This window comes from Streptomyces sp. SP18CS02 (assembly GCF_036322365.1).
Classification (GTDB): Bacteria; Actinomycetota; Actinomycetes; order Streptomycetales; family Streptomycetaceae; genus Streptomyces.
In genome coordinates, this window is the sequence record NZ_JAQYXC010000306.1 from 1 (window position 1) to 57,671 (window position 57,671).

42 protein-coding genes and 2 pseudogenes (1 of these 44 running past the window's edge) are annotated in these 57,671 nt (G+C 72.5%); 26 read left to right on the forward strand and 18 right to left on the reverse strand.

All coding sequences use genetic code 11. The features are described from left to right. From PUR26_RS33750 to PUR26_RS33775, 6 genes are all read right to left on the reverse strand, one after another. Nucleotides 1-1,294 (reverse strand): AfsR/SARP family transcriptional regulator (locus tag PUR26_RS33750; protein WP_329878616.1); only part of this gene is annotated, 1,294 nt, incomplete at its 3' end. A gap of 271 nt (nt 1,295-1,565) precedes the next feature. Continuing rightward, nucleotides 1,566-2,396, reverse strand: coding sequence for a pectate lyase (locus tag PUR26_RS33755; RefSeq protein WP_329878618.1), 831 nt, complete (start codon nt 2,394-2,396; stop codon nt 1,566-1,568). Between the two features lie 204 nt (nt 2,397-2,600). Continuing rightward, nucleotides 2,601-3,320, reverse strand: coding sequence for a hypothetical protein (locus PUR26_RS33760; protein ID WP_329878620.1), 720 nt, complete (start codon nt 3,318-3,320; stop codon nt 2,601-2,603). After that, the gene (locus PUR26_RS33765) at nt 3,308-3,850 is read right to left on the reverse strand and encodes a SigE family RNA polymerase sigma factor (protein ID WP_329878622.1); all 543 of its coding nucleotides are present in this window, start codon (nt 3,848-3,850) and stop codon (nt 3,308-3,310) included. The genes PUR26_RS33760 and PUR26_RS33765 overlap by 13 nt, the downstream gene beginning before the upstream one ends. A gap of 108 nt (nt 3,851-3,958) precedes the next feature. After that, entirely contained in the window at nt 3,959-4,810 is an 852-nt protein-coding gene (locus tag PUR26_RS33770; protein WP_329878624.1) for an SMP-30/gluconolactonase/LRE family protein, read from the reverse strand. Beyond that, nucleotides 4,807-5,577, reverse strand: a complete 771-nt coding sequence (locus PUR26_RS33775; RefSeq protein ID WP_329878626.1) for an IclR family transcriptional regulator — start codon at nt 5,575-5,577, stop codon at nt 4,807-4,809. Before PUR26_RS33775 ends, PUR26_RS33770 begins: the two co-directional genes overlap by 4 nt. A 219-nt stretch (nt 5,578-5,796) precedes the next feature. Here PUR26_RS33775 and PUR26_RS33780 point away from each other — a divergent pair, with 219 nt between their 5' ends. The 8 genes and pseudogenes from PUR26_RS33780 to PUR26_RS33815 all read left to right on the forward strand — a co-directional run bounded on the left by PUR26_RS33780 (nt 5,797) and on the right by PUR26_RS33815 (nt 14,905). Beyond that, nucleotides 5,797-6,951, forward strand: coding sequence for a mandelate racemase/muconate lactonizing enzyme family protein (locus PUR26_RS33780; RefSeq protein WP_329878628.1), 1,155 nt, complete (start codon nt 5,797-5,799; stop codon nt 6,949-6,951). Beyond that, complete coding sequence (locus PUR26_RS33785; RefSeq protein ID WP_329878630.1) at nt 6,948-7,958, forward strand: zinc-dependent alcohol dehydrogenase; 1,011 nt, start codon at nt 6,948-6,950, stop codon at nt 7,956-7,958. The genes PUR26_RS33780 and PUR26_RS33785 overlap by 4 nt, the downstream gene beginning before the upstream one ends. Nucleotides 7,959-8,106: 148 nt before the next feature. Then, complete coding sequence (locus PUR26_RS33790) at nt 8,107-9,075, forward strand: hypothetical protein (protein WP_329878632.1); 969 nt, start codon at nt 8,107-8,109, stop codon at nt 9,073-9,075. A gap of 3 nt (nt 9,076-9,078) precedes the next feature. After that, nucleotides 9,079-10,191 (forward strand): multiple monosaccharide ABC transporter substrate-binding protein, encoded by a 1,113-nt coding sequence (gene chvE / locus PUR26_RS33795; protein WP_329878634.1) that lies wholly within the window; start codon nt 9,079-9,081, stop codon nt 10,189-10,191. Nucleotides 10,192-10,259: 68 nt separating this feature from the next. Beyond that, a pseudogene (gene mmsA, locus PUR26_RS33800) lies at nt 10,260-11,744 on the forward strand (multiple monosaccharide ABC transporter ATP-binding protein); the annotation flags it as partial. Nucleotides 11,745-11,752: 8 nt separating this feature from the next. After that, complete coding sequence (gene mmsB / locus PUR26_RS33805) at nt 11,753-12,982, forward strand: multiple monosaccharide ABC transporter permease (RefSeq protein ID WP_329878636.1); 1,230 nt, start codon at nt 11,753-11,755, stop codon at nt 12,980-12,982. 51 nt (nt 12,983-13,033) lie between these two features. Beyond that, nucleotides 13,034-14,218, forward strand: a complete 1,185-nt coding sequence (locus PUR26_RS33810) for an aldose epimerase family protein (protein WP_329878638.1) — start codon at nt 13,034-13,036, stop codon at nt 14,216-14,218. Between the two features lie 282 nt (nt 14,219-14,500). Continuing rightward, nucleotides 14,501-14,905 carry a hypothetical protein gene (locus PUR26_RS33815; protein ID WP_329878640.1) on the forward strand — a complete coding sequence of 135 codons (405 nt, stop codon included), beginning with the start codon at nt 14,501-14,503 and terminating at the stop codon, nt 14,903-14,905. Nucleotides 14,906-15,027: 122 nt separating this feature from the next. On the opposite strand, the gene PUR26_RS33820 is transcribed toward PUR26_RS33815, so the two are convergent. Continuing rightward, on the reverse strand, nt 15,028-17,886 hold the full coding sequence (locus tag PUR26_RS33820) for a glycoside hydrolase family 3 C-terminal domain-containing protein (protein ID WP_329878642.1): 2,859 nt from the start codon (nt 17,884-17,886) through the stop codon (nt 15,028-15,030). 357 nt (nt 17,887-18,243) lie between these two features. Here PUR26_RS33820 and PUR26_RS33825 point away from each other — a divergent pair, with 357 nt between their 5' ends. The 7 genes from PUR26_RS33825 to PUR26_RS33855 all read left to right on the forward strand — a co-directional run bounded on the left by PUR26_RS33825 (nt 18,244) and on the right by PUR26_RS33855 (nt 29,581). Then, the gene (locus PUR26_RS33825) at nt 18,244-19,944 is read left to right on the forward strand and encodes an extracellular solute-binding protein (RefSeq protein ID WP_329878644.1); all 1,701 of its coding nucleotides are present in this window, start codon (nt 18,244-18,246) and stop codon (nt 19,942-19,944) included. 25 nt (nt 19,945-19,969) lie between these two features. Then, nucleotides 19,970-21,130 (forward strand): ABC transporter permease, encoded by a 1,161-nt coding sequence (locus PUR26_RS33830; protein WP_329878646.1) that lies wholly within the window; start codon nt 19,970-19,972, stop codon nt 21,128-21,130. A 5-nt stretch (nt 21,131-21,135) separates the two neighbouring features. Next, entirely contained in the window at nt 21,136-22,062 is a 927-nt protein-coding gene (locus PUR26_RS33835) for a carbohydrate ABC transporter permease (protein ID WP_443077256.1), read from the forward strand. Nucleotides 22,063-22,238: 176 nt separating this feature from the next. Beyond that, the gene (locus PUR26_RS33840; protein ID WP_329878649.1) at nt 22,239-24,449 is read left to right on the forward strand and encodes a sialidase family protein; all 2,211 of its coding nucleotides are present in this window, start codon (nt 22,239-22,241) and stop codon (nt 24,447-24,449) included. Then, nucleotides 24,449-26,449 (forward strand): beta-galactosidase, encoded by a 2,001-nt coding sequence (locus tag PUR26_RS33845; RefSeq protein WP_329878651.1) that lies wholly within the window; start codon nt 24,449-24,451, stop codon nt 26,447-26,449. The genes PUR26_RS33840 and PUR26_RS33845 overlap by 1 nt, the downstream gene beginning before the upstream one ends. A gap of 80 nt (nt 26,450-26,529) precedes the next feature. Next, nucleotides 26,530-28,719, forward strand: a complete 2,190-nt coding sequence (locus PUR26_RS33850; RefSeq protein ID WP_329878847.1) for a glycosyl hydrolase family 95 catalytic domain-containing protein — start codon at nt 26,530-26,532, stop codon at nt 28,717-28,719. Nucleotides 28,720-28,849: 130 nt separating this feature from the next. Beyond that, entirely contained in the window at nt 28,850-29,581 is a 732-nt protein-coding gene (locus PUR26_RS33855; RefSeq protein WP_329878652.1) for a glycoside hydrolase family 12 protein, read from the forward strand. Nucleotides 29,582-29,602: 21 nt separating this feature from the next. Here the strand turns inward: PUR26_RS33855 and PUR26_RS33860 are convergent, their stop codons facing one another. Further along, the gene (locus PUR26_RS33860) at nt 29,603-30,631 is read right to left on the reverse strand and encodes a LacI family DNA-binding transcriptional regulator (RefSeq protein ID WP_329878654.1); all 1,029 of its coding nucleotides are present in this window, start codon (nt 30,629-30,631) and stop codon (nt 29,603-29,605) included. A gap of 266 nt (nt 30,632-30,897) precedes the next feature. After that, nucleotides 30,898-33,444 (reverse strand): alpha-L-arabinofuranosidase C-terminal domain-containing protein, encoded by a 2,547-nt coding sequence (locus tag PUR26_RS33865; RefSeq protein WP_443077257.1) that lies wholly within the window; start codon nt 33,442-33,444, stop codon nt 30,898-30,900. A gap of 461 nt (nt 33,445-33,905) precedes the next feature. Between PUR26_RS33865 and PUR26_RS33870 the strand changes: the two genes are divergently transcribed. After that, entirely contained in the window at nt 33,906-35,969 is a 2,064-nt protein-coding gene (locus tag PUR26_RS33870) for a SpoIIE family protein phosphatase (protein ID WP_329878656.1), read from the forward strand. A gap of 22 nt (nt 35,970-35,991) precedes the next feature. Further along, complete coding sequence (locus tag PUR26_RS33875) at nt 35,992-37,020, forward strand: PHP domain-containing protein (RefSeq protein ID WP_329878658.1); 1,029 nt, start codon at nt 35,992-35,994, stop codon at nt 37,018-37,020. Between the two features lie 118 nt (nt 37,021-37,138). On the opposite strand, the gene PUR26_RS33880 is transcribed toward PUR26_RS33875, so the two are convergent. Then, nucleotides 37,139-37,771, reverse strand: a complete 633-nt coding sequence (locus tag PUR26_RS33880) for an LAETG motif-containing sortase-dependent surface protein (protein ID WP_329878659.1) — start codon at nt 37,769-37,771, stop codon at nt 37,139-37,141. Between the two features lie 471 nt (nt 37,772-38,242). After that, complete coding sequence (locus PUR26_RS33885; protein ID WP_329878660.1) at nt 38,243-39,256, reverse strand: TrmB family transcriptional regulator sugar-binding domain-containing protein; 1,014 nt, start codon at nt 39,254-39,256, stop codon at nt 38,243-38,245. 321 nt (nt 39,257-39,577) lie between these two features. Between PUR26_RS33885 and PUR26_RS33890 the strand changes: the two genes are divergently transcribed. Together PUR26_RS33890 and PUR26_RS33895 are read left to right on the forward strand one after the other, a co-directional pair. Then, nucleotides 39,578-40,408 (forward strand): MmyB family transcriptional regulator, encoded by an 831-nt coding sequence (locus PUR26_RS33890; protein ID WP_329878661.1) that lies wholly within the window; start codon nt 39,578-39,580, stop codon nt 40,406-40,408. A 46-nt stretch (nt 40,409-40,454) separates the two neighbouring features. Then, the gene (locus PUR26_RS33895; protein WP_329878662.1) at nt 40,455-41,516 is read left to right on the forward strand and encodes a PhlD; all 1,062 of its coding nucleotides are present in this window, start codon (nt 40,455-40,457) and stop codon (nt 41,514-41,516) included. A gap of 152 nt (nt 41,517-41,668) precedes the next feature. Here the strand turns inward: PUR26_RS33895 and PUR26_RS33900 are convergent, their stop codons facing one another. Further along, nucleotides 41,669-43,063 (reverse strand): NADP-dependent succinic semialdehyde dehydrogenase, encoded by a 1,395-nt coding sequence (locus tag PUR26_RS33900; RefSeq protein WP_329878663.1) that lies wholly within the window; start codon nt 43,061-43,063, stop codon nt 41,669-41,671. Between the two features lie 108 nt (nt 43,064-43,171). Between PUR26_RS33900 and PUR26_RS33905 the strand changes: the two genes are divergently transcribed. Next, nucleotides 43,172-44,200 carry a YihY/virulence factor BrkB family protein gene (locus PUR26_RS33905; RefSeq protein WP_329878664.1) on the forward strand — a complete coding sequence of 343 codons (1,029 nt, stop codon included), beginning with the start codon at nt 43,172-43,174 and terminating at the stop codon, nt 44,198-44,200. Nucleotides 44,201-44,268: 68 nt separating this feature from the next. On the opposite strand, the gene PUR26_RS33910 is transcribed toward PUR26_RS33905, so the two are convergent. The 3 genes from PUR26_RS33910 to PUR26_RS33920 form a co-directional block, all read right to left on the reverse strand. Continuing rightward, entirely contained in the window at nt 44,269-45,462 is a 1,194-nt protein-coding gene (locus tag PUR26_RS33910; protein ID WP_329878665.1) for an FUSC family protein, read from the reverse strand. Next, on the reverse strand, nt 45,459-46,343 hold the full coding sequence (locus tag PUR26_RS33915) for an SDR family oxidoreductase (protein WP_329878666.1): 885 nt from the start codon (nt 46,341-46,343) through the stop codon (nt 45,459-45,461). Before PUR26_RS33915 ends, PUR26_RS33910 begins: the two co-directional genes overlap by 4 nt. A 112-nt stretch (nt 46,344-46,455) precedes the next feature. Continuing rightward, nucleotides 46,456-46,899 (reverse strand): nuclear transport factor 2 family protein, encoded by a 444-nt coding sequence (locus PUR26_RS33920; protein ID WP_329878667.1) that lies wholly within the window; start codon nt 46,897-46,899, stop codon nt 46,456-46,458. Nucleotides 46,900-47,050: 151 nt separating this feature from the next. Between PUR26_RS33920 and PUR26_RS33925 the strand changes: the two genes are divergently transcribed. From PUR26_RS33925 to PUR26_RS33945, 5 genes are all read left to right on the forward strand, one after another. After that, complete coding sequence (locus PUR26_RS33925) at nt 47,051-47,626, forward strand: TetR/AcrR family transcriptional regulator (protein WP_329878668.1); 576 nt, start codon at nt 47,051-47,053, stop codon at nt 47,624-47,626. Nucleotides 47,627-47,937: 311 nt separating this feature from the next. After that, the gene (locus tag PUR26_RS33930) at nt 47,938-48,882 is read left to right on the forward strand and encodes a M12 family metallo-peptidase (protein WP_329878669.1); all 945 of its coding nucleotides are present in this window, start codon (nt 47,938-47,940) and stop codon (nt 48,880-48,882) included. 125 nt (nt 48,883-49,007) lie between these two features. After that, nucleotides 49,008-51,356 (forward strand): FHA domain-containing protein, encoded by a 2,349-nt coding sequence (locus PUR26_RS33935; RefSeq protein WP_329878670.1) that lies wholly within the window; start codon nt 49,008-49,010, stop codon nt 51,354-51,356. A 9-nt stretch (nt 51,357-51,365) separates the two neighbouring features. After that, nucleotides 51,366-52,079 (forward strand): hypothetical protein, encoded by a 714-nt coding sequence (locus PUR26_RS33940; RefSeq protein WP_329878671.1) that lies wholly within the window; start codon nt 51,366-51,368, stop codon nt 52,077-52,079. Nucleotides 52,080-52,085: 6 nt separating this feature from the next. Then, on the forward strand, nt 52,086-53,081 hold the full coding sequence (locus PUR26_RS33945) for a serine/threonine-protein kinase (protein ID WP_329878672.1): 996 nt from the start codon (nt 52,086-52,088) through the stop codon (nt 53,079-53,081). Nucleotides 53,082-53,183: 102 nt separating this feature from the next. Here PUR26_RS33945 and PUR26_RS33950 read toward each other — a convergent pair whose 3' ends face one another. Next, the gene (locus tag PUR26_RS33950; protein ID WP_329878673.1) at nt 53,184-54,572 is read right to left on the reverse strand and encodes a streptophobe family protein; all 1,389 of its coding nucleotides are present in this window, start codon (nt 54,570-54,572) and stop codon (nt 53,184-53,186) included. Between the two features lie 134 nt (nt 54,573-54,706). Between PUR26_RS33950 and PUR26_RS33955 the strand changes: the two are divergent. Beyond that, nucleotides 54,707-55,957: pseudogene (locus PUR26_RS33955) on the forward strand (DUF6777 domain-containing protein); the annotation flags it as partial. A 624-nt stretch (nt 55,958-56,581) separates the two neighbouring features. Here the strand turns inward: PUR26_RS33955 and PUR26_RS33960 are convergent. Both PUR26_RS33960 and PUR26_RS33965 read right to left on the reverse strand, forming a co-directional pair. After that, a complete protein-coding gene (locus PUR26_RS33960; RefSeq protein ID WP_329878675.1) occupies nt 56,582-56,836 on the reverse strand; it encodes a DUF6296 family protein in 255 nt (84 codons plus the stop codon). A gap of 155 nt (nt 56,837-56,991) precedes the next feature. Next, on the reverse strand, nt 56,992-57,671 hold the 3' portion of the coding sequence (locus PUR26_RS33965; RefSeq protein WP_329878676.1) for an anti-sigma factor RsbA family regulatory protein. Its footprint extends 256 nt past the window's final position; the window shows 680 of its 936 coding nt (coding positions 257-936); its start codon lies off the right edge, out of view; it ends in the stop codon at nt 56,992-56,994.

The following is a 57,671-nucleotide window of genomic DNA, read 5'->3' on the forward strand; positions in this document are numbered from 1 at the left end:
ACACCCCCACCAGCCGCTCCGCCACCACCGCGGCCGCACCCACCACATGCTCACAGTTGTCCAGCACCACCAGCATCCGCCGCCGCGCGCAATGCTCCACCAGACGCGCCAACGCATCACCCCCGTGCCCCTCCACCGCCCAGCCGAGGGGTTCACGGGCCCCGAGCGCGGTCAGTACCGTCTCGGGGACGACACCCTCGTCCCGGACCGGAGCGAGCTCGACGAGCCATACGCCGTCGGGCCACCGGCCCTCGACGTCCGCGCCGGACTCCGTGTCCGGCGCCGGCGTCGACGCCGCTTCCAGGGCGAGGCGGGTCTTTCCCACGCCCCCGGGCCCGAGCAGGGTGAGCAACCTCCACTGCCGCAACTCCCCTGCCAGATCCTCCAGTTCACGCTCGCGTCCGACGAAGGAGGTGAGGACCGCCGGCAGGTTTCCCGGCACGGTCCGGCGTCGCGGGCTCTCCGTGGGCGCCCCGGAGGTCACCCTCGGCGCGCCCCCGGCCGGTGCGAGCAGCTCGGCGTGGAGGGCGCGCAGTTCCGGGCCGGGGTCCGTACCGAGCCGCCGGGCCAGCCCGGCCCGCATCTCCTCGTAGACCTGGAGCGCCTCGGCGGGGCGCCCGGCCGCGCGCAGCGCCTTGATCCGCAGCGCCGCGAGGGGCTCGTCCAGCGGGTGGCCGGCGGTCAGCTCGGCGAGGGGGATCAGTGTGCCCTCCGCGCGGCCGAGCGCCACCTCGGCGGCGAGCCGGGCCCTTCGCGCCTCGGTCCGGCGCCGCTCGGCACGGACCGCCAGGGCATCGGTGTCCCGCGCGGGCAGGTCGGCGAGCGCGGGACCGCGCCACAGGCCCAGCGCCTCGTCGAGCAGCCGGGCGGCGTCGGCCGGACGGCCGGCGTCGAGGGCGGCCGTGCCGTCGCCGGCCAGTCGCTCGAACCGGAACAGGTCGATGTCCTCGGGCCGGACGTCGAGGCGGTAGCCGCCCGGCGCGGAGGCGACCGCTCCCCGGCCGAGGGCCCGGCGCAGCCGCCCGACCAGGGCCTGGACGGCGGCGGTCTCGTCGGCCGGCACCGCTTCACCGGTCCACACCTGGGCGGCCAGCTCCGGGGCGGTGACGACACGCCCGGCAGCCGCCGCGAGTGCGGTGAGCGACGCCCTCAGCCGGGCTCCGGCGAGCGGGATCTCGGCACCGTCCGGGCCCAGTGCCTGGGTGGTGCCGAGTACGCGGTAGAGGTGTGTCACCGGGCCATTGTCCCCGCTGCCGCGGGACACGAGGCGGTCGGCCTCCCGTACCGGATTCATGGGTGACGGGCCCCCGGGCGGGGGGCCGGCGGGGCCCGGCCGAGGCGGGGGGCCGGCGCCTCGGCCGTGCGGAGATGGTGCCCTCGCCGGTCTCGTCGGCGAGGGCTTGGGCGGTGTCATCACCATGGCGTCGTCCGCCCGAAGGGCGTCGTCGAGCCCGGCAGGACCGGCGAGACGCCCCCAGGTCGTGTCCGGAACGTCTCGCCTGGGCCGCTCCGCCCTCCGGTCGCACGCCGATACCTTCCGGACACTCCCCAGGTGGTGCCGGGGATCACTGGTAGGTGATGTCCGAGGCGGTGTAGCGGCAGTAGGTGCCATCGGGGCCGCTGCCGGTCTCCTTGGGCTCGGCTCCCGTGTTGTTGCCCGTGTAGCGGACGCAGGGCTTGATCTTCTTGCTGCTGTCACCCTTGATGCGGATGTTGCTCAGGGTGGCCGTGTCGCCGTAGTTGGTGTTGATGCCGACCAGGGACTTGCCGGGCGCGGTCACGTCCACGTCGTCGACGACGATGGTGCGCTTGTACTGGGTGGAGCAGTTGCCGCAGGAGCGCACCAGCTTGCCGAAGTCGGCCACCTGGAACCCGGTGATGACCAGCTTGCCCGCGCCGTTGAACTGGAAGACCTTGTCGGACGCCTTCTTCGCGCCGCCGCCGGTGACGGTGTAGACCGCTCCCGCCGACTTGGACTTGAAGCTGGCGGCGTCCTCGCCGACGTCCTCCCACCAGACGTTCTGGAGGGTGCAACTGCCCATGCAGTGGACGCCGTCGGCGGCCGGGGAGCCGAGAACGACGTTCTTCAGCACGGCGCCGTCCGCGAGCTCGAACAGCGGGGCCTGGCCCTCGTCCTGTCCGCCGCTGCCGAGATCACCGGTGCCGTAGTGGCGCAGCATGCCACCGTCGTGGGTGCCGGTGACCTTGATGGTGGCCGGTACGGCCTTGCTGCCGGTGGGGGTCGGCCAGGCGGCCGCGGCGCCCGCGGGCGCGACCATCGCATTGGTGACGATCATGGTGCCGGTGAGGGCGACGGCACCGGCGAGCGCCCCGAGGGCGCGTCGTCGCGTCAGGCGCCGCCGGCGGCCCTGGCGCAGTTCGGCTCGTTGGCTCATGTGTCCCGTTCCCTTCGGTGGGGGGGTGCGACCTTGCGCCTTGTGGTCGTCGCCCGTCCGAACGGGGTTGCCGCCCATTTCCAAGATCTTCCGGGAGGGCCGGGGCCGCGTGGCCGCCCCCGCCGCCGCGATCCGGCCCCGCGCCGGGCGCGGAGGGCGTGGTGGTGCGCGCTCCGCGGCCCGGGGCGGCGGGGCGTGCAGGCCCTACGACGCGGCGCCGAATCCGCCCCGGACGGTGGCCTTGCGCCCGTCGGCGGAGGTGGCGGTGATGGTGTACCGGTCGGCCCTGGCGTCGCGGCCGCCCTCGGCGTGGTTGTACTGGCCCGCGAAGACGTGCCGTCCGGCCGGGGCGGTACGGTCCGGCTTGAGCACCCAGGTGTAGACCAACGCGCCGCCGCGCTCGCGCACCGAGACGGTGAAGTCCTCGACGGGCAGCGAACGCCAGTTACCGGTGTCGGCGACGCCGCCGGTCAGGGCGACGCGCACTTCGACGGTGAGGGCGCTCAGGGGCTCGGCGGTCCCGAGGGTGAGGTTGCTCTGCGCCCAGAAGCGGTTGCTGTGCGGGTCGATGACGCCCTCACCGGACAGGTAGCCGTCCGTGACCGGGGGCTGCCCGGTCGGCCCCGGGGTCACGCCGGGCCGGTCCTGCCCGGGAGTCCGGTCCTCGGGCACGGGTGGGACGGCCGCCGTGGCGGGACCGTCGTCGTGGAGCACGGAGGCCACGGCGTACCCGCCGACGGCCAGGACGGCGGCGACGGCGGCGGTGGCGCCGACGACCCGCAGCCAGGAGGCGCCCGCGGTGCGCCGGACCGGAGCCGGATCGGCGGGTGCCGCCCTGCCGCGCTCGACGCGCGCGAGGATGCGCGCGCGATCGGGGTGGTGCGCGTGGGCAGCCTCACGCAGTCGGCGTTTCAGTTCGTCCATTGCTTCCTCCCTCCCACCAAGTGGGACGCGGCCCGGTTGCCGAGCATCTGCTCCAGCTGCGCCACGGCCTTCGACGTCTGGCTCTTCACCGTACCCACCGAGATGCCGAGGGTGAGCGCGGTCTCCCGTTCGGAGAGGTCGAAGGCGTGGCGCAGCACCACACAGGCGCGTTTGCGGAAGGGCAGCCGCCGCAGCGCTCCCTGCACGTCGACGACGGCCGGTATGTCCGGATCGTCGATGTGCTCGGAGCGCTGTGACCAGAACAGCGCGACGCGGCGGCGTTCGCGTACCGCGCTGCGGATCCTGCTGCGGGCGAGGTTGGCGACGACGCCGCGCGCGTACGCGCCGGGGTGTTCGGCGGCGCGTACGCGGTCCCACCGGTGCCACAGGGCGAGCAGCGCGTCCGCGGCGAGGTCGTCGGCGGCGTCCGCCTCCCCCGTCAGCAGGTGGGCGAGGCGGGCCAGTTCGGCGTAGTGACGCTCGAAGAAGTCATGGAACTCCGTGGCGGCGTCATCGGTGGATGTCCCCACGGGCGGCCTCTCCCTGCGCTTCGTCGCGCGATCTGTCTGATGATGAGTTGTCCGGAACCGGCCCCCGTGCCGCCGAAGCAAGGTGCGCGATCCTAGCAACGGGGCCGGTCAGCCTCCGAACGGGGTGCCGTCGAGCCCCTGTCCGGCGCCCGGCACGACGAGCAGGGATCCGGAGAGCGGGTGGGGTCCGTCCAGGCCGGTCCGGGCGGTGGTGATGTACAGGTCGCGCAGGTCCGGGCCGCCGAACGCGCAGGCGGTGGGGCGCCGGACGGGCAGCGGGACGATCCGGTCCAGTCGGCCGTCCGGTGTGTAGCGGCGGATCGCGCCGCCGTCCCACAGGGCCACCCAGACGCATCCCTCGGCGTCGACGGTGAGGCCGTCGGGGTATCCGGCGCCGGGCTCGACGGTGGCCAGCGGCTTGCGGTCCAGGACGCGCCGCCCGTCGGTGCGGCAGACGTCGATGCGGCGGGTGGGGCTGTCGACGTAGTACATGAGGGTGCCGTCCGGGCTCCATCCGGTGCCGTTGCTGACGGCCACATCGGAGAAGACCGGCGTGACGGAGCCGTCGGGGGCGGTGCGGAAGAGGGTGCCGCCGCCGCTCGCCTCGTCGTAGCGCATGGTGCCGGCCCACAGAGCCCCGTCGGGGGCGACGGCGGCGTCGTTGCCGCGACGTCCCGGTACGGGATCGTGGACGAGCCAGGTGAACGCGCCGTCCGGGCCGTACAGTCCGATGCCGTCCCGCAGGTTGACCACCAGTCCGCCGCCCGCCCGGGGTTTGGCGGCGCCGACGTGCTGTCCGGTGGCCATGACGGTGCGCCGGCCGTTCGCCGGGTCGTAGGTGTGGACACGGGAGCCCAGGATGTCGACCCAGACGAGCCGGCCCGCGGCGGCGTCCCAGGTGGGGCCCTCGCCCAGCGCGGCGTGTTCCCGCGCGGCGACCTCGATCACGCGGGCGCTCATCGCACGTCCCGGTGGCCGAGGCGGATGGAGAGGTCGGCGGCGCCCTTGGAGACCAGTTCGGCGAGTTCCGTCTCGCGCTCCTCGCTCCACCGGATCATGGGGACGGAGATGGACAGGGCGGCGACGACCCGGCCCGCGCTGTCGCGCACGGGGGCGGCGACACAGCTGACGTCCGGGTTGGACTCCCGGTGCTCCGAGGCGATGCCGCGCTCCCTGACGGCGGCGAGCGCTTCGCGCAGCTCGCCGGGGTCGGTGAGGCTGTTGGGGGTCATCGCGACCAGTTCGCGTCCCTCGATGCGGCTGTCGAGCTCGTCCTCGGAGAGCGAGGCGAGCAGCATCTTGCCGACGGACGTGCAGTGCGCGGGAAGCCGGCGTCCGGCGGCGGACACCATGCGGACGGCGTGTGTGGAGTCGACCTTGGCGATGTAGATGACGTCGGCGTCCTCCAGGATGGCGACGTGGACGGTCTCGTCACAGGTCTCGGCCACCTCGCGGGCGACCAGCTGGCCCTCCGCGGCGAGGTCGAGCTGTTCGGCGTACCGGCTGCCGAGCTGGTAGGTGCGCACCCCGAGGCGGTAGCGGCCGGGCTGCTCGGCGACGGGCACCAGATAGGAGCGGGCGGCCAGGGTGGTGAGAAGCTCGTGCACGGTGGTGCGCGGCAGTTGGAGCTTGCGGGTGACATCGGGGGCCGAGAGCGTCCCGTCACCTTCCAGGAACAGTTCCAGTATGTCGAGCGCCCTGGTCACTGCGGGAACAAGACGTCCCATACCGTCCACCCACCCATTCGTTCGATACCCCGGCCAGTGGCCGGTATGACGAACACAGGCTAACCGCAGCCCACTTCGACGGGCAATGGCCCTGCCGGTCCGGCCCGCGCCGGCCGGCCGTGCGCGAACCATTGACACCCCTGGGAGCAGCTGATTACGGTCTCGCCAAGATTTCGAACGTATGACGAAATACCGAACGAGCTCGAGAGGGCAACTGCCGTGCGCATCACGGGAATCAGCACTCATGTCGTCGGGACCCCCTGGCGCAATCTCACCTATGTGCTCGTCCACACCGACGAAGGGCTCACCGGCGTCGGCGAGACCCGGATGCTCGGGCACACGGACGCGCTGCTCGGATACCTCCGCGAGGCCGAGGCCCACCACATCGCCGGGTCCGACCCGTTCGCGGTGGAGGACCTCGTACGACGGATGAAGTACGGCGACTACGGACGGGCCGGCGAGATCGTCATGTCGGGCATCGCGGTCGTCGAGATGGCCTGCTGGGACATCAAGGGCAAGGCGCTGGGCGTGCCGGTCTGGCAGCTGCTGGGCGGCAAGGTGACCGACAGGGTCAAGGCGTACGCGAACGGCTGGTACACCACCGAGCGCACCCCGGAGGCGTACCACAAAGCGGCCAAGGAAGTGATGGCGCGCGGTTACCGGGCGCTGAAGATCGACCCGTTCGGCACCGGGCACCTGGAGCTCGACGCCGAGCAGACCCGGTACGCGGTCTCCCTGATCGAGGCGGTGCGCGACGCGATCGGTCCGGACTCCGAGCTGATGCTGGAGATGCACGGGCGCTTCAGCCCGTCCACGGCGGTCCGGCTGGCGAAGGACCTGGCGCCGTTCGCCCCGGCGTGGCTGGAGGAGCCGGTACCGCCGGAGAACCTGAAGGCGCTGGCGAAGGTCGCCGAGAAGGTGGACCTTCCGGTGGCGACCGGAGAGCGCATCCACGACCGGATCGAGTTCCGCGAGCTGTTCGAGTCGCAGGCTGCCGACATCATCCAGCCCGACCTGGGGCACATCGGCGGCATCCTGGAGACCCGGAAGCTGGCGGCGACCGCCGAGACGCACTACATGCTGGTCGCCCCGCACAACGTCGGCGGCTCGGTGCTCACGGCGGCCTCCCTGCAACTGGCCGCCTGCACACCGAACTTCAAGATCCTGGAGCACTTCAACGACTTCGCGGACGCGGAGATCAAGAAGGTGGTCAAGGGCGCGCCGCAGGTCGACCCCGAGACGGGTTGCTTCGAGATCTCGCACGCCCCGGGGCTCGGGGTCGAGCTGGACGTGGACGCGGCGGCCGAGTTCCCGCAGCAGACGGCCCGCTTCGACCTGTGGGCCGAGGGCTGGGAGAAGCGGGCGCCGAAGTGAGCCGTGCCCTGGTGGTCGAACGGCCGGGCGCGCACCGCCTGATCGAGCGGGACGAGCCGGAGCCCGGGCCCGGGGAGGTGCTGGTGCGGGTCGCCGCGGCCGGGATCTGCATGAGCGACCGGGAGCTCTACGACGGCCACCGCGCCGAGGGGTACGTCCGCTATCCGCTGATCCCGGGCCACGAGTGGTCCGGGACCGTGGAGGCGGTCGGCCCGGGGGTGGACCCCGCGCTCGTGGGCCGCAGGACGGTCGCCGAGGGCTTCCGGGCGTGCGGCATGTGCGAGCGGTGCCGGTGCGGCGAGACGAGCCTGTGCTCCGGCGGATACGCCGAGACCGGCTTCACCGAGCCGGGTGCCTTCGCCGACCATCTGACCGTGCCCGCGCGGCTGCTGCACCTGCTCGGTGACGACGCGGACCTGCGTGCCGCTGCCCTGCTGGAGCCGGCCGCCGTGGTCGCCGCGGCGGTACGCGCCGGACGTCCCCGGCCGGGCGAGCGGATCGCGGTGGTCGGTGCCGGGACCCTGGGGCTGCTGGCGGTGCAGCTGCTGGCCGCCTCCTCGCCCGCCGAGCTGACCGTGGTCGACCCCAGGGGCGCCCGCGGTGAGCAGGCGCTGGGCTTCGGGGCGAGCAGGTCGGTCGAACCCGCCGGGGCACGGGAGCTGAACGGCCGCTTCGACCTGGTGGTGGAGACCGCCGGTGCCCCGCCGACGGCGGCCTCCGCGTGCCTGCTGGCACGCCGGGGCGGCCGGGTGGTCCTCACCGGGATGTTCGCCGCCGGCGCCGTCGGGATCGACCCGGTGCACCTGTCGGTCAGCCAGTTGGAGGTGCGCAGCGTCTTCGGCGCGCCGTCGTCCGCCTGGTGCGAGGCCGTACGGGCCTTCGGCCTCGGACTGCTGGACCCCTCGCCCCTGATCACACACGAGTTGCCGCTGGAGCGGTTCGCCGACGCCGTCGCTCTGGTCGGCGGCGGCGATCCGAAGACGGGGAAGGTGCTGCTGCGCCTCTGAAGGGCCCGCCGTACCCTGCCCCGAGGGAAGCGTGAAGGCCGCCGACGGGCTCCGACAGGAAACCCGCGGCGGTCCGGTCGCCCCGCGCCCGGACCGCCGCACACCCCTCCTCCCGAATGTCGTCCGAAATATCGAACCAAGGAGTACAGTGACCGCCCCGTCAGCCCCGCGCCGCCCCGGCGCCGACGCCCTCGCGCGCATCGGCCATCCCGCGCCCGCCCACGATCCGGCCGACGCCTCCCCGCACGCGTTCCCCGACGGCGGCACCTGGCGCACCGAGGTCCCGTCGGTGGAGGGCCCGGAAGCCCTGGCCGTCGTCCTCAAGGAGAGCTCACGCCTCGACGTTCCCGTCCACCGGATCAGCCAGGGCAGCGGCGTGTGGATGCTCACCGACGACGAGATCACCGAGATGGTGGAGTCCTGCGCCGGACGGGACATCGAGCTCTGCCTGTTCACCGGCCCCCGAGGCACCTGGGACATCGGGGCGGCCACCCGCACCGACTCGGGCGGCGGCGGGCTGCGGGCCCGCGGCCATGACGCTCTCGCCGGCTGCGTCGAGGACGCGCTGCGCGCCGCCTCCCTCGGCGTGCGCTGTCTGCTGGTCGCCGACGAGGGCGTGCTGTGGACACTGCACCGGCTCCGCGCGGCGGGGGCGCTTCCCGCGGACACCACGTTCAAGCTGTCCGCGCTCACCGGTCCCGTCAACCCGGCCTCGTACGCCGTGTACGAGCAGCTCGGAGCGGACTCCCTCAACGTGCCGTCCGACCTGACGCTCGACCACCTCACCGAGATCCGCCGGGTCAGCCGGGCACCGATGGACATGTACGTCGAGGCGCCCGACGACCTCGGGGGCTACATCCGGATGTACGAGGCGGCCGAGCTGATCAGGCGCGGCGCTCCGCTCTACCTGAAGTTCGGACTGAGCCGCTCCCCGGGCATCTACCCCTATGGCGCGCAGTTGCGCGACACGGCACTGGCCACCGCCCGCGAACGGGTACGGCGCGGCCGTCTGGTCCTCGATCTGCTGGCCCGGCACGGGGCGGACGGCGGCATGTCGCCGCTCGGCTCCCGCTCTCCGGGCGAACTCCGGCGTTTCCCCGTCCCGGAAGGGAACTGATCCATGCGCGTCTCCCGCGTGACCGCGGCTGCCACGGTGGCCGCACTGCTCACCCTCTCGCTCACCGCCTGCGGCCAGGAGGCCAGAGGCGGCAGCCGCTACAAGGCCGAGGCGGGTGAGGGCGGCACCATCGGCCTGGCCATGCCCACCAAGGCCTCGGAGCGGTGGATCGCCGACGGCAGGAACATGGCCGCGCAGTTCCGGAAGGCCGGCTACGAGACCGACCTCCAGTACGGCGACGACAAGGTCGAGAACCAGATCGCCCAGATCGAGAACATGATCACCAAGGGGCGCAGTCTGCTGGTGATCGCTGCCATCGACGGCTCCGCGCTCACCGAGGTGCTCCAGCGGGCCCATGACGCGGGCATCCCGGTGATCGCCTACGACCGGCTCATCATGGGCACCGAGAACGTCGACTACTACGCGTCGTTCGACAACGAACGGGTCGGCGAGCTGGAGGCCCGGTACATCGTCGACAAGCTGAAGCTCGGCGCACCGGTCAAGGGCGCGGGCGAGCCGTACAACATCGAGCTCTTCGCGGGATCGCCCGACGACAACAACACCAAGTACTTCTGGAACGGCGCCATGAAGGTGCTCCAGCCCTACTTCGCCAGCGGCCGGCTCGTCGTGCGCAGCAAGCAGAGCCGGATGAACCAGGCCACCACACTGCGCTGGGACGGCGGCACCGCACAGAAGCGGATGGACGACCTGATCAGCAAGAACTACGGCGACGACCGGGTCGACGCGGTGCTGTCGCCGTACGACGGCATCTCCATCGGCATCATCTCCGCGCTCAAGAGCGCCGGTTACGGCACGGCCGGCCAGCCGCTGCCGGTGGTCACCGGACAGGACGCCGAGCTGGCCTCGGTGAAGTCGATCATCCGGGGCGAGCAGACGCAGACCGTCTTCAAGGACACCCGCAAGCTCGCCGAGCAGGCGGTGAGGATGGGCGACGCTGTGCTGAACGGCAGGAAGCCCGAGGTGAACAACGTCAAGGACTACAACAACGGCGAGAAGACCGTTCCGTCCTACCTGCTGAACCCGGTCAGCATCGACAGGTCGAACACCCGGCTCCTGGTCGACGAGGGGTACTTCACCGCCGGGCAGCTCAAGTGAGCGGGCCCGTACTGGAGATGCGCGGGATCACCAAGTCGTTCCCCGGCGTCAAGGCGCTCTCCGATGTGAACCTGACCGTGCGGCCCGGGGAGATCCACGCGATCTGCGGCGAGAACGGCGCGGGCAAGTCGACACTGATGAAGGTGCTCAGCGGGGTCCATCCGCACGGCTCCTACGACGGCGAGATCCGTTTCGAGGGCGAGCCCGTGGCCTTCAGGGACATCCGGGCCAGCGAGCGCCGCGGCATCGTGATCATCCACCAGGAGCTGGCGCTCGTCCCGTATCTGTCCATCGCCGAGAACATCTTCCTCGGCAACGAGCAGACCTCGCGCGGGATCATCGACTGGAACGACACTCTGCGCAAGGCGAACCGGCTGCTGAAGCGGGTCGGGCTGCGGGAGAAGCCGCAGACACCGGTCGCCGACATCGGCGTGGGCAAGCAGCAGCTGGTGGAGATCGCCAAGGCGCTGTCCAAGGAGGTGAAACTGCTCATCCTCGACGAGCCGACGGCCGCGCTCAACGACGAGGACAGCGGCAAGCTCCTGGACCTGATCCTGGAACTGCGCGAGCAGGGCATCGCGAGCATCATCATCTCGCACAAGCTCAACGAGATCCGGCGGATCACGGACGCGGTGACGATCCTGCGCGACGGGCGGACCATCGAGACCCTGACCGTGCGGGAGACGCCCGAGGCGCGGCCCCGGCTGTCCGAGGACCGGATCATCCGCGGCATGGTCGGCCGCGACCTCGACCAGCGCTTCCCCGACCGCACCCGTTACACGGGCGAGGACGCCGGCGACGTGGCGATGAGCGTACGGAACTGGACCGTCCGCCATCCGGTCGACCACCAGCGCAAGGTCGTCGACGACGTGTCCCTGAGCGTGCGGCGCGGGGAGATCGTCGGCATCGCCGGGCTGATGGGCGCGGGCCGCACCGAGCTCGCCATGTCGGTCTTCGGCCGCAGCTACGGGCAGTACGTCGCCGGGACCGTCGAGGTGGGGGGCCGGGAAGTGGCCACCAGGACCGTGCCCGCCGCCGTCGAGGCGGGCATCGCCTACGTCACCGAGGACCGCAAGCAGTACGGCCTGAACCTCATCGACAACATCAACCGCAACATCTCCCTCGCGTCGCTGCCCGGCATGCGGCGCCGGGGAGTGGTCGACGAGCATCATGAGCGCCGGGTCGCCGAGCGCTACCGCACGACCATGAACATCAAGGCGCCCACCGTCTTCGAGCAGGTGGGCCGGTTGTCGGGCGGCAACCAGCAGAAGGTCGTCCTCAGCAAGTGGATCCACGCCGATCCCGAGGTGCTGATCCTCGACGAGCCGACGCGCGGGATCGACGTCGGCGCCAAGTACGAGATCTACACCGTCATCGACGCACTCGCCGCACAGGGCAAGGCCGTGCTGTTCATCTCCTCCGAACTGCCGGAGCTGCTGGGGATGTGCGACCGGATCTACACGATGGCCGAGGGCCGGCTGACCGGTGAGCTCGGCAGGGCCGAGGCCACCCAGGAACTGCTGATGCGCCAGATGACCATGAACAGAAGCTGAGGGCCGCCATGACCACCACGACCACTCCCCCGAAGGACGGATCCGTGGCGCCGTCCGCGCATCCGTCCACCGGCGCGCTGCTGCTGCAGGGGCTGCGCGGCAACATGCGCCAGTACGGCATGCTGATCGCCCTGGCGTTCATCATCGTCCTGTTCCAGATCTGGACCGACGGCACACTGCTGCTGCCGAACAACGTCTCCAACCTGATCCAGCAGAACGGCTACATCCTCATTCTGGCCGTGGGCATGATGATCGTCATCATCGCCGGCCATATCGACCTGTCCGTCGGCTCCCTGGTCGCCTTCGTCGGCGCCATGTCGGCGGTGATGATGGTCAAACACGACATGCCCTGGGTCCTGGCACTGGTGCTGTCGCTGCTCATCGGCGCGGTGGCGGGGGCGTGGCAGGGCTTCTTCATCGCCTACCTCGGCATCCCGTCGTTCATCGTGACCCTGGCGGGCATGCTGCTCTTCCGCGGTCTGACGCAGATCGTGCTGGAGGGCCAGTCCCTCGCCCCGTTCCCGGACGGCTTCCAGAACCTCGCCAAGGGCTTCATCCCGGAGATGGGGCCCTACACCCAGTACCACAACCCCACCCTCGTCCTCGGGCTGCTCGCCGTGGTCCTCCTGATGCTGCGGGAGTGGCGCGACCGCCGCCGCCAGCTCGCCTACGAGCTGGACGTCCTGCCGCCCGGCGTCTGGGCGCTCAAGTGCACGGCGATCGTCGCCGCGGTGGTCGCGTTCACCCTGACCCTGGCCAGCTTCCACGGCGTGCCCGTGGTGATGCTGATCATGTGCGCGCTGCTGATCGGCCTCGGCTACGTCATGCGCAACGCGGTCATCGGCCGCCATGTGTACGCGCTGGGCGGCAACAAGGCGGCCGCCAAGCTGTCGGGCGTCAAGGACAAGCGGGTCACCTTCCTCGTCTTCGTCAACATGGGCGTTCTGGCGGCGCTGGCCGGCTGCGTCTACGCCGCACGGCTCAACGCGGGCACCCCGCAGGCCGGGCTCAACTTCGAACTGGAGGCGATCGCCGCCTCGTTCATCGGCGGCGCCTCGATGAGCGGCGGCGTCGGCACGGTGATGGGGGCCGTGATCGGCGGCCTGGTGCTCGGCGTCCTCAACAACGGCATGTCGCTGGTCGGCATCGGGACCGACTACCAGCAGGTCATCAAGGGACTGGTGCTGCTGGCCGCGGTCGGGTTCGACGTCTGGAACAAGCGCAAGGCCGGCAAGTAGGGCCTCTCACGGCCCCGTTCCACTTCTGATTCCCTTCTTCTGGAGCCGCAGATGGAAACGAGCAGACGCACGGTACTGGCGGCCGCGGCCGCCACGGGGCTGACCGCCGCCGCGGGGGGCGCCGCACACGCCTCGGCCCCTTCCCGCGTACCGGGCGGCGCCGGCACCGCCGGGGGCCGCACGCCGGTGAGGGAGCTCTTCGGCACCCTGCCCGACGGAACGAAGGTGTACCGCTGGTCGCTGGAGAACGGCGGCACGCGGATGAAGGTGCTGTCGTACGGCGGCATCGTCCAGTCCCTGGAGATACCGGACCGCAGGGGCCGGTACACCAATGTCTCCCTGGGGTTCGACGACCTCGACGACTACGTGGGCGCCACCACCTTCTTCGGGGCGCTGATCGGCCGGTACGGCAACCGCATCGCGGGCGGCCGTTTCACCCTGGACGGCACGGCGCACCAGCTGTCCGTCAACGACGGCGCCAACAGCCTGCACGGCGGGGCGAAGGGCTTCGACAAGCGGGTGTGGGACGTCGAGCCGTTCACCGGCCCCGCCGAGGTGGGGCTGGTGCTGCGGTACGTGAGCGGCGACGGCGAGATGGGCTATCCGGGCACGCTCGGGGTCACTGTGACCTACACCCTGACGGCGCGCGGCGACTGGCGGATCGACTACGCGGCGACCACCGACCGGGCCACCGTGGTGAACCTGACGAACCACACGTACTTCAACCTGGCCGGTGAGGGCAGCGGTGACATCCTCGGTCATGAGCTGAGGCTGGCCGCCTCCCGCTACACCCCGACCGACGCCACTTCGATCCCGACCGGTGAGCTGGCGAAGGTGGCGGGTACGCCGTTCGACTTCCGGCACGGCAAGCCGGTGGGCCGGGACATCCGCACGGCGCACCCGCAGTTGGTGCTGGCCAAGGGCTACGACCACAACTGGGTGCTCGACAAGGGCGTCACGGAGCGCCCGGAGGGATTCGCGTCGCTGCGCGACCCGGGATCGGGGCGCACCATGAGAATCGCCACGAGTGAGCCGGGGGTGCAGTTCTACTCGGGGAACTTCCTCGACGGCACGCTCGCGGGGCCTTCGGGGCGGACCTACCGGCAGGGCGACGGTCTGTGCCTGGAGACCCAGCACTTCCCCGATTCCCCCAACCAGCCGTCGTTCCCCTCCACGGTGCTGCGGCCCGGTCGCACCTACCGGTCGACGACGGTGCACAGCTTCTCGGCACGCTGAGCGCGGCAGCACGCCGTTCCGCGACCCGGGCGCCCCGTCGGCGCCCGGGTCGCCCGCGTGCCGCACCGGACCCGGCGGGCCCGGTGCGCGACGTCTCCTGAGGAAGGCGGCCGCCGAGGCACCGGGCCCGGTGTCCGGCGGGCACGGCGGGGCGGGCCGCCGTCGGGCGGGGCATCACCCGGGTGGCTCCGGCCGGCACACTCGGCCGTACGCCTCGACATGCGAGGTGCGGACGGCTGGTGAAGAGTCGTGGCGAGTCCCTCTCACCTCGAAGGAGAACCCATGCTTCGCCGTATATCGATCGCCCTGGCCACTGTGACGGCCGCCGGCTTCATGGCCGCCGCCCCCGCGGCTGCCCTCCCGGCCGACGCCGACGGCAGCCGGCGGCACGACAACCACACGTCGAAGTCCGACACCGGCCGGCAGCAGGAGAAGGAAGCCGACTCCAAGGAAGGCCGGCACCACAAGAAGGATTCCGCGTCCGATACCAGCCGGTACGAGGAGAAGGACTCCAAGGAAGAGAAGTCGTCCAAGGAGGAGAAGTCCTCCAAGTCCGGCACCGGCAAGTACAACGACAAGGACGCCTGGTACGGCGGCGTCGCCGGCGGGTGGCTGAACGGCACCTTCGTGAAGGCGGGTGAGGTCGTGGTGCACGACTTCGACGCGGCCTTCTGGAACGTCGGCTGACCGCATTAGACGAGGCGGCTCCTCGCCGCCCCACGGTCCGCAGTGCCGGGCCGATCGGCATACGCCCCCGGGCGAGCGCTCCACGGCGCCCGCCCGGGGGCGTTGTCGTGTCCCGGCCTCCGTCAGGCGCCCGGCGCACCCCGGAAGACGAGGGACGCGAGACGTACCGTGCCGGTCAGGGTGACGCGCAGATCGTGGACGCCCGCGACGTCGAGTGCGGCGTCCAGGGTGGTGTAGTCGTACACCCCACCGGTCGGCGGTACGTCGACGGTGACCGAGGGGGCGCCGCCGGAAGGGGCCACCGTGACGGTGCCGCCGCCGGAGACCTCGACGCTGACGCCCCCGGATCCGGCGCCGAAGTCACACGCCCGGAAGAGCAGTTCACCCGCCCGCCCGTCGACCGGCGTCACGCAGTCGCCGGAGACCCGGGCGCGGTCGGCGATCGCCGTGCCGTGCTGTTCGTCGAAGTCCACGGCGGCGATCCCCCGCTCCAGGACGGGCCGGGGGCCGAGGGCGGGACCGTCGAGCCGTACGGTGGCGGTCAGCCGGATGTCCTGGCTGGACGCTCCGGCGAGCAGCTCGTACTCCCCGGGCTCCACGGCCCACCGCCCGTGTGCGACGTCCCAGAAGCCGAAGGCCCGGGCGGGCACCTCGAACTCGAGCCGCTGTCCGGCGCCGGGAGCGAGGTGGACTCGGCGGTGCCCGACCAGTTCGCGCAACGGACGGGGCACGGAGGGGGCGAGCGCGCGCAGGTAGAGCTGCGCGACCTCGTCGGCGGCGACCGCGCCGGTGTTGGTGACCGTGAAGGCGACGCGCACCGTGCTCGCGTCCTGGCCGGCCTGTTCGTCCCTCTCGGCGGTCAGAGCGGTGTAGGCGAAGGACGCGTACGTCAGACCGTGGCCGAACGGGAACAGCGGCGTGCCGTCGAAGTAGAGGTACGTCTGGCGGCTGCCGATGATGTCGTAGTCCAGCAGGCCGGGAAGGTCGGCGTCGGCCGCGTACCAGGTCTGGGGCAGCCGCCCGGCGGGTGACACGTCACCCGCGAGGACCCGGGCGAGCGCGGTGCCCGCCGCCTGCCCGCCGTGCGCGGTCCACAGCACCGCGGGCAGCTCGGCCACGGCGTCCGGCACGGCGTAGGGGTAGGACGAGACGAGGGCGAGGACGGTACGGGGGTTGGCGGCGCGGGCGGCGCGCCACAGCCGGTCCTGGGCCGCGGGCAGGGCGAGGGTGGTGCGGTCCTCGGTCTCGCGGCCGTTGATGTGGGGGTCGTTGCCCGCCACGACGATGACGACGTCCGCGTCGGCGGCGGCCCGCGCCACCGCCTCCTCACCCCGCTCGGCGGTCTCGACCGAGAAGATCTCTCCCCGGTCGGCAACCTTCACGCCGTCGGCGGCGACACAGACGTATCCACCCGTTGCGATGTGCCGGAGGAGGTGCCCCTCACCGTGCGGTTCGAGCCTGAACGTCTCCTGGACGACCCAGCCGCCCGGCTGGTCGGCGGAGGCTCTCACCAGGCCGTCGTCGGCGACCGAGAGATAGCGGCCGTCCGGGGCGCGCAGGGTCAGCACCCCGCCGCCCCAGTCGGTGAGGGCGAACTCGCTGCCCCGGTCGTCGAGCCCGAGCGGCGACAGGTCGGTACGGCCGGCGATCAGGGCCGGGTCGAGGGCGCCCTCGGAGCCGCGCGCCCGGGTGGAGGCATCGCCTTCGGGCACCCGCAGCAGGCCCGCCGCGCAGCGCAGCCGGACCCGGTCGGCGCCGTCGGCGTGGATGACGTTCTCGGTGCCGAAGCGTGCGCGCAGGCCGTCGAGCGGGCTGGACCGGTGGATCAGGGCGCCGCTGTACCAGTCGAGCTTGCACTCGTCGGCGAGCGGTCCGACGACGGCGACGCGCCGGCCGGCGGCGGGGTCGAGGGGCAGCAGGCCGTCGTTGGTGAGGAGGACGACCGCCTGTTCGGCGGCTTCCCGGGCGAGCTGCCGGTGCTTGTCGGTGTCGAACGCCGTGACCCGGGCGTACGGGTCGAGCTCCGGGTCGAACTCGCCGAGCGAGAAGCGGACGTGGAGCTGGCGGCGTACGGCCGTGTCGATGTCCGACGGGTCGATCAGCCCCTGGGCGAGGGCGCCCCGGAGCCGGGCGACGATCGTCGAACTGTCGGTGCCGTGGTCGGTGAAGCTGTCCACACCTGCGCGCAGGGCGGCCGCCGTGGCCTCCTCGTGGGTGTCGAAGTAGTGCTCGGAGTCGACGAGGTTGCTGGGCGCGCCCGCGTCGGAGCAGACCAGCAGCTCCTGTGCGGTCCAGGTGCGCAGGTGCTCGGCCAGATAGGGCGAGAGGTGGTTGGGGCGGCCGTTGACCAGGTTGTACGCGGGCATGACACCGGCGACACCGCCGGCCTCGACGGCGCCCCGGAAGGCCCGCAGGTCGTACTCGTGCAGGACCCGCGGACGCACGGAGGAGGACGTGGTGTCCCGGTCCGTCTCGTTGTTGTGGGCGAGCCAGTGCTTGAGGACGGGTGCGGTCCGCCAGTAGTGGGGGTGGTCGCCGCGCAGGCCGCGGGTGTAGGCGACGGCGATGGCGGAGGTCAGGGCGGGGTCCTCGGAGTAGCCCTCCTCCCCACGGCCCCACAGGGGGTTGCGCAGCAGGTTGACCGTCGGCGCCCAGACGTTGAGGCCGGTCCTGTCGTCGCGGGCGCGCAGAGCGCGCACCTCGTCGCCGACGGCGGCGCCGACGCGGCGGACGAGGGCGTCGTTCCAGGTCGCGCCGAGGCCGACGGCCTGGGGGAAGACGGTCGCCGGCCCCATCCAGGCGACGCCGTGCAGGGCTTCCTGGCCGGTACGGAAGGCCGCGACGCCCCAGCGGTCCACCGCGGGGCCGAACTGGTGCAGCATCGCGATCCGTTCGTCGGGCGTCAGTCGCCCGAGCAGATCGTCGACGCGCCTGGCCACGGGCAGGTTCGGGTCGCGGAACGGCGGCCGGTCTGTGGTCACGTGCGGTTCCCCTTGCGGATGTCCGGGAGCGATCTTTCGAAGCGCTTCGATGCTCTGGCTCCGCGACCTCGACTGTCAAGACACATCCGGTCAACAACTCGTCATCCACCGGGATCGGAACACTGTCAACCACTCTCCGGAGCCCCGAGGAATGTTGGCATCGGCTCTTGTGCGGCCGGTTTCGTTCACTTAACCTCGCAGCAACATCGAAGCGCTTCGACGACCTGACGCGGCCGACCTCGGCCGCGCACCTCAACGCCTGCTTCGGATGAGTCCGTTACGCCAGTTCCACCTCAGACACCGCAGCCGACCGGCGGACGCCGCCGGGTGTCCTGGCGCGCCATGAAGGGTTGTGCAATGACGCCGAACTCCTCCTCCGTCCCGGGCCCGGGCCTGGGCTCCGTCACGAGCCGGAGGGGCTTCCTCGGCTCCACGGCACTCGCCGGGGTAGCGGTGGCCGGCGGTATGCCGCTGCTCGCCGCCTGCGGGGGTTCGCAGAGCGAGAAGAAGGACGGCACCACGTCGGGCAAGGACGCGCAGAAGATCCTTCCGACCTTCGTGGCGCGTGACGTGGTCGCTCCCGACATCCCCTCCAAGAACGGCTCACCGGCCGGATTCACCCGGGCGATCGCCACGACCCGGCTGAAGGCGTCGGTGGCCGGGAAGGCGGGCGGCGGAAGCCGTATCAGGGTCATGGCGCCGCTGTGGGGCAGCCCGCCGAAGAACGACAACCCTTACTACAGGGCGATGGACGACGCGATCGGCGTCACCACCGTCTGGCAGAACCAGGACGGCAACACCTACGACGAGAAGCTGGGCGCGGTCCTCGCGTCGAGCGACATCCCCGATGTGGTGGTCGTGCCCGCCTGGAACCTCACCGGGAAGATCCCGAGCGCCGTCAACGCCAAGTTCGCCGACCTGGGCCCGTACCTCTCCGGGGACAAGGTCAAGGACTACCCCAATCTGGCCGCCGTACCGACCGACGCGTGGCAGCGTTCCCTCTTCGGGGGTGCGCTGCGGGGCATCCCGATGCCCGCTTCGAACGTCGTCAACATCGTCCCCTTCTACCGGCAGGACATCTTCGAGAAGCAGGGCTACCGGCTGCCGAGGAGTGCCGCGGAGTTCCTCGCCTGGGCGAAGGAGGCGACCGCCGCCAAGGCGAAGGTGTGGGCCTGCGACGACATGAAGTGGACGGCCTTCAACATGTTCGGCGTACTGCCGGGCGGGGACAAGGCGCTGTGGTGGAACATGGCCGACGGCAAACTGGTCAACCGCATCGAGACCGAGGAGTACCTGGAAGCCCTGGAGTGGGTGCGCAAGCTGTACGCGGCCAATGTGGTCCACCCGGACAGCAAGGCGGCGCAGGGCGACGGGGGCAACCGGTTCACCTCGGGCCAGGTGCTCGTCTACAACCAGGACCTCTCCCACTGGTACACCAAGTCGGTCGAGCAGGCCGCCCAGAACCCCGGCTTCACGATGGGCGCGATGGACCTCTTCGGCCATGACGGCTCGGCTCCGCGGCTCTACGCCACCCAGCCGGCGAACATCTGGTCCTTCGTCAGCAGGAAGGCGTCGGAGACGGTCATCAAGGACGTCCTCGCCATCGCCGACTTCTGCGCCGCCCCCTACGGCACCCGGGAGCGGATGCTCACCGACTACGGCGTCGAAGGCACCCACTACACACTGCGGAAGGGCCTGCCGGTCAAGAACGACACCGGCAACCTCCAGGTCATGGGCGCCTTCGACTATCTGGGCGACCCCGCCGCGTACGTCGCCCACCCCGACCGGCCGGACATCACACGGCTCCAGGTCGAGTGGCAGCAGCGCATGGGCGCCTTCACCCGGAAGACGTCCTTCTACGGGCTGACCGTCACCGAGCCCAGCCGCTGGACCAACCTGGCCGACGACTTCGAGCAACTGGAGGACGACGTCGTGCGGGGCCGCAAGAAGGTCGCCGATGTGCAGCAGGCCGTGTCCGAGTGGAAGAGCAGGGGCGGTGACCAGCTGCGGGACTGGTACCGCAAGCTGCTCGACGACACCGGCTCCGCGGCCAACTGACGCACCGACACGCGAGGAGAGAACCGTGTCGCAGCACAACGCGGTACCCGGCGCGCGGCCGCCCGGGTCGACGGCGGCGTCCGCCGTGGCCGCGACGGCCCCGGCCCGGCGGTCGGGGAACACCTCGGCACCGCCCGGCCAGGACGCCGGACAGGCCGGAGGCGCCCGGGAAGCCGGGACGGCCGGCGCGGCCGGGGGCGGACAGAGCGGACAGAGCACGGGGACGGACCGGGGAGGACGGAAGGGCGGGCGCGGCGCGAAGGTGCCCCTGGCGGTCCGGTTCCGCCGGGACCGCACACTGGTCCTGATGACCGCGCCCGCCCTGCTGCTGGTCCTGGTCTTCACCTACATACCGGTCCTCGGCAACGTCGTGGCCTTCCAGGACTACGACCCGTACCTCAGCGACAACGGCTTCGTCGCCATGCTGGAGAGCCCCTGGGTCGGGCTCGAACAGTTCGAGCGGGTCTTCGCCGACTCGGCCTTCTGGCGCTCGGTGGAGAACACCCTCGTCCTGTTCCTCCTCCAGCTCGTGCTCTTCTTCCCGGTACCGATCCTGCTGGCGCTGCTGATCAACAGCATCATCCGGCCCCGGGTACGAGCCGTGGCCCAGGCGATCATGTACCTGCCGCACTTTTTCTCCTGGGTGCTGGTCATCACCGTCTTCCAGCAGATGTTCGGCGGCGCCGGGATCATCGCCCAGACGCTGCGCCGCCACGGCGTCGAGGGTTTCGACCTGATGACCGATCCGGGGATCTTCAAGTTCCTGGTCACGTCGGAAGGCATCTGGAAGGACGCCGGCTGGGGCATCATCGTCTTCCTCGCCGCGCTGTCCTCCGTCAGCAACGACCTGTACGAGGCGGCCGCCATGGACGGGGCCGGGCGCTGGCGGCGGATGTGGCACGTGACGCTGCCCGCACTGCGGCCGGTGATCGCGCTGCTGCTGGTGCTGCGCGTCGGTGACGCCCTCACGGTCGGCTTCGAGCAGCTCCTGCTCCAGCGGGACGCCGTGGGACTCGACGCCGCGGAGGTGCTCGACACCTATGTGTGGTGGAACGGCATCCGCAATCAGGACTTCAGCTATGCGGCGGCCGCCGGGCTGATCAAGGGTGTCGTCGGGCTGGGGCTCGTCTACGCGGCCAACAAGGTCGCCCATCTCATGGGCGAGCAGGGGGTGTACAAGAAGTGACGTCCGTGACTGCGGGTCCCGGGAAGAAGCCGGGCCGCTGGGCCGCCCCGCCCCGCCCGGTCTGGGAGGAGGCCCCGGGCAGAGCCGGACTGGCGGGCAAGGCCATCGCGCTGGCGGCCGCCTGCCTGGCGATCCTCTTCCCGCTGTGGATCGTGATCGTCACCAGCCTGTCCACCCCCGCGGCGATCACCGAGGCAGGCGGGCTGGTGGTCGTCCCCAAGGACATCACCTTCGTGGCCTACCGGGAACTGCTGGGCGGCGGCCAGGTCCAGCGGGCCGCGTTGGTGAGCCTGGGTGTCACGGTCGTGGGGACGCTGTTCAGCATGACGGTGTCGGTGCTGTGCGCGTACGGCCTGTCGCGCAGCGGATCGGTCGGGCACCGCTGGATGCTGATGACGCTGCTCGCGACGATGTTCTTCGGCGCCGGACTGATCCCGACCTATCTGCTCGTGCAGGCCCTGGGGCTGACCGACACGTATCTCGCGCTGATCCTGCCGAGCGCGGTGAGCGTCTTCAACATCCTGGTGCTGCGGGCGTTCTTCATGAACATCTCGCAGGAGCTGGTCGACAGCGCCCGGATCGACGGGGCCGGAGACCTGCGGATCCTGTGGCAGATCGTCATGCCGCTGTCCCGGGCCGTGCTCGCCGTGATCGCGCTGTTCTACGCGGTCGGGTACTGGAGCGCGTGGTTCAACGCCTCCATCTACCTCACCGACCAGGAGATGATGCCGCTCCAGAACGTCATGATCCAGATCGTGCAGAAGCAGGAGCCCCCGACCGGGCTCGGTCAGCTGATCAAGACGAACCAGCTGTCGCCGCTGTCGGTGCAGATGGCCGTCATGGTGCTGGCCCTGGTGCCGGTCGCGATCGCGTCGCCCTTCGTCCAGAAGCACTTCAAGAAGGGCATGCTCACGGGCGCGGTCAAGGGCTGACCGGCCGCCCGTACGCCGCCGCCCGGCATCCGGGGCGGGCGGCCCGCGCGCGGACGTCTGCCGGGGCGTGACCATCCCCCGCCCCGGCAGACGTCGACAGTCCGGCCGCTCCTCGCCCCCGTGACGTCCCCCGCCCCGCCGTCCCTCGCCACCTCTCCCACAGATCGAGGCATGCCATGCGCCCCTCTCCGCCGAGCAGACGCTCCGTGATCGTCGGCGGCGCGGCCTCAGCCGCGCTCGTCGCCGTACCCGCCCTCGGGCCGGGGGCCCAGGCGGCCCCGGCCGCCCGGCCCCCGGCGTCGGGAACCGTCTCCGGCGCCGCGCGCCCGTACCGCTGGCGCACCGCGGTCATCGGCGGCACCGGATTCATCACCGGAGTGCTCTTCCATCCCCGCGTGCGCGGACTGGCGTACGCCCGTACCGACATCGGCGGCGCCTACCGCTGGGACGACCGGACCGCGCGCTGGACGCCGCTCACCGACCATCTCGGCTGGGACGACTGGAACCTCCTCGGAGTCGAGGCCATGGCGGTCGACCCCGCCCACCCCGACCGGCTCTACCTCGCCGTGGGTACGTACTCCCAGCCCTGGTCCGGGAACGGCGCCGTACTCCGTTCCGACGACCGGGGGGCCACCTGGGCGCGCACGGATCTCACCGTGAAGCTGGGCGCCAACGAGGACGGGCGCGGCGCCGGGGAGCGGCTCCTGGTCGATCCGCGCGACAGCGCCACCCTGTGGCTGGGCACCCGCCACGACGGGCTGCTCACCTCGCGCGACCGTGGCGCCACCTGGGCGTCCGCCGCCTTCCCCGCCACCGGTTCGGCGACCGGTCAGGGCGTGACGTTCCTCGTCGCCGCGGGGCGCACCGTCTACGCCGGCTGGGGCGACGGCGACGGCGCCTTGTTCCGCACGGCCGGCGACGGCTGGGAGGCGGTGCCGGGGCGTCCCTCCGGCACCTCGGCGAAGGTCCCGCTCCGCGCGGCCTACGACACCGCCACGCGCTGCCTGTACGTGACGTACGCCGACGCGCCGGGGCCCAACGGCCAGTCCGACGGCTCGGTGCACAGGCTCGACACGACGACCGGGGGCTGGACCGATGTGACACCCGTCCGGCCCGGGCCAGGCGACACCTTCGGGTACGGCGGCGTCGCGGTCGACGTCCGGCGCCCCGGCACCGTGGTCGTCTCCACCAACAACCGCTGGGGCGCGGTCGACACGCTCCTGCGGTCCACGGACGGCGGAGCCACCTGGGTGTCCCTCAAGGAGTCCGCCGTCTTCGACGTGTCCGAGACGCCCTTCCTCAGGTGGGGCGGGGACGAGCCGAAGTTCGGCTGGTGGATCCAGGCGCTCGCCCTCGACCCGTTCGATTCGAAGCACCTGGTGTACGGGACGGGGGCGACCCTCTACGCCACCCGCGACCTGCGCCGTTGGGAGCCGTGGAGCCGCGGGCTGGAGGAGTCGGCCGTACGCCAGCTGATCTCGCCGCCGTCCGGTCGGGCGCATCTGCTCAGCGGGCTGGGCGACATCGGCGTGATGTACCACGAGCGGCTCACGTCGTCGCCCTCGCGCGGCATGGCGGCGAACCCCGTGTTCGGGTCGGCGACCGGGCTGGCCCAGGCCGCGTCGAGGCCGTCGTACGTCGTCCGGACGGGCTGGGGCGACCACGGCAACGGCGCGTACTCCACCGACGGCGGCCGGACCTGGGCGCCCTTCGCCGCCCAGCCCGCCCTCGCCAAGGACGCCCCGGGGCCGATCGCCACCAGTGCCGACGGAGCGGCACTGCTCTGGTCCTTCGCGCACTGGGACGGCACCCGTCACGCCGCGCACCGGTCACTCGACAACGGGGCCACCTGGAGCGAGGTCCCCTCCTTCCCCAAGGGCGCCGCCCCGGTCGCCGACCCGGTCGACCCGACGCGCTTCTACGCGTACGACACCGACTCGGGAAGCGTGTACGTCAGCACCGACGGCGGTGCCACCTTCACGGCCGGTGCCACCGGACTGCCCTCCGGCGATGCGCAGTTCAGGATCGCCGCCGCCCCTGGGCGACACGGCGATCTCTGGCTGTCGGCCAAGAGGAACGGCCTCTACCGCTCGGTCGACGCCGGACGCACCTTCACCAAGGTGTCCAGCTGCTGGGCGTCCTACGCCCTGGGTTTCGGCAAGGCGGCCCCGGGCGCCGGGTATCCCGCCGTCTTCCAGACCGGCGCCGTCGACGACTTCGTGGGCGTGTACCGCTCCGACGACGGTGCGCGCAGCTGGATCCGGATCAACGACGACGCCCACCAGTGGGGCTGGACCGGTGAGGTCATCACCGGTGACCCCCGCGTCCACGGCCGGGTGTACCTGGGCACCAACGGCCGTGGCATCCAGTACGGAGACCCGCTCTGATGCCCTCGCTCGACGACGCGACCCGCGGCCGCCCGGTCTTCGGCGGCGACTACAACCCCGAGCAGTGGCCGGAGGAGACCTGGACCGAGGACTTCCGGCTGATGAGGGAGGCGGGCGTCAACTCCGTGACGGTCGGTGTCTTCTCCTGGGCGAAAATCGAACCGCGCCCGGGGGCACGGGACTTCGGCTGGCTGGACCGGCTGACGGACCTGGCCCACGGACACGGGGTCGGTGTGGTGCTGGCCACCCCGACGGCCTCGCCGCCGCCCTGGATGGGTGCCCGTCACCCGGAGACGCTGCCGCGCGACGAGAACGGGCAGACGGTGTGGTGGGGTTCGCGCCAGCAGTTCTGCGCCAGCTCGCCCACCTACCGGAGGTACGCGGCGGCCATCACCGAGGACCTGGCGGCGCGATACGCCGGTCACCCGGCGCTCACCATGTGGCACATCAACAACGAGTACTGCACGCACTGCTGGTGCGACGAGACGGCCGCGCACTTCCGCCGTTGGCTGCGCGCCCGGCACGGCACGGTGGAGGCGCTCAACGAGGCGTGGGGCACCGCCTTCTGGAGCCAGCGCTACGACGACTGGGAGGAGATCATCCCTCCCCGCCGCGCCCAGTACAGGCGCAATCCCGCCCAGGAGCTGGACTTCAGGCGGTTCACGTCCGACGCGCTGATGGAGTGCTACGTCGCCGAGCGCGACATCGTCGCCCGGCACACCCCGCTCGTGCCGGTGACCACCAACTTCATGCCGTTCTGGTCGGGCCAGGACGCCTGGGCCTGGTCGGCCGAGGAGGACGTCGTGTCCGTCGACATCTACCCGGACCCGAAGGACCCGCTCGGCGGCCAGTACAACGCCATGATCGGTGACATGACCCGGTCGCAGGCGCGGGGCCCCTGGATGCTGATGGAGCAGGCGGCCGGACCGGTCAACTGGCGCGAAGTCAACCACCCCAAGCCCCGCGGCCTGAACCGGCTGCTGTCGCTGCAGTCCGTCGCCCGTGGCGCCGACGCCGTCTGCTACTTCCAGTGGCGCCAGTCCCGGCAGGGGGCGGAGAAGTTCCACTCGGGGATGCTCTCGCACGCCGGCGAGCGGGGCCGCACCTTCCAGGAGGTCAAACGGATCGGCGCCGAACTGGCCCTCCTGGAGGACGTGGTCGGCACCCGCGCGACCGCCGGCATCGCCGTCCTGCACGACTGGAACTCCTGGTGGGCCGGACAGCAGGACGGTCGGCCCTCCCGCGAGGTCGACTACCAGCGGCTCGTCCGCGCCTGGCACCGGGCGCTGTGGGAATCCGGCCTCGCCACCGACTTCGCCCACCCCGAGCACGACCTGCGCGGCTACCGGATGGTCGTCGTGCCCCATCTCTACCTGCTCACCGACACGGCGATCGACAACCTCGTCTCGTACGCGCGGGGCGGCGGGACGCTCGTCTGCGGCTTCTTCACCGGCGTCGCCGACGAGCACGACCGGGTGCGGGAGGGCGGGATGGACGCGCGGCTGCGGGCGTTGCTCGGGATCGGGACGGTCCACGAATGGTGGCCGCTGGACCCGGATGAGAGCGTGTCCTGCGACGGTTTCGACGCGACCCTGTGGTCGGAGGAGCTGTCGACCGACGGCGGCGAGGTGGTGGCGGCGTACCGCGGCGGTGAGCTCGACGGGCTCGCGGCGGTGCTGCGTGCGGGCCGCGCCTGGTACGTGTCCACGCTCCCCTCTCCCCCGGCCCTGCGCGCGCTGCTCGCCGGGATCGCCGAGGAGGCGGGGGTACGGCCGGTGGTGGAGGGGCTGCCCGAGGGGGTGGAGGCGGTGCGCCGGGGCGAGCTGCTGTTCGTGCTGAACCACGGCCGGGAGCCGGTCACGGTGACCGTGCCGGGGACGCACCATGACCTGCTGACGGGAGCGGAGGTGGCCGGCCCGATGGAACTGGAGCGCTTCGGCGTGGCGGTTCTGCGGGAGACGGCGGCGGGGCGGGCGGTCGCGTCGGGGACCGCCCGGTGACCGGCGGCGTCCCGGCGTCCCCGGCCGGAGGACCGTCCCCGCTCGTCACCCCGGCCCCCTCCCCCGGCCGTGACGCGCCGGTGCACGGCACGTGGGAGAACGCGCCCGCCGGCCGCTGGGAGGACGCCTACCTCACCGGCAACGGCCGCCACGGCGCGATGGTGAGGGGCGATCCGGACGACGAGCGGGTCGTCGTGAACCATCACGCGCTGGTGCGGCCGGTGGACCGGGCCGGCTCCTCGCCGCCCCGGCTGGCCGCCGAGCTGAGCGGGGTGCAGGACCGGTTGCTGGCCGGTGACACGGCAGCGGCCGAGGGGTTCACGGACGGCCGCGAGCTGCGCTGGGTCGGCGCGTTCCACCCCGCGTTCCAGGTACGGGTGCGCCGGGAGGCCGAGGAGCGGGTGACGGGCTGCCGGCGCGCCGTCGACTTCTCCACCGGTGTGGTGAGCTCCGGCCGCACGGGCCGCACCGGACGGGTGTTCGTCTCCCGGGCGGACGACGTGGTCGTCCAGTACGTGGCGGGGGCTCCGGTCACCGCCACGGCGGCGCTGGACGAGCGGCTGCCGGGTGCGCCGGGCGCCCTGTCCGTCGGGCGGGCCACGGTGCTCACGCCGGAGGGCGCGCTGCTCACCCTGCGCGCCCGCTATCCCGGCACTGAGCTGTCGTTCACGGGGGTCACCCTGGTCGTCGCGGACGGTTGCGCCTCGGTCTCCCGGGAGGGCGTCCGGGTGGCGGGGGCCACCGGGATGCTGCTGCTCACACGGGTGCGCCGGCACACGGGGGAGCTGGACATCCTCGCCGAGGCGGCGTCGTTGCGGGGCCTGCTGGAGGGCGCGGGGGCCGCCGAGGCGTACGCCCGGCTGCTGGCGCGCCACGAGGAGCGGCACCGGAGCGCGTACGAGCGGGTCGTCCTCGACCTCGGCGGCAGTCCCGCCGACCGCGCGCTGCCCGGCAGCGAGCTGCTCCGCAGACCGGACAGCCCCGCTCTGGCCGAGCGGCTCTTCGCGGCCGGCCGCTACCATCTGCTCTCCGCGAGCGGCATGCTGCCGCCACGGCTGGTGGGTCTGTGGACCGCCGACTGGAACACCGCCTGGTCGGGGGCGTTCACGACCAACGCCAACCTCAACCTGCAGACGGCGTCCGCCGCCGCGGCGGCGCTTCCCGAGGTCACCGAGGCCCACGCGGCTCTGGTGTACGGCCAGTTGGCGGACTGGCGGGACAACGCCCGGGCGATCTTCGGGGCCCGGGGCGTGGTCGCCCCCTCCCACTCGGACGGCACGTCGGGTCACACGTACCACTTCCAGCGCCCGTACCCGCTGCATCTGTGGACGGCGGGGGCCGACTGGCTGCTGCGTCCGCTGGTGGAACACGCGCAGACCACCGGCACGACCGACGCCCGGCTGGCCGCCGCGCTCGGCGAGGTGGCGCTGTTCTACGAGGACTTCCTCACCCGAACCGGCCCCGACGGCAGGATCGCGATCGTCCCCTCGTACTCCCCCGAGAACCGTCCCTCCAACGCGAGCTGGGGGACGGTGAACGCGACGATGGACATCGCGGCCGCCCGCCACGCGCTCACCGCGGCGGCCCGGTGCCACCCGGAGCGGGCCGCCCGGCTCACCGCCCTGGCCGAGCGCCTGCCCGACTACCGCGTCAACGAGGACGGCGCCCTGGCGGAGTGGGCCTGGCCGGGGCTGGCCGAGACGTACGACCACCGCCATCTGAGCCACCTCTACCCGGTGTGGCCGCTCGGCGAGATCAATCCCTACGACACGCCCGGCCTGGCCCGCGCGGCGCACCGTGCGCTGGAGCTGCGCGGGGCCGAGAACGACTCCGCCCACGGCCATCTGCACCACGCGCTGATCGCGGCGCGGCTGCGCGACGGCGAGCGGGCGGCGGGCGCCCTCGACCGGGTCCTGCGCGGTGACTTCTTCCACGCGTCGTTGATGAGCTCGCACTATCCCGGCCGCGACGTCTACAACGCCGACGCGGCACACACCCTGCCCGCCCTGCTCATCGAGATGCTCGTCCAGTCGACACCGGGCCGTCTCGTTCTGCTGCCCGCGCTCCCGAAGAGGTTCCCACGCGGGGCGGTGCGCGGGGTGCGGACCCGGTTCGGCGCACAGGTCGACCTGGAGTGGCACGAGGACGGCTGCACCGCGACGGTGCGGCCCTCGCGCACCGTGCGGATCGACCTGAGGACCTCCGCCGGCTCCCGGCCCCTCGAACTGGTCGCCGGTGAGGACCGCGTGCTCACCCTGGGCCCTCGGTAGCCCGCGTTCCCCCGCCCCCGTCCCCCCTCGTTCCGCCGTTCTCCCGGTTCTCCCGGTTCTCCCGGTTCTCCCGGTTCTCCCGGTTCTCCCGGCCTCGGTTCCGGGTTCTCCCCCCATGGAAAGGCACCCCATGACACGACGACGTTCCGCCCGCAGGCTCCGGACGGCGCTCCTCGCCCCCGCGCTGGCGCTCGGCGCCACGATCGGGCCGGCCTCCGCTCCGGCACAGGCCGCCGTCTGGAACAGCTGCGACCAGTGGGGCAACACCTCACTGAACGGCTACACCCTCTACAACAACATCTGGGGCTCCGGCGCGGGCACCCAGTGCACCTGGGCGAACTCCGGCACGCAGTGGGGCGTGTGGGCCGATCACCCCGACACGGGAGGCATCAAGTCGTACCCCAACTCCAAGAAGGTGATCAACAAGTCGATCACCTCCCTCACCACGCTCACCAGCAGCTACAACGTCACCGTGCCCTCGTCCGGCGCGTACAACACCGCGTACGACATCTGGGACAGCGACTACGACTTCGAAGTCATGCTGTGGATGAACCACAACGGTGCCGTCGGCCCGCTCGGCACCTCGCAGGGCAGTGTGACGCTCGGGGGGCACAGCTGGAACGTCCACAAGGGCCGGGTCGTCAACGCCGACGGCTCGTACCACGACGTGTTCTCGTTCCTGCGCACGTCGGACTCCACCTCCGGCACGGTGAACATCCTTCCCGTGCTCAAGTGGATCAAGGACACCAAGGGCTGGTGGGGCAACGAGACCATCGGTGACGTCCAGTTCGGCTACGAGGTGACCTCGTCGGCGGGCGGACTGAACTTCACCACCAACAACCTCACCGTCTCCTCCGGCTGAGGCACAGCCGGCACCTCGGCGTCAGTCACGCGGGTCCCCGGGCACGGCCGCCCGGGGACCCGTGCTTTCGCGCACGGTCAGCTCGGGCGCGATCAGGACGACCTCGTCCGTACCGCGTCCCTCCAGTTTGGCGACGACCTGCCGCACGGCGTACTGCCCCATCCGCTGCGCGGGCACGGCCACCGAGGTGAGGGGTACGGAGGCGTGCGCGGCGACCTGGTCGGGGCAGATCGCCACGACGGACACGTCCTCGGGGACGGCGCGGCCCTGCTGGCGCAGCAGCGCGAGCAGCGGGTCGGTGGCGGCCTCGTTCTGCACGATGAACGCGGTCGTGCCGGGGCGCTCGTCGTAGATCCGGGCGAGGGTCGCGGAGACGGCGGCGTAGCTGCCCTCGCAGGGGCGGTGCAGAAGCCGCAGGCCGAGTTCGGCGCTGCGCCCGCGCAGGCCCGCCAGGGTGCGCTCGGCGAAGCCGGTGTGCCGTTCGTAGACCGCGGGGGCCTCGCCGATGACGGCGATCTCGCGGTGACCGAGTCCGGCGAGATGGCCGGCGCAGAGGGCGCCCGCGGCCTCGAAGTCGAGGTCGACGCAACTGAGTCCGCCGGCGTCGGCGGGGAGCCCGATGAGGACGCCGGGCCTCATCGCCTCGCGCAGCAGCGGCAGGCGGTCGTCGTGCAGTTCCACGTCCATCAGGATCATCGCGTCGGCGAGGGCGCTGCCCTCGATGCGGCGGACGGCGGCCGGCCCCTCCTCGCCGGTCAGCAGCAGGACGTCGTAGCCGTGCGCCCGGGCGGTGGTGGCGACCGCGATGGCGATCTCCATCATCACCGGCACGTACATGTCGGTGCGCAGCGGGATCATCAGCGCGATGATGTTGGACCGGCTGCTGGCGAGGGCGCGGGCGCCCGCGTTGGGGTGGTAGCCGAGGTGCTCGATACTGCGCTCGACACGCTCCCGCGTGGAGGCCGAGATGGACCGCTTGCCGCTCAGGACGTAGCTCACCGTGCTGGCGGAGACTCCGGCATGCTGAGCGACATCGGCAAGGGTGACCATTCAGCTCTCCAAGACAAGACCCGATGAAGCGTTTCGAAGCGCTTCGATAGTTTTCCCTCCGACCCTAGATGGGCCACCGGTCACTGTCCAGAGACACAATCGAAGCGCTTCGACGAACGCGCCGCAACTGTCACAGCTGTCGGGTCGCACCGCCGTCGCGTCATGAGGGGTCGGACGGAAGGGCCGGACGGAAGGGCCGGGGAGGACGGCCCTCCCCGGCCCCAGCGTAGTGAACCCGGCGCCATGCCGTGCCCGGCGGCGGCCGGCTATCCGGCCTTGACCCGCAGGAAGGTCACGGAATGCGCGGGGAAGGTGTACGTGAACTCCCGGGTCACCCCGGTCAGTGTCGACCGCTGCGGCCGGATCGGGCGCGCTTCGGCCGTGTTGACGGCCTCCGGGGCGCCCTGGAGCGTGGTGAGCCGCGCCGTCGTGGCCACCCGCGGGGTCCCGAGGTCGACCCGGGTCCTGGCCGGAGCGGCCTGGGCGTTGACGACCTTGACGATCAGGTCGCCGGTCGCCCGTTCACGGGTCACGACCTGCCGGAAGGGCTCGGCGGCCTTGTCGTCCGTGAAGCTCGCCACCTGCCGGCCGTCGAGGTACAGCGTGACCTGCCGGCCACGCACCTGGACGTGGATGTCATAGGCGCGGCCGGTCTCGATCGTCATGGGGCTCTCGGTCAGCGTCTGCTTGCCCCCGTCCACGGCCTTCTCCACGGCAGAGCGGGTGTTGCCCCAGCCGCCGAGGTTCCACCAGTAGTGGTTGCCGGTGTCCTTGACGCCGAAAGCGACCAGGAAGCCTTCCCTGCCGGACTTCTTGGTGGCCTTCAGCCGCAGGTCGTAGTCGTGCCAGCCGGCGTCACCGGCGGTGACCAGGGTGTTCTCGGCGGCCACGTCGGACTGCACCAGGGCACCGTCCTCGACGGCCCAGCTCCCCCGCCCGGCGGTCCGGGTCCAGCGGGAGTCCCCGGCGGAGAAGTCGTCCGCGAGGAGCGTCCTCCCGTCCTCGGCGGTGACCTCCACGTCGTCGTACGCGGCGGCGGTCGCCCAGGTCGACAGGCCGACCGCGCCGGTGATCGGCGCGGAGAGGGCGGGCGTGGCGGAGGCCCGGCTGGGGACGACGCGGTCGCCCGTGTTGTTCATGAAGAGCTTCTGCACCTCGTAGCTGGTCGAACCCCACGAACGGGCGTTGTCGAACCAGATCATGTCGGGGCGCCATTGGCTGTCGCCCGCGTCGGCGAGCAGCGGGGCGTAGGAGGCGAGCTTGACGACGTCCGCGTTGCGTTCGAGGCCGGTCATGTAGGCGGCCTCGGCGAGCGCGTTGGAGAAGCGGTTGTCGAGCGAGGCGTACTCGCCGAGGAACACCTTGGGACCCTGGCGGTCGTAGGAGTCGTAGCGGTCGTTGTTCTCCAGGAACCACTGCGGGCTGTTGTAGTAGTGCTCGTCGACCATGGCGACACCGGCGTCGCGGTTCAGCTGCCAGGCGCGGTCGAACGTGGCTCCGCTGTCGTCGGGGCCGGAGTTGCTGATGACGGTGATGGCGGGGTGACGGGCCTGGATGGCCGCGCGGAACTCGGTGAAGCGGGCGAGGAACTCGTCGGGCAGGTTCTCCTCGTTGCCGACCTCCAGATGGGTGAGGCCGAAGGGCTTGGGGTGGCCCATCTCGGCCCGCTTGCGGCCCCACGGGGAACCGACCGGACCGTTGGCGAACTCGATCAGGTCCAGGGTGTCCTGGATGTGCCGCTTCAGCAGCGCCGGGTCGTCGGTGGCCTTGTTCTGGCCACAGCCGGTGACCAGGGCCGGGACGACGGGCAACGCCATCGCGCCGATGTCCTCGGCGAACTGGAAGTACTCGTAGTAGCCCAGCCCGTAGCTCTGGTGGTAGCCCCAGAAGTTCGCGTTTACGGCCCGCTGCTCGACCGGGCCGACGGTGTCCTTCCACTGGTAGGAGCGCTCGCGCTCCCAGTCCGGGGCCTCGTACGCCTGGTGGCTTCCCGTGTTGACCAGGCAACCGCCGGGGAACCTCAGGAAGCCGGGCCTCAGGGCGGCGATCTTCTCGGCGAGGTCCTTGCGCAGTCCGTTGGCCCGGCCCTTGTAGGTGTCGCGGGGGAACAGCGAGACCATGTCCAGCCGGACGGTGCCGCCGCCCTCGGCGGTGACGGCGAGCCGGCCCGCGGTCGAGGCGGCGGTGGCGGTGAGCGTCCCGGCGTACTTGGTCCAGCGGTCGCCGCGCACCGTGACACGCAGCGGCTCGGAGAGGGCGGCGCCCCCGGCGTCCTGGAGCTCGACGGTGAGGCGGGTCCCGGAACCCCGGTCGGTACGCGCCCAGAGGGAGAAGTCGTAGCGACCCCCCGCGCCGAACGCCATTCCCGCGCCGTAGCCGCCGTTGACGACGCCGAAGCGCGCGCCGGAGCCGCCGGTCCCCGCGAGGTCCAGGCGCAGATGTCCGCGGTTGCGCTCGTTCAGCCGCGCGTCGTCGTTCCTCACACGCGCGGTGCCGGTGGCGCCGCCCGTCGCGGTGGTACGCCAGGCGGTGAGCGGGGTGTAGGCCGGGTTGTCGACGGGGGCGTACTCGAAGGATCGATTCTGCACGAGCTCGGCGTAGAGCCCGCCGTCGGCGGCGTTGTTGATGTCCTCGTAGAAGACGCCGTACATGGTCGGGTCGATCGCCGGGCCGGTGCTCCCCGGGAGGACGGAGAGCGTGTAGTCGGCCGGCTCGACGGCCCGGGGTTCCTCGGCTCGCGTGGGCGCGGTCATCACCGTGCCCAGCAGCGCGGCCGCCAGCACGAGGACGAGCCTCGGCCGTATGGGTGCCATGTGTGTGCTCCTGGATTCTTCGATTGTTCGAAATGTCGGACGTTGACCAGGACTTCGAACAGGAAGATAGGCAGGGGCAGTTGACGCGTCAACGCATCGGTACGCATTTCCTCGTCCGTCTCACGACGTGACCGGTTTTCGCCAGGGGGGCGGCAGGGGTCGGCCGGAGGGGAGCCCGCGGGCCGCGGCGCGGCCCCGACCCCGGCGGGAACCCGGCCACCCGGCCCCGGGCTCCCGCCCACCGGGCGCCCCGGCTCGCACCCGCCCGGCCCGGGGGCCCCGGGGGCCCGGCGAGAACGGGCGGGCGCGAGGGCCGGGCACCGGCGGGGGCGGAGGCACCGGCGGGGCGGGGGCGACACGGCGGGCGAGGGAGGTCGGCGAGGCGGGATGGGCCACGACCGGCGCACCGGGACCCGCCGAGACCTTGGCGTTCGTCCACGAGCGGCTCGACAATGAGGGGGATGACGGACAACCGGGCACACAGCGGCGGCGAGATCGGGCCGGAGGAGCGGCTCGCCATGAACAGGACGGGCAGCTTCGACTGGGATCTCGACGCCGGTGCCATCGACGTCGACGAGGCGGGGCTGCTCGTGTTCGGCCTGGCGCCCGACACGTTCGACTCCCGGCCCGCCTCCCTCCTGCACCGGCTGGACGCCGAGGAGCGCACCCGGCTGGAAACCGTGATCAGGAACGCGCTCATCAGCGGCCGCTCCTCGTACGCGGCGCACTTCCACATGTCGCTGGAGGACGGCTCGGCGCAGTGGACGCACGTCCAGGCCCGGATCCTGCGGGACGGGGACGGCCGGGCCCACCGGATCGTCGGGATCGTCCGGGACGCCACCTCCGAGGTGACCCACTCGGAGTTCGTCATGGAGCTGGAGAAGCGCCGGCAGCGCCAGACCGACATGGTCGAGCGCACCACGCAGGCACTGTCCCGGGCCGTGACGGTGGACGACGTGACGGCGGCGCTCACCGGGCCCGGCGGCCTGGCCAGGCTCGGCGCCGACGGGCTGGCGCTCGGCCTGGTGGAGAACGGCTCGCTGAACATCATCGCGCTCAGCGGCGACTCGCTCGAGGTCCTCGACGACCTGCGGGTCCGCCGGCTGGAGCGCGGAATGCCGATGGCGGACACCGTGCTCAGCGGCAGACCGCTGTTCAGCAGCGAGTTCCCGTCACTGGTCGCGGAGTATCCGGAGCTCGCCCCGTACGCCGGGCAGCTGACGTTCCGGTCCGCCGCCTACCTCCCACTGGTCGCCCAGGCCCGGACGCTGGGCGGCATGGCCCTCTTCTACCGGAGCCCCACCGACTTCACCGCGGACGAACGGAACCTCTCGCTGGGGCTGGCCGCCATCGTGGCGCAGTCGCTCCAGCGGGCGGCCCTCTTCGACGAGGAGCGCGAGCTCGCCACCGGTCTCCAGGCCACGATGCTGCCGCGCCGCATCCCGGTCATCCAGGGCGGAGAGATCGCCGTGCGCTACCACTCGGCGTGGAGCGGCCGCCAGGTCGGCGGCGACTGGTACGACGCGATCCCGCTGCCCAAGGGAAGGGTCGGCGTCGTGGTGGGGGACGTACAGGGCCACGACACCCACGCGGCCGCGATCATGGGACAGCTGCGGATCGCCCTGCGCGCGTACGCCGGAGAGGGGCACGCCCCTTCCACGGTGCTGGCCCGGGCGTCCCGGTTCCTCGCCGAACTGGACACCGAACGCTTCGCGACCTGCACCTACGCCCAGGTCGACCTGGGCACCGGCACCGTACGGGCGGTGCGCGCCGGGCATCTCGGACCCCTCATCCGGCACACGGACGGGCGGGTCGGGCGGCCGAAGCTGCGCGGTGGCCTGCCACTGGGCGTGGCGTCGGTCTTCGAGGACGAGGAGTTCCCGGAGACGCGGCTCGACCTGGTGCCCGGCGAGACGCTGGTGATGTGCACGGACGGGCTCGTGGAGGAGCCCGGTGCGGACATCGAGATCGGCATCGCCGCGCTGGCGGATGCGGTGAGCAGCGGGCCGCCGGGCGCCGAGGCGCTGGCCGACCACCTCTCGGAGCGGTTCTGGGAGCGGTGGGGTGCGGGCGACGACGTGGCGCTGCTGGTGCTGCGCCGCAGCCCCGACCCCGGCACCCCGCGCGCGCCGCGCATCCACCAGTACATCCACCAGGCGGACCCGCAGGGGCTCTCCGAGGCGAGGGCGGTGGTGCGGCGGGCGCTGCGCGACTGGGGCATGCGCGAGTACGCGGACGACGCGGAGCTGATCACCGGGGAGATGCTGGGCAATGTGCTGCTGCACACCGAGGGCGGTGCGGTGCTGACGCTGGAGGTGCTGCCGGAGCCGGTGCGCCGGGTGCGGCTCTCGGTGCAGGACCGGTCCAGCGCGTGGCCCCGGCGGCGTACTCCCGGAGAGGCGGCGACCTCCGGCCGCGGGCTGCTGCTCATGGACGCGCTGGCGCTGCGCTGGGGGGTGGAGCCGCGCGGTGAGGGCAAGGCTGTGTGGTGCGAGATCGGCCCGCCGGTGAGGCAGGGGGGCTGAGCGAGAGGAACAGGAGACCGTGATGGACCCCGTCGAGGCACTGGACCGGATCGCGTTCCTGCTGGAACGGTCGATGGCGCCCACCTACCGGGTGAAGGCGTTCCGTACGGCGGCGGCGGCGCTCGCGGGGATGAGCGGCGAGGAGATCGCCGGCCGGGCCTCCGCGGGCACCCTGGAGGCGCTCAAGGGCGTCGGGCCGAAGACCGCGCAGGTCGTACGGGAAGCGCTCGCCGGCGAGGTGCCCGGCTATCTGGAACGGCTGGAGAGCGAGGCCGACGCACCGCCCTCGGGGGCCGGCGCCGGGCTGAGGACGGCGCTGCGCGGGGACTGCCATCTGCACTCCGACTGGTCGGACGGCGGCAGCCCGATCGACGTCATGGGGCGGACCGCGGTGGCGCTGGGCCATGAGTGGGTGGCCCTGGCCGACCATTCGCCCCGGCTGACGGTGGCCCGCGGGCTGTCGCCCGAACGGTTGCGGGAGCAGCTCGACGTGGTGGCGGAGCTGAACGCCTCGTGGGCGCCGTTCCGGATGCTGACGGGCATCGAGTGCGACATCCTGCTGGACGGCTCGCTGGACCAGGAGCCGGAGCTGCTGGACCGCCTCGACCTGGTGGTCGGCTCGGTCCACTCCAAGCTGCGGATGGACGCGCCGGCCATGACGCGGCGCATGCTGAAGGCCGTCCGCAACCCGTTGATGGACGTGCTGGGTCACTGCACCGGGCGGCTGGTCACGGGCCGGGGCCGGCCGGAGTCGGAGTTCGACGCGGAACGGGTCTTCGAGGCCTGCGCCGAGACCGGTACGGCGGTGGAGATCAACAGCCGTCCGGAGCGGCTGGATCCGCCCCGGCGGTTGCTGCGGCGGGCGGTGGAGGCCGGCGTGTTCTTCGCCGTCGACACCGACGCGCACGCGCCGGGCCAGCTGGACTGGCAGATCCTGGGCTGCGCGCGGGCGGAGGAGTGCGGCGTACCGGCCGACCGGGTGATCAACACCTGGGGGGCCGATCAGTTGCTGCGCTGGACCCGCACGCGCGAGGCGCCGGAGGGCACATGAGCACCGGTACCGGTCACCGACCGCCGGGGCGTCGCGGGCACGGGCCGCGTGACGCACCGGCGGCCACCGGTCCCGGGCGGTGTGCGCCGGTGGCGCGCACCGCCCGGGACCGCGCGCGTCAGTTCTGGACCGCGCGCCGCTTGCGGACGGCCCACAGGATGCCGCCGCCGGCGACCAGCACGGCCGCGGCCGCGCCGCCGATGAGCGGCGTCGAGCTGGACGAGCCGGTCTCGGCGAGGTCGGGGCCCGCGGGGCTCGGGGAGGCCGACGGCCGGGCCGGGGCGGCCGGCTCGGACGAGGTCTCGCTCGGCGTCGGGGCCGGCTTCGCCGGCGGCGGCGTCGGCGTGGCGGTGCCGGGCGTGGACGGTGTGGCCGGCGGGGTCGGCTTCGACCCCTCGCACACCGGCGCCGTCTTCGTCTCGTCGCGCGAGAACGCGCCGCCCTCGCCGGCCTTGACGACCAGCCGGACCGTCAGGTCCTTGTCGTGCGACGGAAGTTCGAGCTTCTTGTGGAACTCGCCACCGAACTTCTCGGCCGGCAGCAGATCCTTGCCGTCGACGGTGACGGTCACCTCGTTGGTGACACTCGCGTTGTAGTTCGTCAGGTCGACCTGCACCTGGGAGCAGGTCACCGACCAGGCGGGGGTGTGGGCCCCGGCCGGGGCGGCCAGCAGCATGGCACCGGTCGTGCCGAGGAGCGCGGCCGTCGCGAGCGCGACGACGCCTCGCCTCGATCTGGTGGACAGGGACATGGGGGGTTCCTCCGTACGGCTACGTGTACGTGTCGCACGTCACCACTGCGGCGCGTGCCAGCGCACAGTACTGCTCCCGACGGTGGTCTTCGCACTCACCCCACCCCACGCCCGGCGACAACTCCGCCGCGGCATGGGCGACTTGACCGGTACCGGCCGGTCGTGTCCGATTGGGGCCCTATCACGGGGGGCGTACCGATGGGGTCGGTTTTGCGTTCCGGAAGGCCCTGGCAATGACCTTGCGGTATCCGCGCGATGCCCGGCAGGACACGCTGCCCGTGTCCTGCGATGCGCCCGGTTCTGGCATGAGGCACGGATAACGTCCCCCGTAATAGCGGCTTCGCGGATCGTCAGCGCCCCCAAGGGGCGTGGCGATCGGCCTCGTCCAGCATGCAGCAGGCCCGCGGTTATTTCCTCTGATGCTTTTTCGGCGGAAAAAGCGTCGGTCTACTGGTGTCCGCCGGGGCCGGCTCACTCCTCCGGGCGGTCCGTCCCGTCGGTCAGCCGCTCGGCGGAGAGCGCCCACTGGTAGGAGAGCGCGGCCAGGGTGGAGACGCCCCACCGGGCGCGCAGCACACCGAGCTCCTTGGTGAGGGTGCGCAGACCGATGCTCAGGCGCCGGGCGGTGATGCGCTGGTCGATCCCGGCCGCCGTGTCGATCAGGATCTCGCGCTGGCGGCGGGTGAGCCCGGCACCCTCGGCGGGGACGGCACGGCGGGGGTCCCCGTGCCAGATGTCCGCGCGACGCCAGGCGTCCTCGAAGCTCTCCGCGATGAAGGCCACCAGCGCCCGGTCCATGACGTGCCACGCGGCGTGCTTGGGACTGCCCTCGACGACGTGGTCGGAGATGAACGCCTGCCGTCGGTCGACGACGACACACCGCTGGAAGGGCGCGGCCAGGGTACGGAACTGGGCTCCCCGCGCGGTCATGACGGTCGCCCACTCACGGGTCGACGGATCGTCCCGGGCGCCGTCGCGGTACAGGGTGCGCAGACTCGCTCCGCGGGCCAGCGCCCGGGCGTCGCGGCCCACGGCGGCGTCGAGGTGTTCACGGGTGCGGGGGCCGCAGGGCTGGGCGGTGAGCAGTTCGGTCTCGGCCTGGCTGATCGCCTCACCGACGCGGGCGTTGACCTGTTCGGGCTCGGCGAGGAACTCGCTGCCGGAGCCGGAGCGCCACTTGGCGCGCTCGAAGTGGAGGCTGAGCTCGTCCGTCACGTCGGGTATCGCGGCCATCCGGGCGGCCCTGGCTGCCATTTCCCGCAGCTCGTCGTCGAGCCTGCGGCGCCCCGCCTCCTGCGGGTCGAGGGCGATCGGCAGGTCGGGCAGGTCCGGGTCGACGGTGACGAGGCGCCACGCCAGCAGTTCCCGCAGCGCGGGGCCGTCCTCGGGGCCGACGCGTTCGCCCCGGGTGACGCGGGCGTACAGCGCTGTCGCGTCGGCCGACAGCTCCCTCTTCCGGCATGCGGGATCGTCCTTTTCCGTCATCCTTGCCCCCGTTCGCGACTGCGTGTGTGCGCCGTGCGCATGTACGCACCACGCAGGCGCTTGATCGCTGCCTGTCCGACGGGCCAGCGTACTCGTGCGGCCTCTGTCGGTTCCTGCTCCTGGCGCACGGTGCGGGAGGTCCACCATGTCCGTGTGCCCAGGAAAGGACGCCGTCCATGCCCGACCCCGCACGCCGTAACCCGACCGGACCGGCGGCGCGCACGGCCGACGGCTCCGCGCAGGGCTGATCAGGAACCGTTCACAGCTCACCACGGCGGCTGTCGGCGACCCCGGCGTCCGCCCCCTCGGGAAGAAACCGCGATGGACAAGGTCGCACTGCGTTCGCTGCTGCGGGAACGCCGGGCACTGATCACACCGGAGAGCCACGGGCTGAGCCGCCCCACCCGTCAGGGCAGGCGTGCTCCTGGCCTGTCCCAGGCGCAGATGGACCAGATCCTGCACCGCGCTCCGGACACCTACGGCCGTCTGGAGTCCGGGCGTTACCCGAACCCACCGGCCGATCTGCTCCAGGACGTGGCACGGCTGCTCGGCATGAACGAGCAGGAGTGGATCGCCCTGTGGCGGTACGCGCTGGGCCAGGACCCGCCGCACCCGCTCAACTCCCGTTCCGGCGAGGAGATCCCGGGCGTGTGGCAGGAGGCGCTGGACGGCATCTCCCACATGGCGTACGTCAACGACCGCTCCTGGAACCTGCTCGCCCACAACGAGGCGTTCGCGACGCTCTTCCCGGGCCGGCAGGTCCCGGCCAACACCATGCGCTGGATGACGGTCGATCCCCAGGCGCGCGGCACCCTGTCGGACTGGGAGACGGCGTGGGCTCCTCTGGTCCTGCCACAGCTGCGCGCCGCGCTGGCCGCGGACCCGGCCGATCAGACGCTGGCCCAGATCGAGAAGGAGGTGCTGGCCGACCCGGTGGCCGCGCGCCTGTACGACGCGTCGAGCGCCTACATCCACCCCGACGGCGACGAACGCCCGCTGCACCACGCCGAACTGGGCGAGGGCTGGGTGACGATGTGCGCCGCGCAACCACTGGCGGCGCCCGGGGCGCGCATGATCATTCTCGTCTTCCACCCCGGGCGCTATCGTTGCCACGCCCGTGTCCCGGCCCTCCGCGCCCGCGTCGCTCCGTAGGCGCGCGGCATGCGGGCGCGTCATGCCGCGCCTGCCGGAGGTTGTCTTGCCCGTCCACATTTCCAGGCCCCGGATCGTCCTGCCGGACCACAAGGTCACGACCGAGGACATCGTCGACGACATCGGCGTCCATCACCCGTGCCATCCCCGGCTCGGGGCGATCCGGCGGGTGGTCCGCAACTGCGGGGTGAACACCCGCTACTTCACCCGCCCGCTCGGCGCGCCCACCGTCTCCGGTGACGCCACCGTCCGGGAACGGGCCGAGACGGCGTTCGGGGACGCGCTGGAGATGGCGGCCGGCGCGGCCGCGCGCGCACTGGCCGACACGGGGCTGGCCGCCGGCGGACCGGGCGGGTACGCGGACATCGACGCCATCGTCACCACCCACTCCACGGGGTGGGCGGTGCCGAACCTGGACGTGGCGCTGATCGGCCGGCTGCGGCTGCGGCCCACGGTCCGCCGCATCGCCCTGACCACGTTGGCCTGCGCCGGCGGGGCCCAGGCGCTGATCCGCGCCGCGGACCTGGTCACGGCCCGTCCCGGCAGCAAGGTGCTGGTGGTCGCCGCCGAGGTGATCTCCAGCGTCTACAACCACGCGGACACCGGCCTGGAGGCGATGATCTACAAGGCGCTGTTCGGCGATTCCGCGGGCGCGGCCGTCGTCACCTCCGCTCCCCGCGGGCCGGGGCTCGTCGTGCGCGACAGCTTCGAGTACGTACTGCCGGACAGCATGGACCGCTACGCCGGACGGATCGGGACGGACGGCTTCCACTTCGAGTCGACGAAGGCGGCCCTCACCGCGGCCGACGACGTCCTGCCCGCCCTGCTGGAGTGGCTCGGCCCCCACCGCGCGGACTTCGGCGTCATCCACCCGGGCAGCCCCCGCGTCATCGCCGACACCGCGACCGCGCTCGGTCTGGGCGCCCACGACGCGCGGCACTCCACCGACACCCTGGCCGACGAAGGCAATCTGGGCGGGGTGAGCGTACTGCGGGTCCTGGAGCGTACGCACGCCGCTCCTCCACCCGACGGATCGCACGGGGTGGTCGTGGCCTACGGGCCCGGCTTCGCCGCGGCGGCCCTGCGCTGCGAGTGGCAGGAGTCCTGAGGCCGGCGCCGTACGGCTACCGCCCCCCGGGGCGTGCCCGGGGGGCGGTGCGGTGCCCCGCCGGGCCACCCGGGCGGGCCCGGGGGGCGTGCGTCCGTGCGACCGGTGGGCCGCTGGGCGGTCCGGGGGGGGCGTGCGTCCGTGCGCAGGGGTCAGATGCCCGTACGCCAGACCGTGGTGGCGTTGCAGAACTCCTTGATGCCGTGGCCGGACAGCTCGCGCCCGTAGCCTGACCGCTTCACACCCCCGAAGGGCAGGGCCGGGTGCGAGGCGGTCATGCCGTTGACGAAGACGCCGCCCGCCTCCAGGTCCCTCACGAAGCCCGCCACGTCCTCCTCGTCGCGCGTCCAGACGTTGGAGCTCAGCCCGAAGGGCGAGTCGTTGGCGAGGTCCACCGCCTCCTGCAGGCTCTCGACGCGGTAGAGCGTGGCGACCGGTCCGAACGCCTCCTCGCGGTGGATCCGCATGTCGGGGGTGATCCCGGACAGCACGGTCGGCAGGTAGTACCAGCCGCGGTCCAGGCCCTCGGGGCGGCCGCCGCCGCAGCGCGCGGTGGCTCCGGCGCCCACCGCGTCGTCCACCAGTTCCTCCAGGTCGGCGCGGCCCCGCTCGCTGGCGAGCGGACCGACGTCGGTGCCCTCGTCCATCGGGTCGCCGACGGTCAGCGCCGCCATGGCGGCGACGAAGCGCTCGGCGAACTCCTCGTACACGTCGGTGTGGACGATGAACCGTTTGGCCGCGATGCAGGACTGGCCGTTGTTCTGGGTCCGGGCGGTGACGGCGGTGGCGGCCGCCCGTTCCACGTCGGCCGACGGCATCACCACGAACGGGTCGCTGCCTCCCAGTTCCAGGACGGTCTTCTTCACCTCGTCGCCCGCGATGGCGGCGACCGAGCGTCCGGCCGGCTCACTGCCCGTGAGCGTGGCGGCGGCCACGCGGGGGTCGCGCAGGATGCCCTCGATGGCGTCGGAGCCGACGAGCAGGGTCTGGAAGCAGCCCTCGGGGTAGCCGGCCCGGCGGAAGAGATCCTCCAGGTAGAGCGCGGTCTGCGGCACGTTCGACGCGTGCTTGAGCAGACCGACGTTGCCCGCCATCAGGGCGGGCGCGGCGAACCGCACCACCTGCCAGAGGGGGAAGTTCCAGGGCATGACGGCGAGGATCGGGCCGAGGGGTCGGTAGCGCACGAGGGCCCGGTCCGCCCCGGAGTCCTTCACGTCGGTGTCGGCGGGGTGCTCGTCCGCGAGCAGGCGCTCGGCGTTGTCCGCGTACCAGCGCATCGCCTTGACGCACTTGGCCGCCTCGGCGCGGGCGGCCGCGAGGGGCTTGCCCATCTCGGTGGTCATGGTGCGGGCGATGTCCTGCTCGTCCTGTTCGAGCAGGTCCGCGGCGCGGCGCAGCAGGCGGGCCCGTTCGGCGAACTCCGTGGTGCGGTGGGTCCGGAAGGCCGCGGCCGCGGTGGCCAGGCGCTGTTCGATCCCGTCGGGCGTCAACGGGTCGAACGTCTTGAGCGTCTCGCCGTTGGCGGGGTTCACCGTCGCGATGGGCATGGTGGTCTTCCTCCTCGCTGTCGCTTCTCGACCCTGCCGCTCCGTGGGCGGCCCCGCAACGCGAGTGGCGGCGGGTTGAGGCCGGTGTGTCGGGTAACCCGTGCGCGTATGGCAAACCTCGACAAGGACAGCGGTACGGGTGGCGGCGCCACCGTGCCGGACGAGCCGACCGATATGCCCGCGCGGTCGTGGCGGTCGGCGCTGCGGCGTACCGGCAAGGAATTCATGGAGGACGAGCTGCCCGACCGTGCGGCGGGCCTCACGTATTACAGCGTCCTGTCGATCTTCCCGGCCCTGCTGGTGCTGGTCTCGATGCTGGGCGTGGTCGGCCGGTCGGCGACGCGCGCGGTGCTGGACAACCTCCAGCAGCTGACGCCCGGCCCCGCGCGGGACATCCTCGGGGACGCCGTCGTGCAGTTGCAGGACAGCGGGGGCGCGAGCGGGGTGGTGGCGATCGTGAGCCTGGTGGCGGCCGTCTGGTCCGCCTCCGGGTACGTGGGGGCGTTCATCCGCACCGCGAACGCCGTCTACGACCTGCCCGAGGGCCGTCCGGTGTGGAAGGTGACACCACTGCGGATCGCCCTCACGCTGGTGCTGATGGTGCTGCTGGCGGTGAGCGCGGTCATCGTGGTCTTCACCGGTCCGCTCGCCGAGCGCGCCGGGCAGGCGATCGGTGTCGGCGAGGCGGCGGTCACCGTGTGGAACATCGCGAAGTGGCCGGTACTGCTGGTGCTGGTGGTACTGATGATCGCGCTGCTGTTCTGGCGGGCCCCCAACGTGCGGGGGCCGGGATTCCGCTGGCTGAGCCCGGGCAGCCTGCTCGCCGTGCTGCTGTGGCTGGTGGCGTCCGGTGCTTTCGCTCTGTACGTCGCGAACTTCAGCTCGTACAACAAGACCTACGGCACGCTGGCGGGCGTCATCACCTTCCTGATCTGGCTCTGGCTGTCGAACCTTGCCATCCTGCTGGGCCTGGAGTTCGACGCGGAACTCGCCCGCCAGCGGGCTATCAGCGGTGGTCTGCCGGAGTCGCAGGAGCCCTACGTCGAACCGCGGGACACCCGCAAGTGGCCGCGCCGGATGCGGGCCGAGGCCGCCCGGGAGAAGCGGGACGACGACCGCTCCGGGAACCGGGACTGAACGGGCCGGCCCGGGGCGGCCCGGGGCGGCGGGCGGAAGTGTCCCGCCGCCCCGGGCCGGCCGTCGCCTCAGACGGGATCCCCGGAGGGCGCGTGGGGCCCCGGGCCGGGCCGGGCGGCCTCCAGGTCGTGGAGGAGCTGCTGGGTCAGGGCGGCCAGGCCGCCGACCGAGGTCGCCGTCTCCTGGTCCTCCGCGGCGACCCGTTCGGCCAGCCGGGACTTGCGCCGCCCATGGGCCGCCCAGGCCCGGGCCATGGCCTCGGCGCGGTCCTCCTGCGGGGCCTCCCCTGAGCCGGACAGGGCGGAGCAGTCCGCCTCGCACACATCGGCGAGGGCGTGCAGCATGACGGGCACGTCCTCCAGCGTTCCGTACGGAGGCGGGGCGAGCCTGGAGTTCTCGCCCACCGCCTCCACGAGCAGCCGGGTCGAGGTGGACAGGTGCCCTGCGACGCGCTCCCAGGCGGCGTCCCACTCCGCGGCGGGCAGCGCGGGGCCGGGGCGCCGCAGCCGGTGGGCCGGGTTGAAGCGGTAGCCCTCGTCGGCCCGGCGCCGGGCATCCCGCAGGTCGGCGCCGAGGCGGGTCAGGTCGAGGGCGCGGCGGTGCCAGTCCTGGGCCTGGCGCGGACCGTAGCCGCTCTCGATGTCCTCGGCCATGACGCGCAGCAGGGCGCCGCCGTCCCGGGGCAGCCGGTACTGCGAGTCGCGGGCGTGGCGCAGCGGTACCGGGGGGAGGATCAACGCGTTGACCCCGATACCGATGACGGCGCCCAGAAACGTCTCCAGCAGCCGGTGGAGGATGTCGAACCCGCTGTAGGAGCCGTACACGAGGACGAACAGCGCGGTGGTGGAGGCGTAGACCCCCTGGTCGCCGAAGCGCGCGTAGTTGCCGATGAGCATCGTCACCGGCAGTGCGAGCGCCATCGCCGCCACGGTGTTGGGGGTGAGTGCCGCCGCCGCGGCGGCCAGCACCGTGCCGGCCGCGATGAGGACGACCTGCTGGAGGCCGGCCCGCAGGGAGCGGTAGACGGTGCTCTGCACCAGGGCGATGGCCGTCCAGGGGGCCATGAGGGCGAGCGGCGCCTGCCACCACCAGCCGGCTGCCGCCCAGGCGAGGACGGCCGCCCCCGCGGCCTTGAGCGACTGCACCGCCATGTCCCGTTCCGGCCCGGCGCCCGAGACGGCCCGGCGTCCCGCGCGGCCGATCGCCGCCATCTCCTGGGCGACGCGGTGCCAGGGCGCCGCCCACTTCTCCGCACGGCTCACGGGAGCGGGGTACCTCCGGTGGCGTTGAGGATCTCCCCGGTGATGTAGCTCGCCCGCGACGACGCCAGGAACACGTACGCCGGGGCCATCTCGGCCGGCTGGGCCGGCCGGCCCAGGGGCGACTGCTTGCCGAACTCCGCGGTCCCGGGCATCGTCGCGGGGATCAGCGGCGTCCACACGGGACCCGGCGCCACGGCGTTGACCCGGATGCCGCGCGGGGCCAGCATCTGCGCCAGTCCGTGGGTGAAGGCCACGATGGCGGCCTTCGTCATGGCGTAGTCCAGCAGGGGCGGGCTCGGCTGGTACGCCTGTACGGAGGTGGTGTTGAGGACGCAACCGCCCCGGGGCATGTGCGGCAGCGCCATCCGGGTCAGCCAGAACATGCCGTACAGATTGGTCTTCATCACCCGGTCGAACTGCTCGGTGGAGATCGCCTCGATGCCGTCCGTCTGGGCCATCTGGTAGGCGGCGTTGTTCACCAGGAGGTCGATCCGGCCGAACTCGTCGACGGCCCGCTCGATCAGGGACGCGCACCGCGCCTCGTCCCTGATGTCGCAGGCGACGGCGACGGCCTTGCGGCCCGCCTCCTCGATGAGGCGTACCGTCTCGCGGGCGTCGTCGTGCTCCTCGGGGAGATGGGTGAACATCACGTCGGCGCCCTCGCGGGCGTAGGCCAGGCACACGGCCCGGCCGATGCCCGAGTCGCCGCCGGTGACGACGGCCGTACGCCCCTGCAGAAGCCCGCTGCCCCGGTACGACTCCTCACCGTGGTCCGGCGGTGGATCCATCGCCCCGGTCCGTCCGGGGTGGGTCTGGTCCTGTTCGGGGAAGTCGGGGCGCGGGTGGCGGGTCACCGGGTCCTGGGGGCTGGGGTCCGTCATGATGGCCTCCTGATCATCGCGGTTTCCCCTTCCGCGTGCCCAGCCGCCGTCGACCGATGCATGGCCCGCCACGCCGCCGGCCCCGGTCCCGCGCGGAGCCGCGGAAGGGGTTTCACGCCTCCGGCCGGCGGGCGACGCGGAGTTCCCCGGCGGTGATGGGGAGGTCGTTGATGCTCGCGTAGCGCTTGCGCATCAGGCCGTTCTCGTCGAACTCCCAGTTCTCGTTGCCGTAGGCACGGAACCACTGGCCGTCGGCGTCGTGGTACTCGTACTCGAAGCGCACGGCGATGCGGTCGCCGCTCCAGGCCCACAGCTCCTTGCGCAGCCGGTAGTCCAGTTCGCGCTCCCATTTGCCGGTCAGGAACTCCACTATCTCCGACCGTCCGTTGACGAACACGTCCCGGTTGCGCCACTCGGAGTCCTCCGTGTAGGCGAGGGCGACCCTCTCGGGGTCGCGGGTGTTCCAGGCGTCCTCGGCGAGTCGCACCTTCCGGCGGGCGCTCTCCTCGGTGAACGGCGGCACGGGCAGACGCCGGACAGGCGGCCGAACGGACATGGGTGTCTCCCTCCGAGCGGTGAGAACGATCGTTCTCATCTGATGCGATACCCTACGAGAACGCTGGTTCTCAAGCAAGGCGCCCAGGACAGGACGCCCCGGGCGGGAACGTCGGCGGCAGGGACGTTCCCCAGGGGGAGGAAGTGACGGCATGGAGACCGAGGCGACGCGGGAACGCATCCTGGACGCGGCCGAGCGGCTCTTCTACGGCCAGGGCGTCCAGGCGGTCGGCATGGACGCCGTCCGGAGCGCTTCCGGCGTCACCCTGCGCCGCCTCTACCAGCTCTTCCCCTCGAAGGGCGCCCTGGTCGAGGCGTATCTGCTGCGACGCGACGCGCGGTGGCGACACGACCTCGCCGCCTATGTCGACACCGTGGACGCCCCGCCGGGCGACCGGGTCCTGGCGGTCTTCGACTGGCTGCACCGATGGTTCGGGGAGCCCGGCTTCCGGGGCTGCGCGTTCATCAACTCCTTCGGGGAGCTCGGCGCCACCTCCCCCGAGGTGGCCGGGGCGGCCCGGCGGCACAAGGAGGCGTTCCGGCAGTACGTCGACGCGCTGGTGGCCGAGGCGGGCGCGGGCGGCGGGACCGGTGCGCAGGTGACCCTGCTGGCCGAGGGGGCCATCACCACGGCGGCCATCACCGGCACGCCCGAGCCCGCACGGCAGGCCCGGGAGGCCGCGCGGCTCCTTCTGCGGGCGGCCCCGGCCGTGGCCGCCTCCGGGTGAAGCCGGCACGGCGCGTGCCGCCCCCTCGCGCGGGCGCTTCGGCGACAGCGACGGACGGCTCCGTGCACGGGCGCGTCGGCTCCCCGGAGCTGGCGAGGTGGCGAGGCGTCCACCGCGATCGGCGGCTCGGCGGGCGGGCGCGGCGGCGACAGCGGCGGACAGCCCCGCGGGGTGACGGCCCTCCGGTCCCTCCGCCGGCCCGGGGGTCCACCGGGCGACTCCATCCCGGTGAATCCCGTTGACTCGATGCATGCAGCACCGAACTTGCGCGGAGAACCCTCTAAGGTCCGTGGTCCCGCGAAAGGACGGACATGCGCATCGCGAACTCCTCCCTGGGCGCCGCCGCTCTGGCACTCGTCCTGGGCACCACCGGCTCCGTTCCCGCCGCACACGGCCAGCCCCACGAGCCGATGTCCGCGGCGACCGCGCCGGCCCGCGCACACGATCACGCCGGCGACGGGTGCCTGTCCGCGACGCAGCGGAAACGTCACTGCGCCGGGGTGCCTCGGGCGGGCGCCGGGAGCGGGACGGTGACCATCGACATCCTGGCCGCCTTCACCTCCAAGGCGGCGGCGGAGGCGGGCGGCGAGGGCAGGGTGCGCTCCCGTATCCGGCAGGCCGTGTCCTCGGCCTCCCAGGCCTTCGCGACCAGCGCGGTCCACGCCCGTCTGCGCCTGGTGGGAATCACCCGGGTGAGGGTCCCCGCCCGGCTGGACCTGACGGGCGACGGGCTGCTGACGGCGGTCGCCCGGCGCGGTGACGGCGTCGCCGACGGCCTGCCCCGGCTGCGCGAGCAGTACGGCGCCGATCTCGTCACGGTGGTGACCGGCAGCCAGGGCGCCTCGGGTCTCGCCAGCCGGCCACGCCGCGTGACCTCGCGCACCAGCGGCTACAGCTACAGCCTCGTCGCCCAGAACGGCCTGGCCAGGCACTCGCTCGCCCACGAGATCGCGCACAACCTGGGCGCGCAGCACGACCACGTGACCGCTCCGCGCGGCGGCGCGACCGCCCGGGGACACTTCCCGCGCTCCGGCGCGTGGTCCACGATCGAGGCGTACGAGTCGAGCTGCCGCCGGGCCACCGGGGGCCGGTGCACCCGCATCAACCGCTTCTCCAATCCGCGCCAGACCTACGGGGGAGAACGGCTGGGCACACCGGTGTGGGAAGCCCGTCCCGCGGACACCGTCCGTGTGTTCAACGCGGTGGTGCGGATCGTCGCCGGCTACCGCGAACGCCCGCACCGGGCCCGCCACTGACACCGCCGCCCCCTCGGACACCCGTGCCCCGGCCACCGGCGCACGCCTGCGGCGCTGCGCCCACGGGAGGCCGGAGTATCGCCGCGGACCCAGCGCACAGCGGGCCGGAACGATAAAATTCCCCTATGGGAGAGCAGCCCGTCGTGCCCTCAGCACCCGCGCTGGTCCTCGACATCGACGGGGACTCCACAGTGATGCGTCCGGACCGGAGCTACCGCATCGGCCGCGACCCCACGAGCGACATCGTGCTGGTCGATGCCCGTATCTCCTGGCACCACGCGGTGCTGCGTCCCGACGGTGGCCGCTGGACCGTGCGGGACGAGGGCAGCACCAACGGCACCTTCGCCGACGGCCGACGGGTGCGGGAGTGGGGCGTGGAGGCCGGGAGCGTCCTTCGGTTCGGGCACCCCGACGACGGGCCGTGCGCCGTACTGACCGGGCGCGACCCGCCGCCTCCGGAGTCCCCGCGGCCGGCCGCCGTGTCGCTGCCCGCCGCCACCGGCACATTCCGGGAGCCCACCTCCGTACGGCCGCTGCCCACCCGGACCGTGCGCATCGGGCGCAGCCACGACAACGACCTGGTCATCGACGACCTGGTGGTCTCCCGCCGGCACGCGGAACTGCGCCACCACTCGGACGACACCTACTGGATCCTGGACCTCGACAGCCACAACGGCACCTTCCTCAACGGTCAGCCCGTCGCCGAGGCGCCGGTGACGTCCGACGACATCGTCGGCATAGGCCACTCCGTGTTCTGCCTGGTCGGCGACCAGCTGGTGGAGTTCACCGACACCGGGGAGATCTCGCTCGACGTCCAGGACCTGACGGTCACCGTGGACCGGGGCAGCAGGACCCTGCTCGACGGGATGTCGTTCCCGGTCGGCGAGAAGTGCCTGCTCGCGGTCGTCGGACCGAGCGGCTCGGGTAAGTCCACCCTACTCAACGCGCTGACCGGCCAGCGCCCGGCCGACCACGGAACGGTGCTGTACGACGGCCGTGACCTGTACCGCGACTACGCGGAGCTGCGCCAGCGCATCGGGCTCGTCCCGCAGGACGACATCCTGCACCACCAGCTGACCGTGCGGCGCGCCCTCGGGTACGCCGCGGAGCTGCGCTTCCCCGAGGACACGGCCCCCTCCGAACGGCAGGACCGGGTGGAGGAGGTCGTGCGCGAACTGGGGCTCGACGAGCGGGCCGACCAGGCGATCCACAGCCTCTCGGGCGGCCAGCGCAAGCGGGTCAGTGTGGCCCTGGAGCTGCTGACGAAACCGTCGCTGCTGTTCCTGGACGAACCGACCTCGGGTCTCGACCCGGGCATGGACCGCTCGGTGATGCACATGCTGCGAGGCCTGGCCGATGACGGGCGTACGGTCATCGTCGTCACCCACAGCGTGCTCAGCCTGGAGGTGTGCGACCGGCTGCTGGTGCTGGCCCCGGGCGGCCGGACCGCCTACTACGGGCCGCCTCGGGAGGCACTCGGCTTCTTCGGCTTCGAGCAGTGGCCGGAGGCGTTCGAGGCGTTCGAGACGGACCGGGACCGCGACTGGGCCGGGCAGTACCGCGCCTCCCGGTTCCACCAGCAGTACGTCACGGGTGCCATGGCCCGGCCCCGCCTCCAGGGCGCGGGGGCGGAGGCCGTCTCCCTGCCTCCGCCCAAGGCGCAGAGCTGGGCGTCCCAGCTGCGCACGCTCGTCCGCCGTTACGCGGCGGCGCTGAGCGCCGACCGCACCTTCCTGGTCATCATGATCGCGCTGCCGTTCGTGATGGGCGCGATGGCGCGGGCGCTGTCCGAGGGCTCCCTCGGACCCGCCTCGACCATGAACGTCCTGCTCATCCTGTGCGTCGGCGGGGTACTGACCGGCGCCGCGAACGCGGTGCGCGAACTCGTCAAGGAACGCACCATCTACCGCCGGGAACGAGCCGTGGGCCTGTCGAGATCGGCGTACCTGATGTCGAAGGTCGTGGTCCTCGGCCTGATCACGGTGGTGCAGGCGGTCGTGCTCACCCTGGTCGCGCTCGTCGGCGTCCCGCTCAACGTCCCCGGCGGAAGAGGGGTGCTGCTCCCTCCGCTCGTCGAGATCACGCTGGCCGTCGCGCTGCTGTCGTTCACCGCGACGATGCTCGGCCTGCTCGTCTCCGCCCTGGTGCGCAAGGAGGAGGTCACCATGCCCCTTCTGGTGCTCCTCGCCATCATCCAGGTGGTGTTCTGCGGAGGACTGCTGGAGATCCGGGGCGCGCCGGTCGTCGAGCAGCTGGCGTGGCTCGTCCCCTCGCGGTGGGCGTTCGGCGCGATGGGGGCGACCATCGACATCGGGAGGATCGCGCCGGGCGGGAGGACGGCCGATCCGCTGTTCGCGCACACCGTGGAGGCATGGCTGCTCGACATGGGGATGATGGTGGTGCTCTGTCTCGTCCTCGGTCTCGTGGTCGCCAGGCTGCTCCGCCGGCACGAACCAGTGATCATGCGAAAGTAGGCAGGGCACATGGGCATTCCAATCACTTCCGCCGCACCCTTCGATCCGGGGACGGACTTCCGGCCGACGCACGTCGTCCCGCGCGACGGCCTGCCCTCCTGGGAACTGCCCGATCCCTCGCGTCCCACCGAGCCGCTGGACCCCTTCCTGCCCGTGCAGCTGGTGGAGCGGGTGGGCGACTGGGGGCGGGTCGTCTGCTCCAACGGCTGGTCCGCCTGGGTCGACGGACGCCTGCTGATCTCCGTGCCCCACGATCCCCCGGTCGCGGGGCAGCCCGTGGGCCGGACCGCCGACCCGCGGCCGCTGCTGGCCCGGGCGGAGGAGTCCGTGACCCGGTACCGGCGGGTCGCCGAGGAGATGGCGGCGGGGACGCTGGACGGCGAGGGCTTCCTGCGCCGGACCCGGGGTCTGCGGGTGGGCATCGTGGTGGACGGCGAGGCGATGTGGCTGTACGACGCGGAGCAGGAGCGGTGGGTGTACTGCGACGGCACCCGGCTCGGCCCGTTCGCGGCGTCCTCCGACGTCCCGGCCGCCGTGTCCGGCTCCAGGCGGTCCGCGTCCCCGCCCCCCGTCCCGGCCGCTGCGGCGTCCGGGCCTCCCGGGGTGGCCGGGTACGAAACCGACCGGATCACGGGCGCCGAGGGGCCCGACGCGCCCCCGGAGGGCGCCCGGGTGGCCGAGCGGGACGACGGCGGTCCCCGCTACTACTCGACGGACGGGTGAGATCTGATGAGCGATGTCACCGGCGCGGCCGGTCTCCCCTTCGGCAGGCCGTCCGGACCGATCGGCCAGCGCATCGCGCACTACGAGATCAGGGGCGAGATCGGTCGCGGTGGCATGGCGGTCGTGTACCGCGCGTGGGACCTGCGCCTGGAGCGGGACGTGGCGCTGAAGCTCCTGGCCCCGGACCTGGCCCGCGACGACACCTTCCGCAAGCGGTTCGCCCATGAGTCACGGGTGGCCGCGGCCATCGACCACCCGCACATCGTGCCCGTGTACGAGGCGGACGAGGTGGAGGGCGTGCTGTACATCGCGATGCGGCTGGTCCGCGGATCGGACCTGGGCGCCCTGCTGGAGCGTGAGGGAGCGCTGCCGGTGGAGCAGGCCGGACGGATCGCCGTCCAGGTGGCGTCCGCCCTGGACGCGGCCCACGCGCTCGACCTGGTGCACCGGGACGTCAAACCGAGCAACATCCTGGTCGCCGAGGGGACGGACACCGACCATCCCGAGCAGGTGTATCTCACGGACTTCGGGCTGATGAAGAAGTCGCTCTCCAGCAAGGTCTTCACCAGCGTGGACGGGTACGTGGGGACACTCGGCTACATGGCTCCGGAGCAGTTCCTGGGGCAGCCGGTCGACGGCCGGTGCGACCTCTACAGCCTCGCGTGTGTCGTCTTCGAGATGCTGGCGGGAGCGCCGCCCTACCGCCGGGAGGACGAGGTGGCACTGCTCTACGCGCACCAGTTCGCGCCACCGCCCCCGCTCACCGCCGATCGGCCCGAGCTCCCCGAGGCCGTCGACGCCGTGCTGGCGAAGGCGCTCGCCAAGTCCCCCCAGGAGCGGTACGACACCTGTCTCGGGTTCGTGGCGGACCTGCGCGCGGCGGCGATGTCCGCCCCGGACGGCGGCGGTGCGTCCAGGTCCCGTCCGCAGGTCCCGACGTCCGCCGGACCGCCACCCGATCCGCCGCCCTGGGCACGACCGGCGTTTCCCGGCGGCCTGTGATCCTCCGGCAGCCGTCCGGGTGGCCGGCGAGCGTGAGCGCCCAGCGCCCCGGGGACCGCCCCCGGTCCCCCGCCGTGGGATGGGTGCGGTGCGTGCGGCGCGTCAGCCGGTCCGTCCGGTGGACCGGGGGCCGGGGCGTCGGCGCGGCGTCACGCCGTTCCCCGGCCGGCCGGCGCCCGGCACCTCGGCCGTCCGCATACCGGTCCCGCCCGGCTCCCGCCCGTCGGCGTCGACCTCGCCCCGGCGGCGGACGCGCGAGGCGAGCAGTCCGCCGAGGAGGCCGGCCACCAGGCCCCACAGAAGAGCGAGGGCCACGATGGTCCACAGGTGCGGCTTCAGCACCACCTCACCGCCGAACTCCTCGATGTCGCCGATGCCCAGCAGCGACAGGCCGTAGCGTGCGTGGACGCGGGTCACCGGGCAGATCGCGAGCATGGTGAGCGCGAAGGCGATGCCCCCGTGCATCGCGTGCCGCCACAGCCGCACCCCGGCGGGTGAGCGCACCGCCATGACGAAGGCGGCCGCCAGCACCAGCCCGGCCGCGATGGGCACCAGCCACCAGGCGCGCTCGTCGTACGCGGCCAGCGAGCGAACGTCGACGGTGGAGTTCCGCTGCCCGCGCAGTACGGAGTCCAGGACCTGGGGCAGGGGCAGCCCGAAGGGCTCCTCGACCTTGCCCTCCCAGGAGCCGCCGATGCCCACACCGAGGGCGAGCCAGGCGATGTTGGGCAGCCCCAGCAGCAGCACGGCGAACGTCCGGTCGGGATGGCCCCGGGTGGCGGCCACGACCAGCCCGGCGACGAGGCCGATCACGACGTACGCGAGGAGCAGCAGGAGCATCGCGAAGGCGGCCGGGCGGACCGGTTGCTGCCAGTGGAGCAGCCGGGATGGAAGGGGGGCCCGACGGGACACCAGCAGGGCCGCCAGCAGGACGCCCAGCACCCACAGCAGCCCGAACAGGAGTGTGGGCCCGAGGTCCGCGCCGAAGCCGACGGTGGGCGTGGCGTCGAGCAGTTCACCGATGAGGTCGGCCGGCGTGTCCGTGACGATCGGGAAGTGCTGCCGCGCGAGGGCGGTGACCGCGGCGAGGGCCGCGAGCCACAGCACGGTCGTACGGGCCACCCGGCCGAGCAGTTCTCCCGTACCGGCGACGGCGCGGTGGCGCAGCGGCCGGAGGAAGCAGATGCCGATCGCCAGTGCTCCGGCCAGGGTCACGGACAGGGGCATGGCGGCCAGTTCGGCATCCGTGTCGGCCAAGGCCCCGGCGTTCCCGAAGAGTTCCACCGTGCCACCGGCGGCCATCACCACGACGGCCGCGACGACACGCGGGAACGCGCCGTCGGGCAGCTGCGCGGCGCCGGCCGCCCACAGCCCGAGCGCGGCCGTGACGGCCATCGCCACCAGCCCGGCGGCGACGGCGACAAGGGCGTCGCGCCAGTCGTGGACGACGCGTAGGGCGCCGCTTCGAGCAGTGGATCCCTGACGACTCACTCTGCCCACGGTAAGCGGGCGGCGGACGGCCCGCCTGCCGGAAGAGAGGCGGTTCCCGCCGGGCCCGCTTTCGGCTTGCGGGAGGTACCACACCGGAGCACACAATGGGCGCGGAACGGAAGAAAGGGGAAACCGTGACTTCCCAACCTCCCTCCGATCGCCCCATCGGCCCTCCCTCGGGGCCCCTCTCGGGTCCCCCGACACGCCCCCGGGCGACCGGCCCACCGGCCCCTCCCACGCTGCCGGGCGGCCGGGGAGGCGCAGGCGGCTCCGGTGGAGGCGGCTCCACCGGCGGTGGCGGGAGCGGCGACCACGGCGGCGGCGGGGGCCGCCCGTGGTGGCGCTCCGTCCCGGCGATCGCGGCCGTCGCCTGCGTCCTGGTGGCGGCGGTGGTGCTGTCCGTCGTCCTGTCCCGGACCGGCGGCAACGGGGGCGGAGACGAGGCGACGGGCGGTGAGCTGTTCCTCCAGAACGCGTCCGCCACCGGACCCGACCCCTACACGGATTCCACGGCCCGTGAGACCCCGGTCTCCCGGCCGCCCCCGACCCACCCCACCCCGACCGAGCAGCCGACCGGGCCCAACCAGCTGCACAACTACGCGGGTTCGGCGCAGGGCCTGTACGGCGGCACGAAAAAGGTCGCGAGCTGCGACGTCGAGCGGCAGATCGCGTACCTGAGCGCCGACGCCGCCAAGAACAGCTCGTTCGCCTCCGTGCTCGGCATCGAACCGGCCGGCGTCCCCGAGCATCTCCGGAGCCTGACTCCGGTGAACCTGCTGCTGGACACCCGGGTGACCAACCACGGCTTCCGGGACGGCCGGGCGACCGAGTACCAGGCGGTGCTCCAGCGGGGAACCGCCGTCCTCATCGACGGCCGGGGGGTGCCCAGGGTCCGGTGCGCCTGCGGCAATCCGCTGACCGAGCCGGTGGCCCAGCGGACCGCTCCGCGCCCCCGGGGCGAACCGTGGCCCGGCTACCAGCCGTCGAAGACCGTGGTCGTCACACCGGCGCCCAGGCCCGTCAAGGTGTTCGTCCTCTTCGACACCGAGAAGGACGAGTGGATCGCCCGTGAGCACGGCGATCACACGGGCAAGCGCGACAAGGAGACGAAGCCGCCGCCGAGACCGGCGACGCCGTCGGTCACGGAGCTGCCGACCGGACCGTCGTCGCCGGTCCCGTCGGACGTGAGGAGCCCCGCCTACCCGTCCGGCGTGACGAGTCCCGCTCCGCCGTCCGGGCAGTCGCCGTCGCGGGAGACCCCGACGACGCGGACCTCCCGCCCCGAGCGCCCGCCGTCGGAGCCTTCCTCGCCGCCGGCCCCCCGGACCTCCACGCCCGAGCCCCCCGCCCACCCCACCGGCGAGACCTCCTCACCGGAACCGCCCGGGCGGACGCCGCCACGGTCCGAGCGCCCGGAATCCACCTACTCGGCGCCGGCGTACACGCAGTCCACACCCGCGGAACCCTCCCCCACCACCGCCACCCGTTCGCAGACCACGGGGTCGGTCTCCGAGCCGGCCCCGCCGGACGAGTACTCGGAACCGGGAGCCTCGACCGCCCCGGGGCCGGCGACCGAGCCGCCGGCGGAGCCGGGCACACCGCCACCGGCGTACTGACCGGACGGCCCTCGTCCGCGTCCGGCGCCGGCGCGCGGCGCCGGCCTCGGCGTGGGAGCGGCCACCGGGGCCACGACCGGCGAGCAGGCCGAAGCGGACCGAAGCAGATCGAAGTGAGCTTCGCCCGGGCTGCCGGCGCGCCCCCGGGCCATCCGGCCGCACGACTGTCCGCCCGGCAGGCCCGTTCGGCGGCCCGTGGCATACCGGGCCCTTCCGCGGTTCGGGCGCCGGTGGTACGGGGGAACGAAGGAGGCCGCCCCGTCCGGGCCGGGACGTGCGTGAGCGGCCCGACCCGGGCCGGGCGTCCGGTGGACGCGGCCGGCCACGTTCCCCGGGCCGGGCCGCCGCCCCCGCCGTCGAGCGCGCGGCGCCTTCGGACGGGCGCGGCGCCCTTCAGGCCGGGCGGGCGGGGCGGGCCTCGACGGTGGTCGGCAGGTTCTGGTGCCCGCCACTGGCGAGCATCCGCACCTCGCCCCGGTCGCTGATCTCGGCGAGGACGATCCCGGTGTCGTCCGAGTACACCGGGTGCCCTCCTGGGCCCTTGCGGTCGGTGCGGTGGACCGCCACGACGTCCTCTCCGTGCAGCACTGCCGCCGACGGGCTTCCGTGGACGAAGACCAGCTCGTACCGATCGGGTTGCTCTTGCATGCCCATGCCACCTCCCAGCAAAGCATCGCGCTACCACGCGTGCCCATACCGGGTCACTACACACCTATCCGGACGAATCCCTACACCTGAGTCCTCCGGGGCGCCCTGCCCGCGGACGCGCTTTCCCGGGCAGGGCCCCGCAGGTCAGCCCCTGGTCACGGGCATCGGAAGTAGGAGCGGACGGTGGTGCCCTCGCTCCCGGAGTGGAGGCGTACCAGGTCGCTGAGGTAGTGGACCAGGAGCAGGCCGCGACCACCGATCTGACCGGGCGCGGCGGGACGGCGGCCCGCCATCGGATCGTCCAGCAGACCCCGGTCCCGCACCTCGCACACCAGATGGCCGCCCTCCACCCAGACGCGCACCGTCCCGCTGCCGCCACCGTGGACCACGCTGTTGGTGGTCAGCTCGGCGACCGCCAGGGCGAAGTCGTCGTGACGGTTGCCGGGCAGCCCCAGCGCGAGGGCCCGGCGAGTGGCGTACCTGCGCGCCTCGGGCAGCAGATCGGCGTCGAAGTCCAGCCCGTCGACATCCCGCGGCACGGCGAGCGGCAGGTTGTAGTCGGCGACCACCCGGTCGGGCGCGTACATCTGACTGGGGAGCTCGACGCCGCCCTCGATGAGCACCGGGTGGGTGGCGCGCGCGTCGGTGAGCACCCGCTCGTCCAGCCGGGAGGTGTCGTAGGGGCACAGGATCGTGACCGTCCGGCCGGTGAAGGCATGGTTGATCAGGGCCTCGTGCTGCACGCAGGCCGGGTACTCCTCGGCGCTGCGGCTCTGCCAGATCGGCTCGCCGATGATCCGCACATGGCGGCCGGGGTGGGCGTCCGCGAAGGCCC

Bases quoted from the DNA above. Each gene is read 5' to 3' on its own strand.
- PUR26_RS33760 (WP_329878620.1), bottom strand. From the start codon at position 3,320: ATGGACGAACTGAAACGCCGACTGCGTGAGGCTGCCCACGCGCACCAC.
- PUR26_RS33960 (WP_329878675.1), bottom strand. From the start codon at position 56,836: ATGCAAGAGCAACCCGATCGGTACGAGCTGGTCTTCGTCCACGGAAGC.
- PUR26_RS33875 (WP_329878658.1), top strand. From the start codon at position 35,992: ATGGACCCCGTCGAGGCACTGGACCGGATCGCGTTCCTGCTGGAACGG.
- PUR26_RS33920 (WP_329878667.1), bottom strand. From the start codon at position 46,899: ATGTCCGTTCGGCCGCCTGTCCGGCGTCTGCCCGTGCCGCCGTTCACC.
- PUR26_RS33825 (WP_329878644.1), top strand. From the start codon at position 18,244: ATGACGCCGAACTCCTCCTCCGTCCCGGGCCCGGGCCTGGGCTCCGTC.
- PUR26_RS33905 (WP_329878664.1), top strand. From the start codon at position 43,172: ATGGCAAACCTCGACAAGGACAGCGGTACGGGTGGCGGCGCCACCGTG.
- PUR26_RS33915 (WP_329878666.1), bottom strand. From the start codon at position 46,343: ATGACGGACCCCAGCCCCCAGGACCCGGTGACCCGCCACCCGCGCCCC.
- PUR26_RS33870 (WP_329878656.1), top strand. From the start codon at position 33,906: ATGACGGACAACCGGGCACACAGCGGCGGCGAGATCGGGCCGGAGGAG.
- PUR26_RS33880 (WP_329878659.1), bottom strand. From the start codon at position 37,771: ATGTCCCTGTCCACCAGATCGAGGCGAGGCGTCGTCGCGCTCGCGACG.
- PUR26_RS33925 (WP_329878668.1), top strand. From the start codon at position 47,051: ATGGAGACCGAGGCGACGCGGGAACGCATCCTGGACGCGGCCGAGCGG.
- PUR26_RS33855 (WP_329878652.1), top strand. From the start codon at position 28,850: ATGACACGACGACGTTCCGCCCGCAGGCTCCGGACGGCGCTCCTCGCC.
- PUR26_RS33840 (WP_329878649.1), top strand. From the start codon at position 22,239: ATGCGCCCCTCTCCGCCGAGCAGACGCTCCGTGATCGTCGGCGGCGCG.
- PUR26_RS33775 (WP_329878626.1), bottom strand. From the start codon at position 5,577: ATGGGACGTCTTGTTCCCGCAGTGACCAGGGCGCTCGACATACTGGAA.
- PUR26_RS33940 (WP_329878671.1), top strand. From the start codon at position 51,366: ATGGGCATTCCAATCACTTCCGCCGCACCCTTCGATCCGGGGACGGAC.
- PUR26_RS33890 (WP_329878661.1), top strand. From the start codon at position 39,578: ATGGACAAGGTCGCACTGCGTTCGCTGCTGCGGGAACGCCGGGCACTG.
- PUR26_RS33755 (WP_329878618.1), bottom strand. From the start codon at position 2,396: ATGAGCCAACGAGCCGAACTGCGCCAGGGCCGCCGGCGGCGCCTGACG.
- PUR26_RS33885 (WP_329878660.1), bottom strand. From the start codon at position 39,256: ATGACGGAAAAGGACGATCCCGCATGCCGGAAGAGGGAGCTGTCGGCC.
- PUR26_RS33815 (WP_329878640.1), top strand. From the start codon at position 14,501: ATGCTTCGCCGTATATCGATCGCCCTGGCCACTGTGACGGCCGCCGGC.
- PUR26_RS33930 (WP_329878669.1), top strand. From the start codon at position 47,938: ATGCGCATCGCGAACTCCTCCCTGGGCGCCGCCGCTCTGGCACTCGTC.
- PUR26_RS33860 (WP_329878654.1), bottom strand. From the start codon at position 30,631: ATGGTCACCCTTGCCGATGTCGCTCAGCATGCCGGAGTCTCCGCCAGC.
- PUR26_RS33900 (WP_329878663.1), bottom strand. From the start codon at position 43,063: ATGCCCATCGCGACGGTGAACCCCGCCAACGGCGAGACGCTCAAGACG.
- PUR26_RS33865 (WP_443077257.1), bottom strand. From the start codon at position 33,444: ATGGCACCCATACGGCCGAGGCTCGTCCTCGTGCTGGCGGCCGCGCTG.
- chvE (WP_329878634.1), top strand. From the start codon at position 9,079: ATGCGCGTCTCCCGCGTGACCGCGGCTGCCACGGTGGCCGCACTGCTC.
- PUR26_RS33770 (WP_329878624.1), bottom strand. From the start codon at position 4,810: ATGAGCGCCCGCGTGATCGAGGTCGCCGCGCGGGAACACGCCGCGCTG.
- mmsB (WP_329878636.1), top strand. From the start codon at position 11,753: ATGACCACCACGACCACTCCCCCGAAGGACGGATCCGTGGCGCCGTCC.
- PUR26_RS33845 (WP_329878651.1), top strand. From the start codon at position 24,449: ATGCCCTCGCTCGACGACGCGACCCGCGGCCGCCCGGTCTTCGGCGGC.
- PUR26_RS33935 (WP_329878670.1), top strand. From the start codon at position 49,008: ATGGGAGAGCAGCCCGTCGTGCCCTCAGCACCCGCGCTGGTCCTCGAC.
- PUR26_RS33945 (WP_329878672.1), top strand. From the start codon at position 52,086: ATGAGCGATGTCACCGGCGCGGCCGGTCTCCCCTTCGGCAGGCCGTCC.
- PUR26_RS33810 (WP_329878638.1), top strand. From the start codon at position 13,034: ATGGAAACGAGCAGACGCACGGTACTGGCGGCCGCGGCCGCCACGGGG.